The organism is Alphaproteobacteria bacterium (assembly GCA_017308135.1).
GTDB lineage: Bacteria > Pseudomonadota > Alphaproteobacteria > CACIAM-22H2 > CACIAM-22H2 > Tagaea.
The window spans coordinates 1-56519 of sequence record JAFKFM010000006.1; the positions used below are offsets into that span (position 1 = coordinate 1).

General features: G+C 66.4%; 50 protein-coding genes and 1 tRNA gene (1 of these 51 running past the window's edge). 24 read left to right on the forward strand and 27 right to left on the reverse strand.

All coding sequences use genetic code 11. The features are described from left to right. The first annotated feature begins 314 nt into the window (after window positions 1-314). Window positions 315-1172 (forward strand): EamA family transporter, encoded by an 858-nt coding sequence (locus J0H39_00245; protein MBN9495154.1) that lies wholly within the window; start codon window positions 315-317, stop codon window positions 1170-1172. Here J0H39_00245 and J0H39_00250 read toward each other — a convergent pair. Next, complete coding sequence (locus J0H39_00250; GenBank protein ID MBN9495155.1) at window positions 1159-1683, reverse strand: NUDIX hydrolase; 525 nt, start codon at window positions 1681-1683, stop codon at window positions 1159-1161. The genes J0H39_00245 and J0H39_00250 overlap by 14 nt on opposite strands. A gap of 35 nt (window positions 1684-1718) precedes the next feature. Then, window positions 1719-1961, reverse strand: coding sequence for a hypothetical protein (locus tag J0H39_00255; protein MBN9495156.1), 243 nt, complete (start codon window positions 1959-1961; stop codon window positions 1719-1721). Between the two features lie 265 nt (window positions 1962-2226). Between J0H39_00255 and J0H39_00260 the strand changes: the two genes are divergently transcribed. Beyond that, window positions 2227-3444, forward strand: a complete 1218-nt coding sequence (locus J0H39_00260) for a DUF2336 domain-containing protein (protein MBN9495157.1) — start codon at window positions 2227-2229, stop codon at window positions 3442-3444. Between the two features lie 93 nt (window positions 3445-3537). Next, window positions 3538-5976: a HAMP domain-containing protein gene (locus tag J0H39_00265; protein MBN9495158.1), complete on the forward strand. Its 2439-nt coding sequence runs from the start codon at window positions 3538-3540 to the stop codon at window positions 5974-5976. 21 nt (window positions 5977-5997) lie between these two features. On the opposite strand, the gene J0H39_00270 is transcribed toward J0H39_00265, so the two are convergent. Together J0H39_00270 and J0H39_00275 are read right to left on the reverse strand one after the other, a co-directional pair. Beyond that, window positions 5998-6552 carry an ureidoglycolate lyase gene (locus J0H39_00270; GenBank protein MBN9495159.1) on the reverse strand — a complete coding sequence of 185 codons (555 nt, stop codon included), beginning with the start codon at window positions 6550-6552 and terminating at the stop codon, window positions 5998-6000. Between the two features lie 31 nt (window positions 6553-6583). Next, window positions 6584-7771 carry a phosphoglycerate kinase gene (locus J0H39_00275; GenBank protein ID MBN9495160.1) on the reverse strand — a complete coding sequence of 396 codons (1188 nt, stop codon included), beginning with the start codon at window positions 7769-7771 and terminating at the stop codon, window positions 6584-6586. A gap of 84 nt (window positions 7772-7855) precedes the next feature. Here J0H39_00275 and pyrF point away from each other — a divergent pair, with 84 nt between their 5' ends. The 6 genes from pyrF to J0H39_00305 are packed head-to-tail and all read left to right on the forward strand — an operon-like array spanning window position 7856 to window position 13449. After that, complete coding sequence (pyrF, locus tag J0H39_00280) at window positions 7856-8557, forward strand: orotidine-5'-phosphate decarboxylase (GenBank protein ID MBN9495161.1); 702 nt, start codon at window positions 7856-7858, stop codon at window positions 8555-8557. Then, window positions 8554-9198, forward strand: coding sequence for a phosphoribosylanthranilate isomerase (locus tag J0H39_00285; GenBank protein ID MBN9495162.1), 645 nt, complete (start codon window positions 8554-8556; stop codon window positions 9196-9198). Before pyrF ends, J0H39_00285 begins: the two co-directional genes overlap by 4 nt. A 40-nt stretch (window positions 9199-9238) precedes the next feature. After that, window positions 9239-10450, forward strand: a complete 1212-nt coding sequence (trpB, locus tag J0H39_00290; GenBank protein ID MBN9495163.1) for a tryptophan synthase subunit beta — start codon at window positions 9239-9241, stop codon at window positions 10448-10450. Beyond that, entirely contained in the window at window positions 10447-11262 is an 816-nt protein-coding gene (trpA, locus tag J0H39_00295; GenBank protein MBN9495164.1) for a tryptophan synthase subunit alpha, read from the forward strand. The genes trpB and trpA overlap by 4 nt, the downstream gene beginning before the upstream one ends. Further along, on the forward strand, window positions 11259-12167 hold the full coding sequence (locus J0H39_00300; protein ID MBN9495165.1) for an acetyl-CoA carboxylase carboxyltransferase subunit beta: 909 nt from the start codon (window positions 11259-11261) through the stop codon (window positions 12165-12167). The genes trpA and J0H39_00300 overlap by 4 nt, the downstream gene beginning before the upstream one ends. A 16-nt stretch (window positions 12168-12183) precedes the next feature. Next, entirely contained in the window at window positions 12184-13449 is a 1266-nt protein-coding gene (locus J0H39_00305; GenBank protein ID MBN9495166.1) for a bifunctional folylpolyglutamate synthase/dihydrofolate synthase, read from the forward strand. On the opposite strand, the gene J0H39_00310 is transcribed toward J0H39_00305, so the two are convergent. Then, window positions 13446-14075, reverse strand: coding sequence for a TetR/AcrR family transcriptional regulator (locus J0H39_00310; GenBank protein ID MBN9495167.1), 630 nt, complete (start codon window positions 14073-14075; stop codon window positions 13446-13448). The genes J0H39_00305 and J0H39_00310 overlap by 4 nt on opposite strands. A 149-nt stretch (window positions 14076-14224) precedes the next feature. On the opposite strand from J0H39_00310, the gene J0H39_00315 reads away from it, so the two are divergent. After that, window positions 14225-15559, forward strand: coding sequence for a tetratricopeptide repeat protein (locus J0H39_00315; protein MBN9495168.1), 1335 nt, complete (start codon window positions 14225-14227; stop codon window positions 15557-15559). Between the two features lie 66 nt (window positions 15560-15625). Here J0H39_00315 and trxA read toward each other — a convergent pair whose 3' ends face one another. The 6 genes from trxA to tsaE form a co-directional block, all read right to left on the reverse strand. After that, window positions 15626-15949: a thioredoxin TrxA gene (trxA, locus tag J0H39_00320; GenBank protein ID MBN9495169.1), complete on the reverse strand. Its 324-nt coding sequence runs from the start codon at window positions 15947-15949 to the stop codon at window positions 15626-15628. Window positions 15950-16063: 114 nt separating this feature from the next. Continuing rightward, window positions 16064-19429, reverse strand: a complete 3366-nt coding sequence (addA, locus tag J0H39_00325) for a double-strand break repair helicase AddA (protein ID MBN9495170.1) — start codon at window positions 19427-19429, stop codon at window positions 16064-16066. After that, complete coding sequence (gene addB, locus J0H39_00330) at window positions 19426-22326, reverse strand: double-strand break repair protein AddB (GenBank protein MBN9495171.1); 2901 nt, start codon at window positions 22324-22326, stop codon at window positions 19426-19428. Before addB ends, addA begins: the two co-directional genes overlap by 4 nt. A gap of 6 nt (window positions 22327-22332) precedes the next feature. Then, window positions 22333-23055, reverse strand: a complete 723-nt coding sequence (locus J0H39_00335) for a nucleotidyltransferase family protein (protein ID MBN9495172.1) — start codon at window positions 23053-23055, stop codon at window positions 22333-22335. Continuing rightward, window positions 23052-24068, reverse strand: a complete 1017-nt coding sequence (locus J0H39_00340) for a phosphotransferase (GenBank protein MBN9495173.1) — start codon at window positions 24066-24068, stop codon at window positions 23052-23054. The genes J0H39_00335 and J0H39_00340 overlap by 4 nt, the downstream gene beginning before the upstream one ends. Beyond that, window positions 24058-24537: a tRNA (adenosine(37)-N6)-threonylcarbamoyltransferase complex ATPase subunit type 1 TsaE gene (gene tsaE, locus J0H39_00345; GenBank protein ID MBN9495174.1), complete on the reverse strand. Its 480-nt coding sequence runs from the start codon at window positions 24535-24537 to the stop codon at window positions 24058-24060. Before tsaE ends, J0H39_00340 begins: the two co-directional genes overlap by 11 nt. Window positions 24538-24614: 77 nt before the next feature. Between tsaE and J0H39_00350 the strand changes: the two genes are divergently transcribed. Beyond that, window positions 24615-25628: an NAD(P)/FAD-dependent oxidoreductase gene (locus tag J0H39_00350; GenBank protein ID MBN9495175.1), complete on the forward strand. Its 1014-nt coding sequence runs from the start codon at window positions 24615-24617 to the stop codon at window positions 25626-25628. A gap of 9 nt (window positions 25629-25637) precedes the next feature. Here the strand turns inward: J0H39_00350 and J0H39_00355 are convergent, their stop codons facing one another. Together J0H39_00355 and J0H39_00360 are read right to left on the reverse strand one after the other, a co-directional pair. Further along, the gene (locus J0H39_00355; protein ID MBN9495176.1) at window positions 25638-27650 is read right to left on the reverse strand and encodes a PAS-domain containing protein; all 2013 of its coding nucleotides are present in this window, start codon (window positions 27648-27650) and stop codon (window positions 25638-25640) included. A gap of 97 nt (window positions 27651-27747) precedes the next feature. Next, window positions 27748-29145: an adenosylhomocysteinase gene (locus tag J0H39_00360; GenBank protein MBN9495177.1), complete on the reverse strand. Its 1398-nt coding sequence runs from the start codon at window positions 29143-29145 to the stop codon at window positions 27748-27750. 230 nt (window positions 29146-29375) lie between these two features. Here J0H39_00360 and J0H39_00365 point away from each other — a divergent pair, with 230 nt between their 5' ends. Genes J0H39_00365 through J0H39_00375 form a run of 3 tightly spaced genes read left to right on the forward strand, consistent with a single transcriptional unit; the run spans window position 29376 to window position 33857 of the window. Beyond that, on the forward strand, window positions 29376-29822 hold the full coding sequence (locus J0H39_00365; GenBank protein ID MBN9495178.1) for a response regulator: 447 nt from the start codon (window positions 29376-29378) through the stop codon (window positions 29820-29822). Between the two features lie 26 nt (window positions 29823-29848). Then, entirely contained in the window at window positions 29849-33424 is a 3576-nt protein-coding gene (locus tag J0H39_00370; protein MBN9495179.1) for a PAS-domain containing protein, read from the forward strand. Between the two features lie 19 nt (window positions 33425-33443). Beyond that, window positions 33444-33857, forward strand: coding sequence for a response regulator (locus J0H39_00375; GenBank protein ID MBN9495180.1), 414 nt, complete (start codon window positions 33444-33446; stop codon window positions 33855-33857). Here J0H39_00375 and ptsP read toward each other — a convergent pair. The 5 genes from ptsP to J0H39_00400 form a co-directional block, all read right to left on the reverse strand. Then, on the reverse strand, window positions 33854-35602 hold the full coding sequence (gene ptsP / locus J0H39_00380; GenBank protein ID MBN9495181.1) for a phosphoenolpyruvate--protein phosphotransferase: 1749 nt from the start codon (window positions 35600-35602) through the stop codon (window positions 33854-33856). The genes J0H39_00375 and ptsP overlap by 4 nt on opposite strands. A gap of 61 nt (window positions 35603-35663) precedes the next feature. Further along, window positions 35664-35957 carry an HPr family phosphocarrier protein gene (locus J0H39_00385; protein ID MBN9495182.1) on the reverse strand — a complete coding sequence of 98 codons (294 nt, stop codon included), beginning with the start codon at window positions 35955-35957 and terminating at the stop codon, window positions 35664-35666. After that, window positions 35954-36382, reverse strand: coding sequence for a PTS sugar transporter subunit IIA (locus J0H39_00390; GenBank protein MBN9495183.1), 429 nt, complete (start codon window positions 36380-36382; stop codon window positions 35954-35956). Before J0H39_00390 ends, J0H39_00385 begins: the two co-directional genes overlap by 4 nt. A gap of 29 nt (window positions 36383-36411) precedes the next feature. After that, window positions 36412-37326: an RNase adapter RapZ gene (gene rapZ / locus J0H39_00395; GenBank protein ID MBN9495184.1), complete on the reverse strand. Its 915-nt coding sequence runs from the start codon at window positions 37324-37326 to the stop codon at window positions 36412-36414. Between the two features lie 11 nt (window positions 37327-37337). Further along, entirely contained in the window at window positions 37338-37787 is a 450-nt protein-coding gene (locus J0H39_00400) for an HPr kinase/phosphatase C-terminal domain-containing protein (protein MBN9495185.1), read from the reverse strand. 365 nt (window positions 37788-38152) lie between these two features. Here J0H39_00400 and J0H39_00405 point away from each other — a divergent pair, with 365 nt between their 5' ends. Beyond that, entirely contained in the window at window positions 38153-40078 is a 1926-nt protein-coding gene (locus J0H39_00405) for a HAMP domain-containing protein (protein ID MBN9495186.1), read from the forward strand. Here the strand turns inward: J0H39_00405 and J0H39_00410 are convergent. Together J0H39_00410 and J0H39_00415 are read right to left on the reverse strand one after the other, a co-directional pair. Beyond that, window positions 40075-41736 (reverse strand): stimulus-sensing domain-containing protein, encoded by a 1662-nt coding sequence (locus J0H39_00410; GenBank protein MBN9495187.1) that lies wholly within the window; start codon window positions 41734-41736, stop codon window positions 40075-40077. The genes J0H39_00405 and J0H39_00410 overlap by 4 nt on opposite strands. A gap of 23 nt (window positions 41737-41759) precedes the next feature. Further along, window positions 41760-42485, reverse strand: a complete 726-nt coding sequence (locus J0H39_00415; GenBank protein ID MBN9495188.1) for a response regulator transcription factor — start codon at window positions 42483-42485, stop codon at window positions 41760-41762. A 170-nt stretch (window positions 42486-42655) separates the two neighbouring features. Between J0H39_00415 and J0H39_00420 the strand changes: the two genes are divergently transcribed. Next, window positions 42656-43399: a DUF2470 domain-containing protein gene (locus J0H39_00420; protein MBN9495189.1), complete on the forward strand. Its 744-nt coding sequence runs from the start codon at window positions 42656-42658 to the stop codon at window positions 43397-43399. Here the strand turns inward: J0H39_00420 and J0H39_00425 are convergent. Both J0H39_00425 and J0H39_00430 read right to left on the reverse strand, forming a co-directional pair. Next, window positions 43371-44159, reverse strand: coding sequence for a TIM barrel protein (locus J0H39_00425; GenBank protein ID MBN9495190.1), 789 nt, complete (start codon window positions 44157-44159; stop codon window positions 43371-43373). The two genes, J0H39_00420 and J0H39_00425, sit on opposite strands and share 29 nt — an antisense overlap. Window positions 44160-44263: 104 nt before the next feature. After that, window positions 44264-44575 (reverse strand): ribbon-helix-helix domain-containing protein, encoded by a 312-nt coding sequence (locus tag J0H39_00430; GenBank protein MBN9495191.1) that lies wholly within the window; start codon window positions 44573-44575, stop codon window positions 44264-44266. A 309-nt stretch (window positions 44576-44884) separates the two neighbouring features. On the opposite strand from J0H39_00430, the gene J0H39_00435 reads away from it, so the two are divergent. Further along, window positions 44885-45631, forward strand: coding sequence for a sulfite exporter TauE/SafE family protein (locus J0H39_00435; protein ID MBN9495192.1), 747 nt, complete (start codon window positions 44885-44887; stop codon window positions 45629-45631). A gap of 2 nt (window positions 45632-45633) precedes the next feature. On the opposite strand, the gene soxZ is transcribed toward J0H39_00435, so the two are convergent. Both soxZ and soxY read right to left on the reverse strand, forming a co-directional pair. Next, entirely contained in the window at window positions 45634-45945 is a 312-nt protein-coding gene (soxZ, locus tag J0H39_00440; GenBank protein ID MBN9495193.1) for a thiosulfate oxidation carrier complex protein SoxZ, read from the reverse strand. Between the two features lie 16 nt (window positions 45946-45961). Further along, window positions 45962-46432 carry a thiosulfate oxidation carrier protein SoxY gene (gene soxY / locus J0H39_00445; GenBank protein MBN9495194.1) on the reverse strand — a complete coding sequence of 157 codons (471 nt, stop codon included), beginning with the start codon at window positions 46430-46432 and terminating at the stop codon, window positions 45962-45964. Window positions 46433-46645: 213 nt separating this feature from the next. On the opposite strand from soxY, the gene megL reads away from it, so the two are divergent. Then, a complete protein-coding gene (gene megL / locus J0H39_00450; GenBank protein MBN9495195.1) occupies window positions 46646-47845 on the forward strand; it encodes a methionine gamma-lyase in 1200 nt (399 codons plus the stop codon). Here the strand turns inward: megL and J0H39_00455 are convergent. After that, window positions 47842-49068: an MFS transporter gene (locus J0H39_00455; GenBank protein MBN9495196.1), complete on the reverse strand. Its 1227-nt coding sequence runs from the start codon at window positions 49066-49068 to the stop codon at window positions 47842-47844. The genes megL and J0H39_00455 overlap by 4 nt on opposite strands. Window positions 49069-49132: 64 nt before the next feature. Between J0H39_00455 and J0H39_00460 the strand changes: the two genes are divergently transcribed. Continuing rightward, window positions 49133-50086: an AraC family transcriptional regulator gene (locus J0H39_00460; GenBank protein ID MBN9495197.1), complete on the forward strand. Its 954-nt coding sequence runs from the start codon at window positions 49133-49135 to the stop codon at window positions 50084-50086. 9 nt (window positions 50087-50095) lie between these two features. Here the strand turns inward: J0H39_00460 and J0H39_00465 are convergent, their stop codons facing one another. Together J0H39_00465 and J0H39_00470 are read right to left on the reverse strand one after the other, a co-directional pair. Continuing rightward, window positions 50096-51040, reverse strand: coding sequence for a DMT family transporter (locus tag J0H39_00465; protein MBN9495198.1), 945 nt, complete (start codon window positions 51038-51040; stop codon window positions 50096-50098). Window positions 51041-51163: 123 nt separating this feature from the next. Further along, window positions 51164-51249, reverse strand: a tRNA-Leu gene (locus J0H39_00470). Between the two features lie 106 nt (window positions 51250-51355). Between J0H39_00470 and J0H39_00475 the strand changes: the two genes are divergently transcribed. The 5 genes from J0H39_00475 to J0H39_00495 form a co-directional block, all read left to right on the forward strand. Next, the gene (locus J0H39_00475) at window positions 51356-52072 is read left to right on the forward strand and encodes an NTP transferase domain-containing protein (protein MBN9495199.1); all 717 of its coding nucleotides are present in this window, start codon (window positions 51356-51358) and stop codon (window positions 52070-52072) included. Continuing rightward, on the forward strand, window positions 52069-52668 hold the full coding sequence (locus J0H39_00480) for an NUDIX hydrolase (protein ID MBN9495200.1): 600 nt from the start codon (window positions 52069-52071) through the stop codon (window positions 52666-52668). The genes J0H39_00475 and J0H39_00480 overlap by 4 nt, the downstream gene beginning before the upstream one ends. Continuing rightward, window positions 52665-54218, forward strand: a complete 1554-nt coding sequence (locus J0H39_00485) for a 2,3-bisphosphoglycerate-independent phosphoglycerate mutase (GenBank protein MBN9495201.1) — start codon at window positions 52665-52667, stop codon at window positions 54216-54218. Before J0H39_00480 ends, J0H39_00485 begins: the two co-directional genes overlap by 4 nt. Continuing rightward, window positions 54215-55387 (forward strand): peptidoglycan DD-metalloendopeptidase family protein, encoded by a 1173-nt coding sequence (locus J0H39_00490; protein ID MBN9495202.1) that lies wholly within the window; start codon window positions 54215-54217, stop codon window positions 55385-55387. Before J0H39_00485 ends, J0H39_00490 begins: the two co-directional genes overlap by 4 nt. A 74-nt stretch (window positions 55388-55461) precedes the next feature. Then, on the forward strand, window positions 55462-56519 hold the 5' portion of the coding sequence (locus J0H39_00495) for a S41 family peptidase (protein MBN9495203.1). Its footprint extends 262 nt past the window's final position; only the first 1058 of its 1320 coding nucleotides appear in the window; the start codon lies at window positions 55462-55464; its stop codon lies off the right edge, out of view.

Consider the following 56519-nt stretch of genomic DNA (forward strand, 5'->3'; position numbering starts at 1 on the left):
CGGACCGACACCATCGGAAACAAGGAGTCAATCATGGCTGCGAAGAAAAAGGCGAAGAAGAAAGCCGCGAAGAAGAAGAAGTAAGCGGCTTCGCTCGGTGCATTTGGGGGCGTGAGGGTCTTTACTCTCGCGCCCCCATCCACTTCGAGGCCCCGCGAATACGAAGTGCGATGTTTTGAAGCCCGGAAATTCCGGGCTTTTTGTTTTTTAAGCGCCGTCGATCCGCGCAGATCGGGAATGCCGACGGCGCGTCGCGATTTTCCGCACGTTACGATTTGATGACGCTAATCTCCCGCGCGGGGGAGAAACATAAGTTGGACAAACTCGATCCGACCGTCGCGGGCTTGGTACTGCTCGCGGCGTTGATGCACGCAAGCTGGAACGCGGTGGTGAAATCCGACCCCGACCGGCTCGCTTCGTTCGGCTTGGTCATGCTCGCGGGCTGTGTGGCCAGCCTGTTCATCGTGCCCTTCGTCGGCGCGCCCGCCCCCGAAAGCTGGGGCTTCCTGATCGGGTCGGTGCTGATCCACTGCGCCTATTACTATTTCCTGCTGAAGGCCTATGCGGTCGGCGATCTGAGCCATGTCTACCCGATCGCGCGCGGACTGGGACCCACACTGGTCGCCGTCTTCTCCGGCGTGTTGATCGGCGAATATCTCTCATGGCGCGAAACCGCGGGCGTGGTGCTCGTGTCGCTCGGTGTCGCGGGTCTCGCATTGGCGCGGGGTCTGCCCAGCGCCGACGACCGCCGCGCGACGGCACTCGCCGTGCTCACCGGCTGCACCATCGCGGGCTACACGGTGGTCGACGCGATGGGCGCACGCGCCTCGGGCAATGCGATCGGCTACATCGCCTGGCTCAATATTCTGGAAGGCCCGTGGGTCTTCATCGTCGCGTGCCTGAAGCGCCGCGCGGCGATCATTCCCTATATCCGGCAATATTGGTGGCGCGGGACCGCCGGCGGCACGGTCGCGGCGATCGGCTATGGCATCGCGATCTGGGCGAGCAGCGTGTCGCCGGTCGCGCATATCTCGGCGTTGCGCGAAACATCGGTGCTGTTCGCGTCGCTGATGGGCATGTATCTGCTGCGCGAATCCTTCGGCGCCCGGCGCGTCGCCGCCGCTTTGGTGATGGTCTGCGGCCTGCTTTTAATGAATTTCAAAATCGTTTGAGATTCGGCACGATTGCGGCCTGATCCTTCGTCCGGCGCCAATCGTCGAGCGCCAAACGCACGGTCGGGAACGCGATCTCGTCCCACGGGATCTCGTCCCAGGCGCACAGCATGGTTTCCAGGCTTTCCGCGCCGGCGGCGAATTCGCCGTCGATCAGCGTGGCGCGATAGATCATCTGCACTTGGCCGATACGCGGCACCGAATAGACGCCGATCAGCGCGCCGATCTCGATCTTCGCGCACGCTTCCTCGAAGGCTTCGCGCGCCGCCCCTTCTTCGGGCGTCTCGCCCAGTTCCATATAGCCGGCGGGAATCGTCCAGCGCCCGTAAGCGGGTTCGATCGCGCGTTTGCACATCAAGATACGATCGCCCCACAGCACCACCGCGCCGACGACGATCTTGGGGTTGTCGTATTGGATGAAGCCGCAATCCCCGCAGATCAAACGTTCGCGCGTATCGCCATCGGGAATGGCGCGGATCGACGGGCCGGATTGTTTGGGCGGGGAATTCATTTCATCGCCAGCTTGGTGCAGGCGATGCGGCGCCGTCAAATAACGAGATTCACCAGCGAGCCGCGCGGCAGATTGCGCGTGGGCCGCGCCTCTTCGGCAAAATTCGTGTCGGCCGCCGCTTGGGCTTCGGGCGAACGCGACGTACCGGAGAATTCGGGCGCAACGCTCGCGCCTTCGCCCGCACCGATGCGCGACGAACCGCGCGGCGGCGGGGGCCGGAAGCCTTCCGGCCGCGCAAGGCCGCCGGTAACGGACGCGGTACTGGCTTGAATCTGCATAGCGCCGGTTTATACAAAATTTTACTTAATTCTTGATTAACGCCCGAATCGGCGTCAATTTAGGCAGTGACTAGCAAATCGGGTGAGTTACCCCCAGACCGCGCCCGAAAAATTCCGGATCGGTTTGCGAAACGCAAAGAACGAGGAGTTATCGCCACACCTGCATTCCCAAATGCTTGGTGTCGTTTACATGAGACTGGATTCGGCGAATCCGAAGATTTATCTTTCTTATCGTCGCCGTTTTGAAAGGGTTCGAACCCGCTCCATGTCGGGATTCGGTCAAGAGCAACTACACGGCCTGCTGCTTCTGGCACAGGACAAACGCCCGGAGAGCCGGGCGGCTTTGGCCGCGCGCATGGGCGACATCATTCTCGGCACCGATCTGGGCGATATGTCCGCGCGCGAGCGCGAACTGGCCGAGGAAATCCTTCAGCGCCTGCTGCACGATCTGGAAATGCCGATCCGCCGCGCGCTGGCGGAGCGTCTGGCGACCGAAGACGTGGCGCCGCGCAAGCTGATCGTGCAGCTCGCCAACGACCGGATCGAGGTCGCTTGGCCGGTGCTGCTGAAATCCGAAATTCTCGACGACGACGAATTGCTCAACGTCGTGCGCACCCGCACGATGCAGCATCGTTTGGCGATCGCGCGCCGCGCGCGGCTGTCGGTCATCCTGTCCGACGCGCTGGTGCGTCCGGGCGAGGCCGACGTGACGCGCGCCGTTCTCGAAAACTCGGGCGCGTCGATCGGCTTCGACACGTTCGAAACGCTCGTCGAGACCTCGGTTTCCGACGCCGATCTGCAGGAACTCATTCTGCGCCGCGAGGATCTCGATCCGCGCTTGGCGTCGCGGATGTACACTTGGGTATCGGAAGCCTTGCGCCGCTACATCGTCGAGAATTTCGACGTGGAGCCCACGCTGCTCGACCGCGCCATCGAACAAGCGCTCGCCGAAGTGATGGCCGATCACAAGCGCACGGTGGCGCTGAACGGCACGCTGCAACGCATCCGCTTCGCCCTCGATCGCGGCGAACTCGACGATCTGGCTGCGCTGCTGCCGCTGGTGCGCGCGGGCGAACGCTCGCTGTTCGAAAGCCTGTTCGCCAAATATGTCGGCGTGTCGATGGCGCTGGGCCGGCGCATCCTTTACGAGCAAGGCGGGCGCCCCTTCGCGCTGGCCTGCAAGGGCACGCAGGTCGACAAGGATGTGTTCACCGAGTTGCTGATGGGCCTGCGCCAGAGTGCCGCCCCCGAAGGTACGGCGCTCGACACGGCCGAATTGTTCGACGCGCTGGGGTATTGGGACGCGCTCGACACGCGCGCAGCCGAAGACCGCGTCGATGCCTGGCGCCGGGGCGAATTCGCGGCCCAATTGGTGCCCGAGCCGCCGCCGCGCCGCCCGGCCGACGAAACGCGCCAAGACGCGCCGACGCGCAATATGTACGGATCGAGCTTCCGCCGCCGGCCGCTGAAGCGTTTCCACTAAAAATCGTATCGTACACGGCGGGGACGAATTTAACGTTCTCCTAAGCTGACGCGCGCCTAATCGCACCCTGATTTCTGATGTCCGGGAGTGGCCATGTTCGCCAAGCTGCAAGGAATTCGCGTCAAGCTCGTCGCGCTGCTGTTGATGTTCGGTCTGCTGCCGCTGATCGCAGTCGGCGGCTATCTCGCCCTCCAGAAGGCGGAGATCGAGGACCAGGCGCTGGATCGCCTGGACGACGCCTCGACCACGATCATGGACCGGGTCGACCGCAACCTGTTCGAACGCTACGGCGACGTGCAGGCCTTTCTGATCAACAAGGTCGTTTCCGAACGCGAGCATTGGGCCCATCCGTCGGCGGACAATCCGCTGCTCGGCGCGATGGACGGCTATATGCGGACCTACGGCCTTTACAAGCTGATGCTGCTGGTCGATCCGTCGGGCAAACCGCTCGCGGTCAACCGCGTCGACGGTTTGGGCAAGCCGATCGATACGGCGTTCGTCTATTCGCAGAATTTCGCCGGGGCGGGCTGGCTGAAGCGCGCCTTGGCCGAAGACTATCTCACCGGCACGAACGATCTGACCGGCACCGTCGTCGAGCCGCCCGCCGCCGACGCGACCGTCGCCAAAGCCTATGGCGAAGACGGTTGGTCGATCGTGTTCGCCGCCCCGCTGAAGGACGCCGGCGGCAAAATCGTCGCGGTCTGGGCGAATTTCGCCGATTTCGGCTTGGTCGAGCAGATCGCCACCGCCGCGCAGAAGCAGCTGGCCGATAACGGCCTGCCGGGCACGTCGATCACCCTGGTCGATGCCAACGGCGTCGTGCTTGTCGATTACGACCCAGCGCGCCGCGGCAAGGATTATCGCCGCGATCCCGCGATCATCGGCAAAACCAATCTCGCGACCATGGGTCACGCGGCGGTCAAGGCCGCGCTGACGACCAAGGATCACGGCATGTTTAGCGGCCCCGATCCGCGCACGCGTTTGCCGATGGGCATGGGCTATTCCTACAGCACGGGCGCCTACGACTATCCGGGGCTGGGCTGGGCGACGGTCGTGCAAACGCCGCCCGAGGAAATTTTCGCGGCAGTCTTCACGGTCGAGCGCGCGATCACCATCGTGTTCGTCGCGGGCCTGGTGTTGATGCTGATCGCCGGCCTCGTGATCGGCACGATCGCCGTGCGCCCGTTGAACGCGTTGACCGAGGCGATGAACCGCCTCGCCGGCGGTGATCTGTCGACGCGCGTTCCCGGCGTGGACCGCAAGGACGAGTTGGGCGGCATGGCCGCGGCGATGCAGGTCTTCAAGGACAACGCGATCGAAACCGAACGCCTGAAGGGCGAACAGCAGCGCCTGCAGGAACAGGCGGAGATCGAGAAGAAGCAAGCCTTGCTCGGCATGGCCGAAACGGTCGAACGCGAGACCGGCAAAGCGGTCGACGCGATCGCCGCGACGACGACGCAGGTCGACGGTACGGCGCAGAACATGGCGAAGCTCGCCGACGACGTGTCGCGCGACTCGCAAAGCGTGGCCGCCGCGTCGGAAGAAGCTTTGGTCAACGTGCAGACCGTGTCGTCGGCGGCCGAGGAGCTTGCGGCGTCGATCCGCGAAATCTCCGGCCAGGTGGCGCGCGCTTCCAACGTCACGCGCAGCGCCGTCGACGCGGGCGAAAGGGCCCAAACGACGATCCGCTCGCTGTCCGACGCGGTCGTGAAAATCTCCGAGGTCACCAAGCTGATCGGCGAAATCGCGAGCCAGACCAATCTGCTCGCCCTCAACGCCACGATCGAAGCCGCGCGCGCGGGCGATGCGGGCAAAGGCTTCGCGGTCGTCGCGTCGGAGGTCAAAAACCTCGCCAACCAGACCGGCCGCTCGACCGAGGATATCGACCGGCAGGTGACCGAGATCCAAACCGCGACCGAGGCCGCCGTGCGCGCCGTGGGCGAGATCGGCGATCGGATCCGCGAGGTCGACGAGGTCGCCAGCGCCATCGCCGCGGCGATGGAGGAACAAGGTTCCGCGACGCAGGAGATCGCGCGCAACGTCGCCCAGACGGCCGAAGCCTCGCGCGAGGTCTCGTCGAAAATCCAAAGCGTGAGCCAAGGTGCGGACAATGTCGGCACGCGCGCGGGCGAAGTGCGCCAAGCGATCACCACCGTGTCGCGCAACGTCGAGGAACTTCGCGGCATCTTGGTGCGCGTGGTGCGCACCTCCACGCGCGACGCCAATCGCCGCGCCTGGCCGCGCTACGCGCTGAAGCTGGCCGTCGAAATGACCGATGTCGCGGGCAAGCGCGTCGATGCGGCGCTGATCGATATCTCCGAGGGCGGGGCCAATCTCAAATCCGATGCGGCGATGCGCAGCGGCGATCGCGGGTCCTTGCGCGTGGACGGGTTCGGCCAGCGTTTGACTTACGACGTGAAGGCGGTCGAGAACGGCCGCATCCATATCGAGTTCGATTTCGCGGCCGCCGACCCCGCCGCGTTCAAAGCGTGGCTCGCCCCGCGCGTCGCGGGCATGACTCCGGAAAAATGAGAAATCGAGGTGACGGGTGCGCTAAACGCCCGTCACCTCGAACTCCACGCCGGCGGTTTCTTTGAGATCGACCAGTTCGGTCCGCTTCGGCTTGGTGCCGTCGGCCTTTTCGCGGATCAGCTCGCTCTGAACGGTTTTACCGTTCAAGAACAGCACATCGACATGCGGCGGCGCGACCGGATAACGGTCGAGCGTGTGCCACACGCCCTCCTTCATCAATAGGCCCTTGGTCCCATCCATCAGGAACGCGCGCAGGCTTTCGGGCTTGGGCGCCATGTCCGGCCCGTCCGCCGGCGTGGGCGGAGCCACGACCATCACCAAGGGCGTGCCGTTGACCGGCATGAAGCCTTGCGTCACGCCGTAATGCCGCTCCAGCACCGAGAAGCGCATCGGCTGGTGGTAGAAGCGCGAATAGGAAAGCTGCGCGCCCCCTTCCGCGTCGAAAGGCAGCAGCCACGCATCCGACACGCCGCCCTGGAAATCCGATTTGCGCGACGTATCGCCGATGACGATGCCGAACGGCGCGAAACTTTCCGGCGTGAACTTCTCGACTTTGATTTGGCGTAAGGCGGTCATGAGCGCTCCCTTGGGAGGAGCGCCCGCCGGGTCACGCCAGCGCGGCGACGCCGGGCAGCTCCTTGCCTTCCAGCCATTCAAGAAACGCGCCGCCTGCCGACGACACGTAGCCGAACTTGTCCTCCACGCCCGCATGGATCAAGGCCGCGACCGTGTCGCCGCCGCCGGCGACCGACAGCAGCTTGCCCGCCTGGCTGCGCGCGGCCACACCTTTGGCGAGTTCGACCGTGCCCTTGTCGAAAGGCGGGAATTCGAACGCGCCGACCGGGCCGTTCCACACCAGTGTCTTGGCGTGGTCGAAAATCTTCAGCGTCTCGGCGACCGACAGCGGGCCGATATCCAGGATCATCTGATCGGCCGGAATGCGGCCGATCGGCACGATTTGCGCGCTGGCGCCGTCGGTCAACGCGCCCGCGACCACCGCATCGACCGGCAGCACGATCTGTTTTCCGGCCGTTTCCGCGTCCGCCATGATGCGTCGCGCGGTTTCGGCCAAGTCGCGTTCGCAAAGCGAGCGACCGACATCGACACCCTTGGCGAACAGGAACGTGTTCGCCATGCCGCCGCCGATCGCGAGGATATCGACGCGGTTCAGCAAATTGCCGATGAGTTCGAGCTTGGTCGAAACCTTCGATCCGCCGACGACCGCCGCCAGCGGACGTTGTGGGCTTTCGAGTGCCTTGCCCAGCGCGTCGAGCTCGGCCTGCATCAAACGCCCGGCATAAGCGGGCAGCAGATGCGCAATACCCTCGGTCGAGGCGTGCGCGCGATGGGCGCAGGAAAACGCGTCGTTGACGTAGATGTCGCCCAACGCGGCCAGCGCCTTCGCGAAAGCGGGATCGTTTTTTTCTTCGGCCGCGTGGAAGCGCAGATTTTCGAGCAGGGCGATACCGCCCGGCTTCAACCCCGCGATCGTCTTGGCCGCCGCGTCGCCGACGCAATCCTCGCCGAACGCGACGCGCGCACCGCACGCCTTCGACAGATCGCCGAGCAGCGGGGCCAGCGACTGACTCGCGTCGCGCCCCTTCGGGCGGCCGAAATGCGACAGCACCACGACCTTGGCGCCCTTTTTGGCGAGTTCGACGGCCGTGGGCGCGAATCGGTCGATGCGCGTCGCATCGGACACTTTTCCGTCCTTCATCGGCACGTTCAAATCGGCGCGCACGAGCACGGTTTTGCCGGAAACATCGAGTTGATCGAGGGTCTTGTAACGGGGCATGGGAAATCCGACCGGGCTGGCTTGACCGAGGGTGCGAAACGCGCGAAACGGTCCCTGATATCGCCCAGAAGGAGGTCCATTGCAATGATCCCGCCCCGGATTTTCGTCGCTATCGACCGCTCCCGCAAAGAAGACGCCGCGGCCGAAATTATCGGCCTCGGCACCGAAGGTTTCGCCGTCAAACTCGGGCTTGAATTCTTCGTCGCCCAAGGCCCGCAAGGCGTCGTCGACGTCGCGGGCGGGCGCCCGCTCTTCCTCGATCTGAAGCTCCACGACATTCCCAACACGGTTGCTGGCGGCGTGCGCTCGGCCAGCCGCTGCAAACCGCATTTCCTAACCATCCATGCGTCGGGTGGGGCGGCGATGATGCGCGCCGCCGCATCGGCCGCGAAGGAAGCGGGCGAGGCGCGCCCGAATCTCCTCGGCATCACCGTGCTCACCAGCCTCGACGAAAGCGACCTCGCCGCAATCGGCCAGCGCGGGCCGATGAGCGATCAGGCCGAACGTCTGGCCGTGCTCGCGCGCGAATCGGGTCTCGACGGCGTGGTCTGCTCGCCGCACGAGATCGCGCGCCTGCGTAAAGCCTGCGGCCCCGATTTCAAACTGGTCGTGCCCGGCATCCGTCCCGAATGGGCCGAGGCGGGCGATCAGAAGCGCATCATGACCCCGGCCGAGGCCGTGTCGCTGGGCGCCGATCACCTGGTCATCGGCCGCCCGATCACCCAGGCCAAAACGCCCAAGGACGCGCTCGCGCGCATTCTGGCGGAGATCGGCAAAGCGGCGTGACCGCCGCGATCAAAATCTGCGGGGTGACGACGCCGGAAGCGATTTCGGCGGTGGCGGAGATTCGTGCCGAATACGCCGGCTTCGTGTTTTTCCAACGCTCGCCGCGCTATCGGCCCCTCGCCCGCGCCGTCGAACTCGCTTCCGCTTTGCCGTCGTCGACCCGGCGCGTGGCGTTGCTGGTCGATGCCGACGATGCGGCGATCGGCGAAATCGTCTCGGCGCTGAAGCCGGGCCTGTTGCAGCTTCACGGCGCCGAGACGCCCGACCGCGCCCGCGATATCGCGGCCAAATTCGCGACGCCGGTGATGAAGGTGATCGGCGTCGCGTCGAAGGACGATATCGCCCGCGCCGCCGCTTATCGGGGCGTCGCCGAACGCATCATGTTCGATGCCAAGCCCCCCAAGCGCGACGGCGCCCTGCCCGGCGGCAACGCCGTGTCCTTCGACTGGACGATCCTGGCGGGGGCCGAGATCGGCCTGCCCTGGATGCTGGCCGGCGGTTTGACGCCGGGCAACGTCGCCGACGCGATCCGGATTTCGGGCGCGAAAACGGTCGATGTCTCGTCGGGCGTGGAAAGCGCCCCGGGCGCTAAATCGCCGGAATTGATCCGCGATTTCGCCGCTGCGGTGCGAAAAGCCTGATCTTGGCCCGGCCCGCCCCTCGGGCTATAACCCTCGCCCCATGACCGCTCTCAATTCCTATCGCGCTGGCCCCGACGAACGCGGCCATTTCGGCATTTTCGGCGGACGCTACGTCGCCGAAACCCTGATGCCCCTGATCCTGGAGGTCGAGCGCGCCTATACGGCCGCGAAAGCCGACCCCAGCTTCCAGAAGGAGCTCGACTACTATCTCGAACATTACGTGGGCCGTCCGTCGCCGCTGTGGCTTGCCCAGCGCCTGACCGACGAGCTGGGCGGCGCCAAGATCTATCTGAAGCGCGACGAGCTGAACCACACCGGTTCGCACAAGATCAACAACACGATGGGCCAAATCCTGCTGGCCCGCCGCATGGGCAAGAAGCGCATCATCGCGGAAACCGGTGCCGGCCAGCACGGTGTCGCGACCGCCACCGTCTGCGCGTTGTTCGGCATGCCTTGCGTCGTTTACATGGGTGCGACCGACATCGAACGCCAGGCGCCCAACGTGTTCCGCATGAAAATGCTGGGGGCCGAAGTGCGCCCGGTCACGTCGGGGACCGGCACGCTGAAAGACGCGATGAACGACGCGCTGCGCGACTGGGTCGCCAACGTGACGGACACCTACTACATCATCGGCACGGTCGCGGGTCCGCACCCGTATCCCGCCATGGTGCGCGATTTCCAATCGGTCATCGGCGTGGAAGCGCGCGCGCAAATCCTGAAGGCCGAAGGCCGCCTGCCCGACAAGCTGGTCGCGTGCATCGGCGGCGGATCGAACGCGATGGGCCTGTTCCATCCGTTCCTCGACGATCGCGACGTGGCGATGGATGCGGTGGAAGCCGCGGGCCTGGGCCTGAATACCGGCAAGCACGCGGCGTCGCTGCAAGGCGGCAAGCCCGGCGTGCTGCACGGCAACCGCACCTTCCTGCTGATGGACGACGACGGCCAGATCGCCGAAGCGCATTCGATCTCGGCCGGTCTCGACTATCCCGGCATCGGTCCGGAACATTCCTGGCTGCACGACATCAAGCGCGTGAACTATGTTGCCGCGACCGACGACGAAGCGGTCGAGGCGTTCAAGCTGCTGTCGCGCACCGAAGGCATTCTGCCCGCGTTGGAGCCGGCGCATGCCTTGGCCCATGTCGCGCGCATCGCGCCGAAAATGGCCAAGGACAAGATCATCGTCATGAATCTCTGCGGGCGCGGCGACAAGGATATCTTCGCGCTGGCCGAACGACTGGGCGTGAAGCTATGAGCCGTCTTGCCGGAACTTTCGCGCGTCTCAAGCAGGAAAAGCGCGCGGGTCTCGTCACCTATGTGATGGCGAGCGACCCCGACGCGGCGACCGCGCAAAAAATCGTCGATGGCCTGCCGGACGCGGGCGCCGACGTCATCGAACTGGGCCTGCCGTTCTCCGATCCCATGGCCGACGGCCCGGCGATCCAGGCGGCGGCGCTGCGGGCCCTCGCCAATGGCGGCTCGACCAAGGCGACGTTCGAATTGCTGCGGAATTTCCGCAAGAAGAACACGGCCACGCCGGTCGTGCTGATGGGCTACTACAACCCGATCTATATCTACGGCGCCGAGCGCTTCTGCAAAGACGCCGCCGCCGCTGGTGCGGATGGTTTGATCGTCGTCGATCTGCCGCCCGAGGAGGACGAGGAATTGCGCCCGCACGCGAAGGCGGCGGGGCTCGATCTCGTGCGCCTCGCCACGCCGACGACCGACGATAAGCGTTTGCCGACCGTGCTCGAGGGCGCGTCGGGTTTCCTCTATTACGTCGCCGTGCTGGGCGTGACGGGGACCAAATCCGCCGCCGCGACCGACGTGCAAGCGGCCGTCGCGCGCATCAAGCGCCACACCCAGCTTCCCGTCGCCGTCGGCTTCGGCATCAAGACGCCCGAAGGGGCCGCCGCCATCGCTAAGCATGCCGATGCGGCCGTGGTCGGGTCGGCGTTGGTGCAGATCGTCGCCGACACCAAGACCGATCCGGTCACACCGATGCATAAGCTGGTGCGCGAACTCGCCGCCGCCGTGCGCGGCGCCAAGCAAGGAGCGGCCGCATGAGCTGGCTGACCAATTTCGTCCGCCCGAAGATCCGGGCGCTGGTCCGCAAGACCGAGGTGCCCGACAATCTGTGGGACACCTGCCCGTCCTGCGGCAAGATGATCTTCCACCGCGATCTGGAAGCAAACCAGCGCGTGTGCACGCATTGCGGGCACCATATGCGCTTGCCCGCCAAGCGCCGCCTGGAAACGCTGTTCGACGACGGCGCCTATGCGCGCATCGAACTGCCCAAGACGATCCAGGACCCGCTGAAATTCCGCGATCAAAAGAAATACGCCGATCGCCTGAAGGCGGCGCGCGACAAGACCGGCGAGCAGGACGCGATTCTGGTGGCGCATGGCCGCTTGGGCGGCGTGCAGACCGTGATCGCGGTGTTCGATTTCGAGTTCCAAGGCGGTTCGATGGGCGTTGCCGTCGGCGAAGCCTTGATCGCCGCCGCGCGGCTTGCGGTCCTTCAACAAGCGCCGCTGATCGTCATTCCCGCCTCGGGCGGGGCGCGCATGCAGGAAGGGATTTTGTCCCTGATGCAGCTGCCGCGCACTGTGATCGCGGCGGAGGAAGTCAAAGAAGCGGGCCTGCCCTATATCGTGCTGCTGACCGACCCGACCACGGGCGGCGTGTCGGCGAGCTTCGCGATGCTGGGCGATATCGCGATCTCCGAACCGGGTGCGACCATCGGCTTTGCCGGGGCGCGCGTCATCGAGGAAACGATCCGCGAGAAATTGCCCGCCGGCTTCCAGAAAGCGGAATACCTGCTCGACCACGGCATGGTCGACATGGTCGTGCATCGTCACGAGCTTCGCGCCACGCTCGCCCGCATGCTGAAGCTGCTGACCGAGCCGAGCACGGGCGCCAAAGTGGTGAAGATGCCGCAGCCGCAGCTCGACATTCCCAAGGCGCGCTGAGCACCCGCGAAACAAGATGGCCGTGGACCCCATTCTGGAGCGTCTGACGACGCTTCACCCCAAGGTCATCGACATGTCGCTGGATCGTCTGGTCCGGCTGCTCGCCGATCTGGGGAACCCGCATCTTTCGCTGCCGCGCGTGACGCATATCGCGGGCACGAACGGCAAGGGCTCCACCCTCGCCTATATCCGCGCAATGTGCGAAGCGGCGGGCGAGCGTGTGCATGTCTACACCTCGCCGCATCTGGTGCGCTTCAACGAGCGCATCCGCTTGGCCGGCAAGCTGATCGACGACGCGATGCTCGAGGCGACACTCGCCGAGATCGAGCGCATCAACGCCGGGCGCCCGATCACGTTTTTCGAGATCACGACGGCGGCCGCGTTCGTGGCTTTCGCGCGCGTTCCCGCCGATCGCGTGCTGCTCGAAACCGGCATGGGCGGCCGGCTGGACGCCACCAACGTCGTGCCCAAGCCCGATCTGGTCGCCCTCGCGCCGATCTCGCTCGATCACACCCAGTATCTGGGCGACACGTTGGCGCTGATCGCGGGCGAGAAAGCCGGGATCGTCAAGCGCGGCGTGCCGGTCTGCGTGGGCGTACAGCCCGCCGAAGCCAGCGCCGTGTTCGATGCGCGCGCGGCCGAAATGGCGGCACCCTTGTTCCGCCACGGCCGCGAATGGAATTTCGCGCTGCTCGACGAAGGCGGTTTCCAATATCGCGGGCTCAAAACCCGCCGCTTGCCGCGCCCTTCGCTGCCCGGCCCCCATCAATACGCGAACGCCGCCCTCGCCGTTGCGTGCGCCGAGAAGCTCGGCCTGCCCGATTCGGCGATCGAAGCGGGTATCACCTCGGCGCAATGGCCCGCGCGTTTGCAGCGCCTGACGCGCGGCCCCCTGGTCGAGAAGCTGCCGCCGCGTGTGGCGCTCTATCTCGATGGCGGCCATAACGAAGGGGCGGGCGAAGCGCTCGCCAAATGGGCGCAAGGCCGGCAGATCGATCTCGTCTTCGGCATGCTCTCGACCAAGCAGCCGATCGACTTCCTGCGCCACGTCGCACCCTATGTGCGCCGTTTGCGCGCGATCGCGATCCCCGACGAGAAACTGTCGCTGCCCGCCAGCGATATCGCGGCGGCGGCGCGCCAAGCCGGCATCGCCGACGTGGCCGAAGCCGTGTCGGCCGACGCCGCGATCGCCGATCTGGCGCCCGCGACGGCCCCCGAATCGCCCGTGCTGATTTGCGGCTCGCTTTATCTGTGCGGGCGCATCCTGGCCGATAACGGCTAAACCGCCGGATCGAACAGCAGCCGCACGTAATTGCGGAAATGCAGCACTTGCGCGGGCAGGATCTTCGGATCCTTCAAGGATTTGCCGAGTGTGATCCCGCCGTCGATCAACGCGGCGGCCATGTCGGCGAGCGCCGCGCGATCGATCGGCACGCGCGGCGGATATTTGGCCGCGATCGCGTCGAAGCGTTCGGCGAAGCGCGCGCGCCAGCGCAGGAAGGATTGACGCGACAAAGCGCGCACATCCGCGTCGAACAACTGTTCCTGATAGACGAACGACGCGGCTAGACAGCCCGGATGCGCTTCGGGCAGATCGGCCAGCATTTCGGCGAACAGCTTCAATCCGATCAGGAAGGATTGCAGCGGATCCTCCGACAATTCGTCGCCACGCGCGAACAGGCCGTCGAGAATGATCCTGTCGTTCGCCACGTAGCGCTCGATCAGCGCCTTGGCGAGCGCGTTCTTGTCGCGGAAATGATGGAAGAACCCGCTTTTGGAAATACCGGCGCCGGCGATCAGTTCCTCGATCGAGGTCGCGCCGAATCCCTTCTCGAGCGTCGCCGCTTCGGCGAGTTCGAGAATCCGTTCGCGTGCGCCGCCGCGCTTTGGCGTGGCCGTTTCCTGCATGGGCGTAGCTGTACCGTAAGTACGGTTGCCGCGCCATGCCGGGGCGAAGCACCCGGAACCGCCCGCCGCCCGACCGCACCATAGGTGGGCTGGCGGCATGGCCGTGTCGCGCCTTAGAAGCGCGTCCCCGATCCGAATGGGAGACGCACATGACGCAAGATTTGCTGGGAAATCCCCTGTCCTACGCCGATAAGGCCGCCGTCGCCGCCTGCGACGCGGCCGCCGAAAAGCTGCTGGCCTATCGCGCCGACCCACTGGCCGATATCGACGCGGTGATCGCGGCGCATCCGCGCTTCGCCATGGCCAAGCTGTTCCGCGCCGGGCTGATCGCGACGGCGGGCGATACGGCGTTGGACGCGATGTTCAAGGCAGCGTTCGACGACGCGGCGGCACTCGCACCCGAGATGAACGACCGCGAACGCGCGCATCTCGCCGCACTGGACGCGTGGCGCGAAGGCCGCTTCGCGGCCGCCGCCGATCGCTGGGGCCGCATCCTGTTCGATCACCCGCGCGACACGACGGCGCTGCAAATGGCCCATCTGGCGGATTTCTATGTCGGCCAGGCGGCGATGCTGCGCGACCGACCGAGCTGGGCGTTGCGCGCCTTCGACGGCGCGGCGCCGCGCCGCAATTTCGTGCTGGGCATGCGCGCCTTCGGCCTGGAGGAGAACGGGCAATACGATGCCGCGCGCGCGATGGGCGAAGCGGCCGTCGCCGCCGCGCCGCAAGATGCCTGGGCGGTCCACGCGGTGGCGCATGTCCACGAGATGCGCGGCGACACGGCGGCGGGAATCGCCTGGCTCGAAACCACGCAAAGCGGCTGGGCGCCCGAAAATCTGTTCGCCTTCCATAATTGGTGGCATCTCGCCTTGCTGCATCTCGATCGCGGCGAAACCGGCGCGGCGCTGGCGCTGTACGACACGCGCGTGCGTCCGGCGGATAGCGACGCGGCGCTCGAAATGGTCGACGGATCGGCGCTGTTGTGGCGCATCTGGACGCGCGGCGGCGACGTCGGCGAACGCTGGTCGAAGCTCGCGACCCTGTGGGAAAGCCGGATCGGCCATGGCGGTTACGCGTTCAACGACGTCCACGCGACGATGGCGTTCGTCGGCGCGGGCCGTTTCGATCTGGCGCGAACGCAGATCGAAACTTTGCGCAAAGCGGCCGGCGGTGCGGGCGACAACGCGGCGATGGCAGCGCAGGTCGGCTTGCCGGTCGCGCAAGCGCTGCTCGCCTTCGGCCAAGGCGAATGGCGAAGCTGCGCCGATCTGCTGACCGCCGTGCGACCGCACGCGATCCGCTTCGGCGGCAGCAATGCCCAACGCGACGTCCTCGCCTGGACGGCGGCGGAGGCGGCTTTGCGCGCGGGCGACTCCGCGATGGCGCAAGCACTGATCGCCGAGCGCCTGGCGGCGAAGCCGGACAGCCGGATCAATCTCGACTGGTCGCGCCGCTTGGGCGCGAAAGCCGCGCGCGCGGCCTGAAGAAGCGAAAACCCCGATGCGGTATCCCGCATCGGGGTTTCGGATGCGCCGCGAAGGGGCGGACGGTCAGATGACCGACTGCACCCAGCTGTAAAGGCCGCTTTTCGGCATCGAGCCGATCTTCGTCGCCTTCACTTCGCCGTTCTGGAACAGCATCAGCGTCGGAATGCCGCGCACGCCGTACTTGGACGGCGTCTGCGGATTCTCGTCGATATTGATCTTCGCGATCGTCAGCTTGCCCGCCATATCCTTGGCGAGATCGTCGAGGGCGGGCGCGATCTGCTTGCAGGGGCCGCACCACTCGGCCCAGAAATCGACCAGCACCGGGCCCGGGGCCTGGAGCACGTCGGTCGGGAAGCTCGTGTCGGTGACTTTGGTCGTGGTGGACATTGAATACGCCTCGGGTTCAAAGGGCTCGTTGCAAAAGTAGGTAGCCGGGGCCCAAGGGTCAAGGTCCGCCGCAACGATTGCCGGATAGTGGCTTTGGTGAGCGATTTCCGCCGCTTAGGGTGCTTGCGCGTCGAGAAGTTCGGCCGGAATCTCCTGCACGCGCGGCGCGTAAGTCCAGACGAGGCCGGCGCGAATCGGACGGCCCGGATAGAGCGGCGCCAACGCCGCGCGATACGCCGCGAGCTGCGCCACGTATTCCACCGGCACGTCTTCGATGCGTTCGGGCGGCGGGCGATTGGTCTTGTAGTCGAGCACGAAAATCGCGTCGTCGCGCACGACCAAGCGATCGATACGGCCCGACAAAGCGCGGCCGCCCACACGCGCGACGATCGGCGCTTCGGCCAATCCTTCGCCCGACAGCGCTTGCGCGAAATCCGGCAGATCGAACAGCGCCAACGTCTCGCGCGCGATCTCGTCCTGCTGGGCTTCATCCAGCGAATGACCGGGCCGCGCGAGGAAACGCCGCGCCGCCGCGTCGCGTTGATCAGGCGGCAGATCGGGCAAGGTTTGCAGCAAGCGATGGATCAGCGCACCGCGCTTGATCGCATCGGCCCGGGCACCCGCAAGCGGCGAGGCGGCGGCGGGCATCTGCCCTTCGCGCGAGGGCACCAGCGGCTTGGGCGGGACGGGCTCTTCGGGCGCATCGCCGCGCCGCAGCCAAGCCGGTGCATCGCCGGCGGCACGCGCTTCGGCCATCGCGTCGGCCTTCTGCGTTTCGAGCGTCGCGGGTTTTTCGTAGGACACGATCGCCGTATTGCCGTCGATGCCGGTACCATGCGTCACGCCGGGCCGCGTTTCGATCGCGGCTTTCAGCGCTTCGTACCAGGATTCCTTCGCCGGTTCCTTGTCGCACCAGCCGCAAACGATCAGCCGATCGCGCGCGCGCGTCGCGGCGACGTAAAGCAGGCGCTTGTATTCGGCGATCTCGCGCGTGCGCGCGGCGTTCTTCGCCGCGTCGACCATCGCGCTGCCGTCGGAACCCGACGGCCACCACAGCGGAAACGCGGGCGCATCCGCACTCCACATCGGCGGGCGGCTGGCATTGTTCGGCAATTGGCACGTATCGGGCAGGAACACGACCGGCGCTTCCAAGCCCTTGGCGCCATGCACGGTCATCACGCGCACTTGGCCATGCGCGCGCTCCATGTCGCGTTTGATATCCGTGCCGCCCGCTTCGAACCACGCGAGGAAGCCTTGCAGCGAGGGCGGATGGGCGCGTTCGAAATCGAGACAGGCGGCCAGGAATTCGTCGAGCGGATCGGCCGCGTCCGGCCCCAAGCGGCCGAGCATTTGCGCCTTGCCGCCGCCCGCCCCCAGCACGCTCGCGAAGAATTCGAACGGAGCCGCGAAATCGGCCTGGGCGCGCAGCTTCGACAGGGTTTGCGCGGCATGGCCCCATTTCGGATTCTCGCCCGCACGTTCGCGCAAGATCGTCCACAGCTTCGCGCGCCGCCCCCGGCACAACGCGAATAGATCGTCGTCGTCGAGGCCGAACAGCGGCGATTTCAAGATCTCGGCGAGCGAAAGCTCGTCCTGCGGCAGCAAACAGAAGCGCGCGAGCGACAGCAGATCCATCACCGCGATCTGCGCGCCGAGCACCAGGCGATCGGCGCCCGCGACGGGCACGCCCTCACGCTTCAGCGCTGTCACCATCGCTTCGAAAAAGCGATTGCGCCTTCGCACCAAGATCAGAATATCGCCCGCGTCGATATTCCGGCCCAAAGCGGGCAACGGCTCCCGGCCGATCCAGCTTTTGATCGTGCGTGCGATCGACAGCGCAAGCCGCGCCGACGGATGCGCCGCCGATTCGTAATCGACCGGCAAATCCCAGGGCTTGCCGTCGGGGACATCGGCTTTGACGAAAGGCGCCCACAGATCGACGCGCCCGCCCGCCGTCGCGCGGCGCGCGATATGGCGGATCGGGGCGGTCGACACACCCGCGCGGGCCGCATCGCTATCGAAGGCCGCATCGACGACATCGAGCACGGCGGGGGCGGAGCGGAACGACAGCGGCAGGGCGATCTCGCGCCATGCCGTGCCCGCGCGCGACGCGAAATCCTCGCGCGACGCCGCGAAAGCCGCGAGATCGGCACCCTGGAAGCTGAAAATCGATTGCTTCTCGTCGCCGACGACGAACACGGTGCGCCGCCGCTCGACCGCCCCCTCGCCCGCGAAATATTCGCCGGTCAGCGCGCGCACGACGCGCCATTGTTCGGGTGCGGTGTCCTGCGCCTCATCGACCAGCACATGCTCGATGCCGCCATCGAGCTTGTAGAGGACCCAGGGCGCGCCGTCTTCCAGCAGCGCCACGGTCTTGCCGATCAGATCGTCGTAATCGAGCAAGGCGCGCGCGGTTTTGCGCGCTTCGTAGGCTTGGAACGACGCCGCCCCCAAGCGCAGCAAGGACGACGAGCGGCGCAGCGTCTCGATCTCGATCAGCGTGCGATGCAACGCCTCGGCGCGAGCCTGCTCGGCCACGAGGGCGGCCAGCACCTCGGGCGCGTTCTCGGCGACTTTCTTGGTGGCCAGGCGCTTACGCGGCTCGCGGTCGCCGGTGAGGAATACATCGATCCACGGCTCGATATCGCGGCGCGGCCCCGCCAGGAACGCGCCGATCTCGGCGGCGGAATCCTTGTCGGTTTTGCCGCCGAACCGGTCGAGCGCCGACGCAGCGCTCTTCATCGCCGCTTCGTCGAGCCGGGCGAGGAATTCGGCGATGGCAGAGACGCGATCGGCCTTCGGATCGAGCCCCGCATCCCCATAGCGCCGCGCGATCTCCGCTTCGACGCCGATCCCGACCAGATCGCGCAACTTGGCGCGCGACAACAGCAGAAAATCCAGCGCGTCGGTGACGCTCTGCTCGTTCGCCGCCCCCGCGACGATGGTGAGAGCGTCGCGCAACACCGGATCGTCGCTGGTGGTGAGCGCGTCGCGCGCGTCGGACAGCAATTCGGCGGCGGCCGTATCGTCGGCGATTTCGAAATGCGGCGGCACGCCCGCTTCCAGCGGAAAGCGCTTCAACAGCGATTCGCAAAAGGCGTGGATCGTCTGGATGCGCAAACCGCCGGGCGCTTCCAGCACGCTGGCGAACAGCACGCGCGCCATGCGCATTTCGCGATCGTCCGGCGCGCGGCCCAAACGATCGACCAGTGCCTTGCGCAATTCCGCATCGTCGCAAATCGCCCAGTCGGCGAGCAGCTTCGACAGGCGTTCGCGCATTTCCGCCGCCGCCGCCTTGGTGAAGGTCAGGCACAAAATCGCGGCGGGGCGCACGCCGCGCAGCAGCAGATTGACGATGCGCGCGGTCAGAACATGGGTTTTGCCCGCGCCCGCATTCGCCGACACCCAGACGCTGAAATCGGGATTGGCCGCGACGCGTTGCGCGGCAAGGCCCTGTTCGATCGGATCGGGGGCGCTCATTCGTCGCCCCCTTCGATCGCCCATTCGGCGACACGCGCGAGATGATCGTAATCGCCGGCGAATTTCACGTATTGCACGCGCGGGCGCGAGCGATAGGCGGCATCGGGATCGCGATAGGCTTTGATCAGCGCCGCCAAATTGGCGCGCGTTTCGGCCAGGAACGTGGGCATGTCGGCGATGGCTTTGGCGGGCGCGCGGGTCTGGAAACCGCGATCCTTCGCCGAGCCGCCAAGCCCGATATAGGTGAGTTCCGCGACCGGCGCTTTGGCCACACCTTCGAATCCGCCCGCCTCGGCGATCAAGGCTTCGAGCGGCAATTGCGGCGACAACCCGGTCGCGACTTGCGGGCCCGTCGGCATCGTGCCGGTCTTGTAGTCGAGCACGACCAGCGTGCCGTCGGCTTTACGATCGATCCGGTCGGCCGTCGCCGACAGCGCGAAACCGTCGATATCGAGTGTGCCTTTGGTTTCGACGGCAGCGACGCGCAGGCCCATGGCGCGGCGCGCGGCATCTTCGGCGACGAACATCTCCGCCATCAGCACGAAGCGCGGCCACCAGAAGGCGCGTACCGACGGCGGCGGGTTGATTTTGTCGAACGCGTCGCGGCCGAACGCGATCAATTGCGCCAACGCATCCGGCGGCAATTCGCCGGGATAGGTCTTGGCGAAGCGTTCCAGCGCATCGTGATAGAGATTGCCGCGCTGGCGCGCATCGGCATCGGCGTCGATCTCGTCGAGCGCGTAGAGGCCCAGGATCTTCGACGCATAGATCGCATAGGGATCGCGGATCAGCGTTTCGATTCGCGTGACCGACAATCCCTTGGGCCGGGCGGCGACCGGCGGCTTGGGGGCCGGCGGGCGGATGGGGGCGACGACGCGGCCATGTCCGTCGAGTGTGGCGGCCCAGGCGGCTTGATCGGGATCGAGCGCCGAAGCCCAGCGCGGATCCTTGCCCAGCAATGCGTCGAGCCGGACGAGCCAGCGCGACGCGATGGCGGGGCCCGATTCGGTTTTGCGCGCGCGCGACAACACGACCGACGCGCCGGAGAAAGCTTGCGCGAAATCATGCGCCGCCAAGCCGATCTGACGTTCGAGCGGCGGCAAACCCACCTTGGCGCGCATCGGGCGCGACAGCCACGGGTCTTCGCGCGTTTCGCCGGGCCAAGTCGTTTCGTTCAAGCCGCCGAGCACGACCAGATCGGCCGAAACAAGACGCGCTTCGATCGTGCCGCGAATGCTGATTCGCGGATGCCCGCCATAAGGCGGGCGCCAACTGGCGGTCGCGAGCAATTCGTCGAGCAGATCGGCGAAGCCCATGCGCTTCACGTCGCCGAAATTCGGCGCGGCATCGATCAGGCGCGCCGCGAAGCTCGCCAGCGCGTTGCCCGCCTGCCCGTCCCATAATTTCGTGCGGCCGGTTTCGTCGCGCGCGAGATCCTCGGCGGCGCGAAGATGCGCCGCCAGCAGATCGCGCAAATTTTCGGGCGCCGTTGCCAGCGGCGCCAAGGCGGCGTCGAGTGCATCGATCAACGGCAACGCGTCGTCGGGGGCGGCTTTGCGCAAGCCAGCGATGCCGGGTGCCGGCCGGGGGCCGCGCAAGCCCAAGCGATCCAAGCGCCGCGTTTGGGTGAGATGCGTGGTGCGGTCGCGGCCCAGCGACGCCAGCGGATGTTTGAGCAGCGCGAGCAGATCGACCGGGGCAAGATCGTCCGCCGCCGCGCGCGCGAGCAGGCGCAGCAGCACGGCGGCGGGGGCGAGATCGAGCCGCCGCCCGGCGGAATCGTCGGCCTCGATTCCCCAGCGGCGCAATTTGGCCGACACGCGACGCGCGAGATTGCGGTCGGCAGTGACGAGGGTCGCCGTGCGGCCCGGCGTTTCCAGGGCGCCGCGCAACAGCACGGCGATGGCGCCCGCTTCGGAATCCGGATCGGCGGATTCGAGCCGCATCAAACCGGCGAAGGCCGCATCGCCTTGCCGGGGCGCGGTGCGCCAGGCTTGGGTGGTCGCGGCAGGCCGCAAGGCTTCGGCGGCCAGTGACGCGCGCGGTCCCGGCGCCGTGCCGTCCCAAACGGTCACGGCGTCGCGCGCGACTTCCATCCGGCGCAGCAAATGATGCAGGCCGTATTGCGGATGCGACGGTTCCTGCCCGATCGCTTCCCATGTCGCGGCATCCGAGTCGCGATCGAGGCCGGGCAGCACGACTTCGCCTTGCGGCAGGCCGGCGATCACCTTCAACAGATGCGCGGTCGCGGGCACCGAGCCGGTCGAGCCCGCCGCCCAGATCGGGCCTTGCGGCGGATGCGCTTTCCAGCGCTGGGCGAGCGCACGGATCAGTTGCACGCGCCGCGCCTGCGGGTCCATCTGGCCGCGCGCTTCCAGAATAATCGGCCAATGCTCGCGAATGATCGCGAGGAATTCGAGCGTCTGGCCCCAATGGCGCGCGTAATCGTCGGGCACCAGCCCGTCGAAATTCGCCCACGGCACTTCTTCGATCTGCAGCGAGTCGAGAAGTTCGGCGAGAGCGCGCGCCAAACGCAACGCGGCGGCGGGCGAAGGTGCGGCCTGCCCGCCTTGCTTGGCGACCAACTTCGCCAACAGCAACTCGCGCGCGACGCCGTCGATCGCGGGCGGGAGCTCGGCGTCGAGCTCGGCGCCCTCGCCCGTCAAAATCAGCTCGTCCTCGTCCACGTCGCCGATCGCGGCGATGCGCGGTAGCAGCAACGGCTTGCCGCCCGCTTCGGCCAAGAACGCCTCGCCCAAAGCGCGCACCGCGCGCCGATTGGGCAGCAACACCGTGGCGCGCGACAAGGTTTCCGGCGCGGTGCCGAGCTTGGCGAGAATGCCCTTGGCGAAGGCCGCGAGGAAATTCACGCCAGCCGGGATCGTGCTGACGCGCATGTCGGACTAGACCTTCTTCGCCGACCAGCCGAGTTCGCGCTCGGTCGCGGTCACGCTGTCGGGCGTGCCGACATGGAACCACAAACCGTCATGCACGACCGACCAGAGGCGGCCTTTGGCTTCCGCCGCGTCGTAGACCTTGTTGAGCGAGAAGGCGCCGGGGGCGAAACCCGCCAATGCGCGCGGATGCAGGATCTGCACGCCCGCGTAAACGAAGGGCGCGATCTCCGGATCGCGGCGGCGGCGCGCCTTGCCGTTGGGATCGACGAAATAATCGCCGCGCCCCTCGTAGCCGCGCGCCGTGGCGGCGGAGGTCATCAACAGCAGCACATCCATGGCGCCGTCGTCCCACGCATCGGCGAGACGCTTCAGCGCCGGGCGCGGCCCGTCGAACCACAGCACATCGGCATTGGCGCAGAAGAACGCGCCCGGCCCGAGCACGGGCAGCGCGTTCAACACGCCGCCGCCGGTTTCCAATAGATCGGGCTCATGCACCGTGACGATCGCCACATCCTTGCGCGATTTCACATGCGCTTCGAGCGTGGCGCGATGATGGTGGAGATTGGCGACGACGCGGTGCACGCCCGCCTCCGCCATGCGGTCGATCACGCGGTCGATCAACGCGCGCCCGGCGACCGGCACCATGGGTTTGGGCAGGGTGTCGGTCAGCGGGCGCATACGCTTGCCCAAACCCGCCGCCAGAACCATGCCGGTGTCGAAGGCGCTCATGCCGCGATCTCCGCTTTCGGACGCGCGCGCCATTCGGCGGGCACATGCGCGTCGAACCACGCGCGCACCGGCGCCAAGGCCGGATGCGCCAGATCGGCGTTCAATTGCCGCCAGACGCGGTCGATATGTTTCAGATATTGCGGCTTGCCGTCGCGCCGGAACAGCCGCACGAAAATCCCGGCGATCTTGGCGCTGCGCTGGGCCGACAAGATCGCCAACGCCGCTTCGAATGCACCGCGATCGATTTGCGGCCGCGCCGATAGATAAGCGTCGATCGACGCGCGCACCACCGCGGGCGACACGTCGCGCCGCGCATCGCCGATCAAACTAGCCAGGTCGTAGGCGGCGGGGCCGATCAACGCGTCCTGGAAATCCAGCAAGCCGCAGCCGCGAATGCCGGGCCGGTCGAGACTGATGAGATTGTCGACGTGATAATCGCGCAAGACCAGCGTTGTGCCACCCGCGCGGGCGAACGGATAGACCGCGTGCCACGCGGCGAGATAGGCGGCGCGCACATCCGCATCGGTCGGTTTGCCCGCCCATTCGGGCAGGAACCAATCGGTCAGCAACAACGCCTCGCGATCGAGTGTGGCGTCGTCATAGGCCGGGCAATCGACATGGGTTTGCGCCGGATGCGCGTGCAACGCGAGCAGCGCATCGACCGCGCGCGCGTAAAGATCGGCTTCCGAGGCGCCCGCCTTCAGCGCGCGCGTGAAGGTGTCGTCGCCCAGATCCTCCAGCAGCAGGAACCCGGCATGCGGCTCGGCCGCATCGATGCGCGGCGCCGACAAGCCCAGGCGATAAAGATGCGTCGCGACCGTCACGAAGGGGCGCACGTCTTCCTGCGGCGGCGGCGCATCCATCAGCACGGCTTGGCGATCGCCGTCGCGCAGGCGGAAATACTTGCGGAAACTCGCGTCGTCGGCGAGCAGCGTCGGCTGGATGCCCGCCCACCCATGCGCGTCCAAGAAGGCGCGCGCGGCCTTGCGCGGAACGGGCGTTTCAGCCGCCATGCGCCAGCTCCGGCCGTCCGGCCCAATTGGCACCACCCGAGACGATCGCGTGGCGCGAATTTTCGTCCGCGCCTTGCGACAGCGCGACCGTCAAGCGATCCGCCGGCAAATAGGGCCCGAGGCGCTGCGGCCATTCGATCAACGCGATGGCGCCTTCGCGCGCCGCTTCCCAGCCGAGTTCCCAGATCTCATCCGGGTCCGCGAGACGATACAGATCGAAATGCCAAATCGGCCCGCCGGGCAGGTCGTAGGTCTGCACCAACGTGAAAGTCGGGCTCGGCACTTCGACCTCGGCGCCCGCGCGGGCATGGATGAAGCCCCGCGCGAATTCGGTCTTTCCCATGCCCAAATCGCCTTCCAGGGCGATCGCGTCGCGCGGACGCGCCGCTTTCGCGAGCAACGCGCCCAATTTCCGGGTCGCGGCGGCGTCCGGAAGGTCCAATTCGCGAATCGGCGTGGGGGCCAGCATGAGCAATCTTCTACCCGGAAATCCTATGTCCGAAAATCCGTTGAAAAGCGCGCCCGGCTTGGCCATCAATGGCGGCCATGTCCCAGATCCACACCACCGATGTCGCCATTATCGGCGCCGGCCCCGTCGGCCTGTTCGCCATTTTCGAATGCGGCATGCTGAAGCTGAAGACCCACGTCATCGACGCGCTGGACTTCGCCGGCGGCCAATGCGCCGCGCTCTACCCGGAAAAGCCGATTTACGACATTCCGGGCTACCCCAAGATCGAGGCGGCCGAACTGATCGCCCGATTGCAGGAGCAAGCAGCACCCTTTTCGCCGACCTATCACCTTGGCCAGCGCGTGGAAAAGCTGACCCGCGAGGGCGATGCGTGGCGCCTGGAAACTTCGACCGGCACGGTGATCGTCGCCAAGGCGGTGCTGATCGCGGCGGGCGTGGGCGCGTTCGGCCCCAACAAACCGCCGATGCCGCGTATCGACGAGTTCGAAAACAAAGGCGTGCATTACCTGGTGAACAGCCGCGAGGCGTTCCGGGGCAAGCGAGTCGCCATCGCGGGCGGCGGCGATTCGGCCCTCGACTGGACGCTGAGCTTGGCCGATGTCGCGGCACGCGTGATGGTTGTGCATCGCCGCGACAAGTTCCGCGCCGCGCCCGACTCGGTCGCCAAGGTCAAGGCGCTGGCCGATGCGGGCAAAATCGACATGGTCGTGCCCTATCAGCTCGATTCGCTGGAAGGCGAGCCGGGGGCCCTCGAGGCCGTCATCCTCAAGGATCTCGACGGCAAGGCCCGCCGCCTGGAAGCGGACGCGCTGCTCGCCTTTTTCGGCCTGTCGATGAATCTGGGGCCGATCGCCGAATGGGGCCTCGATATCGAAAAGGCCCATATCAAGGTCGAACAGCGCACGGCGGCGACGTCGGCACCCGGCATTTTCGCCATCGGCGATATCGCGCATTACCCCGGCAAGCTGAAGCTGATCCTGTCGGGCTTCGCGGAAGCCGCGGCGGCGGCGCATGCGGCGCGCGCGATCTGCCATCCCGGCGAGACCTATCACTTCGAATATTCGACGACGTCGGGTGTGCCGGGCGCGTAAGCGCGCCGATCAATTCTTCCAAATCGGCACGCGGGCCATGACGGTCGTGCCGTCGCCGGGCATCGAGGCGAGATGCACCGTGCCACCGTGCAATTCGACGATGCGCTTCACCAGCGACAGACCCAGCCCCGCCCCCATGCGCCGCGCATCGGGGGCGGTGCCGCGCTCGAATTCCTTGAACACGCGCGACTGATCTTCGGGCGCGATGCCCATGCCGGTATCGGCGACGGCCAGCGCCACATATTGCCCCGCCCCTTCGGCCGAGAGCGTGATCTTGCCGCCCGCCGGCGTGAACTTGATCGCGTTGGACACGAGGTTGCACAACGCCTGTTTCAAGCGGCGCGGATCGGCGCGCAGATCGGGCAAAGCGCGCGGGATCCGCACGTCCAGCGACAGATCGCGCTCGCGCGCCAGATCGGCCATGATCTGCGCCGTTTCCTCCATCAGGCCGAGCACAGGCACGGGCGCCAAATCCAGTGTCATGCGGCCCGCGTCGATCGAGGCGAGATCGAGAATGTCGTTGATGATCGCGAGCAGGCGTTGCGAGGCCGACAGAATATCGTCGCAATACTCGACCTGGCGTTCGTTGAGCGTGCCGAAATACTGCTTCGACAGCATTTCCGCGAAGCCGATGATGGTATTGAGCGGCGTGCGCAGCTCGTAGGACACGGTCGAGATGAATTCGGATTTGAGCCGGTCGGCGGCTTCCAGCGCCTCGGCGCGTTCGCGCAAGGCGCGCTCGACGCGGATCGTGTCGGTGACGTCGAGATAGGAAAGCTGCGTGGCGCCGTCGGGCAACGGCACCAGCGCGTAATCGAGAATGCGCCCGTCGGCGCGTTCCAGCCTTGCGCGCACCGGTTCGCGCGCGCCGATATCGTCGGCAAGGCGCGATTTCGTCTCCTCCCAATCCTCGTCGGCCGGGTAGAAGGGCCGCATCAGATCGATTACTTCGCCGATATGCGGCTCGGCGATCAACGCGGCTTCGGGCATATCCCAAATGCGCGCAAAGGCCGGGTTGTGCAGCTTCATCTTGCCGTCCGACCCGAACACCGCGACCCCTTCCTGAAGGTTGTCGAGCGTGGCGCGCTGCACGGCGATGAGGGTGTTGTAGGAGCGTTCGAGCGTGAGCCGGTCGGTCACGTCTTCGAACGCGAACAGCAAGCCGCCGAGCGGATGCGCCAGGCAGCGCTCGCGCAGCGTCGTGCCGTCGGGCAGATACATCAATTCGTCGATCGGCTCGAAGATCGAATCGAACAGCGCCACGCGCTGGCGCTTGAACATGCGGAAATCGGCGAATTCCGGCAGGCGGCGGCGCTCGCGCAAACTTTCCAGCACTTCGCCGTATTCGGGCTCGGTCGCCAGCCAATCCTCGTCGACGCGCCAAAGCCGCGCATAGGCCGAGTTCGCGTATTTGAGCCGCTTGTCCGCGCCGAAAATCGCGATCGCGACCGGCATGGTTTCCAAGACCGTGCCTTGCGCGCCGATATGGCGGGCAAGCTCGATCCCGCCTTCCTCGCGCTCAGTCTGGTCGACCGCCATGCCGATCGTGCCGCCATCGGGCAAGGGCGCCTCGACGAAATCATAAAGCCGGCGCGCGCCCGCGACGATCAAATGGCCCGAATCGCTTTGCGACGTGCGCGCGGCCAGCGCCAAGCGCGCGAGGGCCGACAGCTTGCGCGCGATCGCGTCGCCGCCCAGCTTGGCGATGCCGTCGATGAAATCGTTGCGCTCCGCCCCGCCCGCATCGGCATAGGCGATGTTGCACCACACGACGCGCTGTTCGGGATCGCGCCGCCACATGGGGACGGGCAACGCGTCGAGCGCGGATTCGAGGCGGCGCAGCGCGTCTTCCGCCGCTTCGCGTTCGACGCGCTGGAGATTGGCGCGCACCGAAATCTCGCGCTTTTCGCTTTCGGCCTGGGCCGCGCGCGCCTCGGCGGCCGCGGCACGGCCGCGTTCGCGCCACGCCCAATAAAGGGCGGCGGCCAGTGCCAACGCCAAGGCGGCAAGGGCGAACTCCATGGGCCGGGAGTGTAGGGAGGCCCCCCGCGTCGCGCCAAACGAAAACGGCCGGCGGGTCGCCCCGCCGGCCGTTCGGTCTTACGCCGAAGCGGAAGACTTAGTAGCGGTAGTGGTCGGCCTTGAACGGACCCTGCTGGGTCACGTTGATGTACTTGGCCTGGGCCGGGGTAAGCTTCGAGAGCTTCACGCCGATCTTTTCCAAGTGCAGGGCCGCGACCTTTTCGTCGAGGGTCTTGGGCAGCGTGTAGACCTTGTTCTTGTAGATACCGGCGTCGCGCTTGGTCCACAGCTCGATCTGGGCGAGCGTCTGGTTCGAGAACGACGACGACATCACGAAGCTGGGATGGCCCGTGGCGCAGCCCAGGTTCACGAGGCGGCCTTCGGCGAGCAGCAGGATGCGCTTGCCCGACGACAGCTCGATCTCGTCGACCTGCGGCTTGATGTTGTTCCACTTGAAATTCCGCAGACCCGCGACCTGGATCTCGCTGTCGAAGTGGCCGATGTTGCACACGATCGCGCGATCCTTCATCGCGCGCATGTGGTCCACCGTGATGACGTCGATATTGCCCGTCGCCGTCACGAAGATGTCGCCGCGCGGGGCGGCGTCTTCCATCGTCACGACCTCGTAGCCTTCCATCGCCGCCTGCAACGCGCAGATCGGATCGATTTCGGTGACGAGCACGCGGGCACCCGACTGGCGCAGCGACGCGGCCGAGCCCTTGCCCACGTCGCCGAAGCCGGCGACGACGGCGACCTTGCCCGACATCATCACGTCGGTCGCGCGGCGGATCGCATCGACCAGCGATTCACGGCAGCCATACAGGTTGTCGAACTTCGACTTGGTGACCGAGTCGTTGACGTTGATGGCCGGGAACAGCAGCGAGCCGTCCTTTTCCATCTGATAGAGGCGATGCACGCCGGTCGTCGTTTCCTCGGTCACGCCGCGCACCGAGGCGCCGACCTTCGAATACCAGCCCGGCTGTTCCTTCACGCGCTTCTTGATCGCGGCGTAGAGGACTTCCTCTTCCTCGTTCGTCGGGTTGGAGACGACCTTGAGGTCCTTCTCCGCCTTGATGCCGAGATGGATCAGCAGCGTGGCGTCGCTGCCGTCGTCCAGGATCATGTTCGGCACGCCGCCATCGGCCCACTCGAAGATCTTGTGGGTGTAATCCCAATATTCGACCAGCGTTTCGCCCTTGATGGCGAAAACCGGCGTGCCGGCGACGGCGATCGCCGCCGCGGCGTGATCCTGGGTCGAGAAGATGTTGCACGAGGCCCAGCGCACGTCGGCACCCAGCGCCTTCAGCGTTTCGATCAGCACGCCGGTCTGAATCGTCATGTGCAGCGAGCCGGCGATGCGGGCACCCTTCAAGGGCTGCGCCTTGCCGTATTCGGCGCGGATGGCCATCAGGCCCGGCATTTCGGATTCCGCAATCGACAGTTCCTTGCGGCCCCATTCGGCGAGCGAGATGTCCTTGACGATATAATCGGCCATGTGCGGCGTTTCTCCGGTGAAAAGGCGGGATCGAGCGCGTTCAACGCGCGGACCCGGCGGGGAATTCCAAGGCGAGGCTTATAACCGCCGCCCCCGCCCCCCTCAATACGAAAAGGGCGCTGCGCCAAGCCCTTAAAACAACGAAACAATTCCGGCTATGGCGGAGCCGGGTGCCGTGCGCTTATGCTGCGGCGTCAAGTCCCCGCCATATCCCGATTCCCGCGCCCCACATGACCGGTCCGCCGATGAGCCAGAAGCCGCCTTACCGCGTCGAATTCGCCGCCTATCCGATCCTGGTCGTCGAGGACGATCCGGTCATGCGCCGCAACCTGATCCAGATGCTGCGCAATATCGGCTTCTACCAGATCCACGAGGCCGCCGACGGCGAGGCCGGGATTACGGCGCTAAAATCCATGGCGCATTGCGACGTGGTGCTGTCGGACATTTCGATGGCGCCGGTCGGCGGGCTAAAATTCCTGGAGCGCGTGCGCACCGAATTGCAGCCGCCCGCGCGCGACGTGCCGGTCGTGTTCGTCACCGGCCATGGCGACGTCGAGACCGTCGGTAAAGCCAAGCAGCTGCGCCCGGCCGGTTACGTGCTGAAGCCGGTCGCGGCCGAGAAGCTTTCGGCGCGGCTGGCGCAGATCTTGAACCTGAACGAAACGGCATCCGGATAAAAGCCGCGGGGGGAACGATCGGGCGCATGAACGACGGCCAGGAGGGATATTTCACGCTGCGCGGCGCGCCTGCGCGCAGCAAATCCGACGAGGAGCGCGACCGCGACCGCGCGGCCGAGCAGATCCCGGCGGAAAAGATGGTGCGCCTGTCGGTGCGCGACGCGCCCGTGCTGGCGGGCGGTGCGGGCGGCGGGCGGTTGTCCATCCTGGCGATGACGCTGCTGGGCTTCGGCGCGCTGGTCGGCGTACTGATCGCGTCGATCGTCACGGGCATCGTCCAGACGCGCGAGATCGGCGCGGAATTCGCGCGCCTGCGCACGTTGAAGGAAGTCGCCGATACGGCGAACACGATCGACCGATCGCTGGGCCAGCTTCGCTTGTCGGTGCGCGAATTTCTGAGTTCGGGCGACCCCAGCCATGCCGCGATCGCGCGCGTCAAACTCGCCGACATGGCCGAGCTGGTCGCCGACGCCAAACGCGGCGAACGGGCGGGCGAGCGCGCCGCGGTGCTGGAAGCCACGCGCGAGGGCCTCGCGCGATTCGGCAACGTGTTCGAGCAGGCGGCCGGGCTGCAAGCCGACCGAAACATCGCCTATGAACGTTTGGCGCTGATCGCCGAACAGGCGGAATTGAACTTACGCGACATCGCGGCGACGCGGTCGGCCCAGCGCGATGCGGCCGGGGCGGCGCGCGCCAACGGGTTGCGCGACGCGCTGATCGAAACGCGCACCCTCTCCCTCGCCTATCAGGCCGAACGCGGGCGCGCCGATCTTTCCGCGCGGCTCGACGTGGCGCTGGCGGCATTGGAATGGGGCCGCAACGCGGTCGATGCCGATCTCGCGTCGGAAATCGCCGAGGTCGCGCGCGGAGCCCGCGCCGTGCGCCTCGCGGCCGAAAGCGCCGAAGGACTCGTCGCACGCGGCATCGACGCGGAAGGCCGCGAGATCGAGCAATTGACGGAGCGCTTGCGCGCCCTTGCCGCCAACGCCGAAGCCGGTCTCGTCACGCTGGTCGAACGGCGCGTGACCGATATGGGCGGGCAAGGCTTGGCGCTGATCGTCATCGGCGCGGTGCTGGGCCTGTTGTCGGCGCTGGCGGTGGCGCGGCTGACCACCGGCCCGGTGCGCGACATCGCGCGGGCACTGGAGGACGTGTCGGCGGGGCGCATCGACACGGCCATCCCCTATCTCGATTTCGGCAACGAGATCGGCCGCATGGCGCGCGCGACGGAAGTGTTCCGCCAAGCCATGTCGGAAATCCAGCGCGCGGAAACGGTGTTGCGCGCCAGCCTCGACAACATGGATCAAGGCTTGGCGCTGCTCGACGCGAATTACGAATTGCAGATCGCCAATTCGCGCTTCGCCCAGATGCTGGGCTTGCCCGCCGCCGCCGCCCGGCGCGGCACGCCGATCGAAGACATCATCCGCGCCTATTTCGAAGCGCATATCGCCGATCCGGGACGGCGCGCGGCGGCGATCGCCGAGCGCATCGCCATCGCGCGCAACGGCCAAGCGCAAGCGTTCGAGCTGGCCGGGGCCGGCGGCAGCGCGCTGGAAGTGCGCGTGCGCCCGATCCCGGAAGGCGGCGTGGTTTATACCTTTACGGACGTGACGCGCACGCGCGAAAGCGAGCGCGCGGCCAAGCAGGCGCGCGACTTCCTGGAATCGGTCATCGACGCGATGCCGGCCAATGTGAACGTCAAAGGCCGCGATCTGCGCTACACGATGTTCAACCGCTATCAGGCAGAAGTCTTCGGCTTCGACCGGCGCACCGCGATCGGCAAGCGCCTCGCCGATCTCGTACCGCTCACGCCCAGCGCCACGCAGGTCGTGCGCAACGAGGATCTCGACGTCGAGATTCTGGACGGGCGGCGCGGCACGATCGTCTACGATTTCGAAAACATCGACGCCGACGGCCGCCATCGCGCGTGGCTGACGACCAAAACCGCCGTGCGCGACGATGCGGGCGAGATCACCGGCGTGTTGACCGTGTCGATCGATATCGGCGAGCGGCGCAAGCTGGAACAAGCGTTGCGCGACGCCGCGCAAGCGGCGGAAGAAGCCGCGCGCGCGAAGTCGGAGTTCCTTGCGGTGATGAGCCACGAGATCCGCACGCCGCTCAACGGCGTGATCGGCACGCTGGAATTGCTGCGCCGCCAGCCTTTGACCGCCGATCAGGCCGAGCTTGCGGGTATCGCCCACGAAGCGGCACAGAGTCTGATCCAGATCATCGGCGACATTCTCGATTTCTCGAAAATCGAAGCGGGCAAGCTGGAACTCGAATCCGTGCCGATCGCCCCGCGCCGCGTGATCGAAACCGTGGTCAACGCGCTGGAACCCGCCGCCTCGGCCAAGGGCCTGCGCTTGGCGAGCCGCGTCGACGAAGGCTTGCCCGAGGCCGTGTTCGGCGACGCGCTGCGCTTGCGCCAAGTGCTGTTCAACCTGATCGGCAACGCGGTCAAGTTCACCGAGGCGGGCGAGATCGACGTCGCGGTCACGCATGCGCCCGTTCCCGGAACCTGGCGTTTCGAGATCCGCGACACGGGCATCGGCATGACGGCGGAACAGCAAGCGCGGCTATTCTCCGCCTTCCATCAGGCCGACACTTCGACCACGCGCAAATATGGCGGTACGGGGTTAGGTCTGTCGATCTGCCGCGGCATCGTCGAGATGATGGGCAGCCGGATCGAGATCGATAGCCGGCCGGGCGAAGGCTCGACCTTCCGCTTCGACGTGAAGCTCGATGAGTGCGATCCGGCCTTGGTCGTGCAAAGCGACATCGAAGTCGGACGCCATCGCCTGCTGTCGCCGGGCACCCGCGAAACGGCTTTGCGCCGCGGCCATCTGGTGCTGGTGGCGGAGGATAATCCGACCAACCAGCGCGTGGTGCGCAAGCAGCTCGAACAGCTCGGCTGTGCGGCCGATATCGCGGTCAACGGGCTGGAAGCGCTGGAGATGGCCAAGACCGGCCGCTACGCGCTGGTGCTGATGGACCATCACATGCCCGAGATGGACGGGCTGGACGCCACGCGTGCGATCCGCGCGATCGAGACTTCGACCGGCGCCAAGCGCACGCCGATCGTGGCGCTGACCGCCAACGCGTTGCGCGGCGAGGCCGAGCGCAGCTTCGAAGCCGGCATGGACGATTTCTGCGCCAAGCCCCTCACTCTCGCTCAGCTCGCGCGCGTGCTGCGCCGCTGGCTGCCCGATCGCGATTCGGCGGAAGCGGAAATGGCGGCGATGGTCGACAGCGTGCTGCCGCCGGCCGACGATCATACGGTGCTCGATCTCGCCCATCTTGTCGCCACACTGGGCGCCATCGACGACGGCTTGCGCGAGGATTTGCAGCTGTTCATCGAAACGACCGAGGATTACGTGCGCCGCATCGTCGTCGCCGTCGAAGCGCGCGACGCGCGCACGGCGCGCGAAACCGCGCATTCGGCCAAGGGTGCGGCGCGCACGGCCGGGGCGCGCGAACTCGCCGCGTTGATGCAGGCGATCGAGGATTCGGTCAAACAGGACGATTTCGTCACCGCGGCGTCGCTCGCCGGCGCGCTGCGCTCCACGCTCGACCGCGTCGCGCGCGCGGTCGCCGCCCTATAAGAAAACGGGAATATCCGCCATGTACAGACCCGAGTTTTCCGCCTTCGCCGTGCTGGTCGTCGAGGACGACGCCTTCGTACGCCGGTCGATCGTGCGCATGTTGCGCGCGATGGGCTTCGTCGAGGTGAAGGAGGCCGCCGACGGCGAAGCGGCGCTGCAGACGCTGAAGGCGATGCCCCAATGCGGCGTGGTGTTGTGCGATATCGGCATGAAGCCGGTCGGCGGCCTGCAGTTCCTCGAACGGCTGCGCAAGGAATTCATTCCGCCGCTGTCGGACACGCCGGTCATCTTCATCACCGGATCGGCCGACAGCGAAACCGTCAAACGCGCGATGACGATGAAGGCGGCGGGCTATGTGCTCAAGCCCGTCGTGCCGGACAAGCTGTCGGGGCGCATCGCGACGACGCTGAAGCTGCCGGGCGCTTCGGCCTAATCCGTTCCGAAGGAATCGTTGAAACCATCGACCAGCGCGGCGATGCGCGCGGCGTCGGATTCGTCCATCACCGCGCGGGCGCGTTGCGTGGCGGCGGAAAGGTCGAGAGCGCGCACGCGGCTTTTGACGCGCGCGATTTTGGTGGGCGACATCGACAACTCGCGGATACCGAGCCCCGCGAGTAACGCGGTGTAGCGCGGATCGCCCGCGATCTCGCCGCAGATCGACACCGGAATGCGGTTGCGCAACGCCGCTTCCGCCGTGAACTGGATCAAGCGCAGCACCGCGGGATGCAGCGGGTTGTAGAGATGCGCCACCTGCTCGTCGCCGCGATCGATGGCGAGCGTGTACATCGTCAAATCGTTGGTGCCGAGCGCGAAGAAATCGCACACCCGCGCCAAGGCGTCGGCCGTCAGCGCCGCCCCCGGCACTTCGATCATCGCGCCCAAGGGCGGCAACGGATCGGGGATCGCGACACCCTTTCGTACCAATCGCCGCGCGGCCTTGGCGAGCGCTTCGCGCACCGCGACCATTTCGTCGGGCGTGGAGATCATCGGCACGAGAATGCGCAACGGCCCGACCATCGCGGCGCGCAAAATCGCGGCGAGTTGCGTGTCGAGCAATTCGGGCCGCTTCAGCCCCAAGCGGATCGCGCGCAGGCCCAAAGCCGGGTTCGGGCCGGGCGAGAGGTCGCCCAGCGCCGAGGCGAGTTTTTCGCCGCCGACATCGAGCGTGCGTACGGTCACGAGCTTGCCGTTCATGCCGCGCAGGATTTGGGCGAGCTGTTCGAATTGCTCGTCCTCGCCCGGCACGTCGTCGCGGTTCATGAACAGGAATTCGCTGCGCAGCAAACCCACGCCCGCCGCCCCCGAGGCGACGGCGAGATCGACCTCGCGCGGCAGTTCGAGATTGGCGAGCAACGTGAACGGCACCGAATCCTTGGTGATCGCGGGCAGTTTCGCGGTGCGCGCCAAGCGCCGCTCGGCCTTTTCGAATTCCTGGCGCTTCTTTTCGTACTTGGCGAGTGTGGCCGGCGTGGGGCGCACGATCACGCGCCCGGCCTCGCCATCCAGAATGACGGCGTCGCCCGGCTTCACCGCGCCGACGAGTTCGGGCACGCCCAAAACGGCGGGCAAGCCCAAGGCGCGCGCCATGATCGCCGTATGGCCTTCGCGCCCGCCGATCATCGTGGCGAAGCCGCCGATCGTTTCGGGATCCATCACCGCCGTATCGGCGGGGGTGATTTCCTCGGCCACCACGATCGCGCCATTGGGAACGTTCTTGAATGCGCCCCACGGCGTTTGGGTAAGGTTGCGCAACAGGCGCCCGGCGACTTCGCGCACTTCCTGCACGCGCTGGGCGAGATAGGAATCGTCCATTGCCTCGAACGCTTCGGCGATCGCGTCGGCTTCGGCGCGCACGGCACTTTCGGACATCAGCAGATTTTCGGCGATGCGCTTTTCCACGCCGCGCACGAGGCGCGATTGGGACAGCATTTGCGCATGCGCGTCGAGCAAATGGCCAAGCTCTTCGGCCGCTTCGGGGGGCAAGGCGGCCGTCTTGCGCTTGAGCTTAGCGAGCTGCTTGAGACTGACGTCCACGCCCGCGCGAAAGCGCTTCAGCTCGCCTTCGACCTGGTCGGGTGCGACGCCGCATTCGGCGATCGCGAACGCCTCCACGCCGTGGACGTAAGCGGGACCGATCGCGATGCCGGGCGAGACGCCAAGCCCCTCGAACACGGCCATCCCTTCGCCGCGGGTCTTGCGCGGCTTGGATCCACGCGACGCCGGGCGAGCGGGGGGCATATCAATCCTCGTCGAATTTGGCGGCGATCAACGCGGCGATCGCTTCGACCGCTTTGGGCGCGTCCGATCCCGTGGCGCTGACCTTCACGGTACAGCCTTTGCCCGCCGAAAGCATCATCAGGCCCATGATCGACAGACCCGAGACGGTGTTGGCGCCCTTGGTGACCTGGATATCGGATTCGAACTCGCCGGCGAGCTTCACGAACTTCGCCGCGGCGCGGGCGTGAAGCCCGCGCATATTGCCGATCAGGCAATCGCGTGAAACGGTGGCGCGCGAAACGGCCGGATCGCTCATCGCGCCCCGCCGGCGGCGGCTTTGACCTCGCCCGCCAGCAGCTGCGAAGCGACGTTGATGTATTTGCGGCCCGCTTCGCGCGCGCACTGCACGGCGGCGGCGAGCGGCTCGGTATTGCGCACGGAGGCGAGCTTGATGAGCATCGGCAGGTTCATGCCGGCGATCACTTCGACGCGCGCGCGATCCATGATCGAAATGGCGAGGTTCGACGGCGTGCCGCCGAACATGTCGGTGAGGACCACCACGCCCGCCCCGGTGTCGCATTTGGCGACCGCGTCGAGGATCTCGGCGCGGCGCTGCTCCATGTCGTCTTCGGGGCCGATACAAACGGCGAGGACGTTCTTTTGCGGGCCGACGACATGCTCGAGGGCGGAGATGAATTCCGCCGCGAGGCGACCATGGGTGACGAGAACGAGACCGATCATTCTGGAAAGCGTCCTTGCGCTGTCTTCACTCAACCCGCCCCGCGATCGAGATCGCGGTGAAGCAGGGTCACCCGCCGGCCGCCTTGCGCGAGGCGCGCGGCGAGACGTTCGGCCACGAAGACCGAACGATGCCGGCCGCCCGTGCAACCCACGGCGACGGTGAGATAGGATTTGCCCTCCGCCTCGAAGCGCGGCAGCAGGGCGAGGATCATGTCCGAGAGTCCGTCGAAAAACGCGGGGAAGCCCGGGTCGCGCTCGACGAATTGCGCGACCGCCGCATCCTTGCCCGACAAGGGCTTCAGATCCGGCCGGTAATGGGGGTTCGACAGGAAGCGCACGTCGAAGACGAGGTCGGCTTCGCGCGGCAAACCGTTGCGATAGGCGAAGCTGACGACCGACAGCGCCAAACCTTGCGGCGCGTCGAGCGCGAAACCGTCCTGCACGAGATGTTTGAGCTGGTGGGCCGATAGCGCCGTCGTGTCGATCACCTTATCCGCGCGCGCGCGCAAGGGTTCGAGCAGGCGGCGTTCGGCCTTGATGCCGTCGGCCAGCGGCCGGTCGGCGGCGAGCGGATGGCGACGGCGCGTTTCGGTGAAACGGCGCGCCAGCGTCTCGTCCTCGCAATCGAGATAGAGCAAACGCGCGGCGAGGCTTTTTTCCGCGACCAAGCGATCGACGGCCGCGACGAAGGCGGGCACGTCGAAATCGCGGGTGCGCGCATCCACGCCGATCGCCAGCGGCCGCGCCTTGGGATCGCTCGCGTCGGGCAGCACCAGATTGGCGAGCAGCGTCAGCGGCAGATTATCGACCGCCTCGTAGCCCTGATCCTCCAGCGCGCGCAAAGCGGTGGAGCGCCCCGCTCCCGATAACCCCGTCACCAGCACCACGCGGCGCTGCGCCGGGGCACGGTCGGTGTCGTTGGAGGCGGAAAGGGCGACGGCCATGGGATGGATGCTCAGACGGCGAACAACGTGCCGGCGGCGGCTTGCTTCGCCGCGACCGCGACCTTGGCGGCAGCCGAAATCTCAAACGGGTCGAGGGCGAGCAGCGGCACGGCCACGCCCAGATAGTCGCGCGTGCGGGCGGAAGGCAGGCGTTCGACCTTGTCGCGCCCGACCAGATCGATCGCGAGGCCGATTTTGGCCGATGCTTCGGTTTCGACGCGCACGATACCCACACCCCGTACTTCCAAAAGCCCCTGGATCGACCGGGGGCATCGCGCCACCAGATCGCCGTCCTCGCGCGTCAGATCGACGCGGTCATCCGCTATCAAACGCGCTTCTGTTTGGATCATCCTTAAAGCCAGGTCGGATTTCCCGCTGCCCGATGCACCGCACAATAAAACGCCGATCCCGGCGACTTGGACACAGCTCGCGTGCAGTTGAAGGGTCGAGGCCGTTGGCACCGCAAAAAGGGTGGAGGCTTTGTAGGGGCTTGTCAATCCGACTCGGTGCTTATGCACAGCAAATGGGCATGTCCGAACGATGGGCAAAATCGGACTGAAAAGAACTGAAATATCATTTATTACAATATATTAAGCATCCGAAATCGGAGCTTAGCTTCGATCCGCGTTAACCATGGTTAATCAGAAACTCGATTGCTGACCCGGGTAGAGGACGGATTCGTCCCGCCGGTCGCGCGCGCCCACGCCGCTATCCGGTCCGGGCACATTGTCGCCGTTCAGTTTTGTTTAATCCCTCCGCCACGATATTGCGGCCAAATCGAGCCGTCTTGGCGACCGCGACGGCGAGAAAATCTTTAGGAGTGGGAATGCGCGCACGCGCGACCTTCGGCATCGGCTTTCGCATTGCGGCGAGCTACGCGCTGATCTTGTGCGTGCTCGCGATCGCGGGCTGGGTCGGATATGTCGGGCTTTACGACGCGCGCGGCTTGTTCGGCCAGGTCGACGCCGCCAACCGCAGCGTCATCCGCACCGCCCAATTGAACGCCGATTTCCAGGAACTGCGCCGCCTGGTTCAGTCCCACGCCGCGCGCGGCGGCACCAGCCTGCGCGAGCGCATCATCGAACGCGCGACGATGCTGAGCGTCGATCTGGAAAAGCTGGAAGCGAACGAAACCACCCAAGGCGCCAAGGCGGCGCTCGCGCGATTGCTGCCCGAATTCGCGCGCTACCGCGAAGCCGCGCATAAGCTCGTCGAATTGCGCCACGACTACGAAGTCGCCGTGAACGGCCGGCTGGAGCCGACGGCGCTGACCGCGCGCCAGACCCTGACCGCCGCGTTCGAGGCGGCCGTCACGGCCGGCGCGCCGGTACTGGTGCGCGAATTGGGCCGCGCGCAAGACAATCTGGGCATCGCCCGGGTGCGCATCGCGCGCTTTCTGGCCGATCCCACGCAAGCCTATATGCTGCACGCGATCGAGGCGCTCGAAGCGTTGAACGAGAATTTCGCCCGCGCGCAGGAACTCGCCGACGACGACGCCGCCGCCGAAGCGCTCGCGACGGCGCATATTCCGATCGCGCCTTTGCCGCGCCTGCTGATCGAGGCGGGCGACGTGGCGCTGCGCATCGAAGCGCTGCTGCGCGTGGGCGAACAGGATCTGGCCGATACGATCGGTCAGAATCTGGATCAGCTTTTCCTGAACGAAGTCGACGCGTCGCAAGCCACCAGCGACGCGGCCGGCGCCACCGTCACCGGCACGGCGACGACGATCGCCCTTATCTCGTTCGCGGCCTTGCTGGCGGGGTTGCTGGTGGCCTTCCTGGTCGCGCGCAACATCACGCGCCCCTTGGCCGAGATGACGACGGCGATGCGCCGCTTGGCCGGCGACGAAATCGACGTGACGATTCCGGCCCGGCATCGGCGCGACGAAATCGGGCAGATGGCGCAAGCGGTCGAAGTGTTCCGCGACAACGCGTATCGCGTGCGCAAGATGGCGGCCGAACGCGATGCGCTGGAAACGCAAGCCGCGGAGGACCGGCGCGCGGCGATGGCGCAATTGCGCGACGCGTTGAACCGCGCGGAAAGCGCCGACCGCGCCAAGGGCGCCTTCCTAGGCCGCATGAGCCACGAATTGCGCACGCCGCTCAACGCCATCATCGGCTTCGCCGAGCTGATGACCCACAAAGTGATGGGACCGATCCCCGATATCTATGCGAGCTACGCGCGCGACATTATCGACAGCGGACGGCATTTGCTGGCGCTGGTCGAACGCGTGCTGGAGGTTTCGCGCCTGGGCGGTGCGGCGCGCGCCCTCGAAGCGACATCGGTCGATCTCGATCTTCTGCGGCGCGACGCCGTGCGCCTGGCCGCCAAGGATATCGCCAAGGCCGAAGCGACGGTCGAGATGACCGGCGCATCGATCCCCGCGATCGGCGATCCGGTCGCGATCCGGCAAATTCTGGTCAATCTGGTCGCCAACGCCGCACGCCACGGCAAGCACGGCGGCCTGATCACGATCGATTTGAGCGGGGGCCAAAACGGCCAAGCCCAGATCGCCGTGCTCAACGACGGCAAGCCGGTCGACGAGGCGATTCTGCGCGCCATCGGCACGCCGTTTATCGGCGGCGGTAGATCGGAAATCGCGGGCGGCGGGGCCGGTCTCGGCCTGGCGATCTCGGTCGAGCTTGCGCGCCTGATGGGCGGCACGCTGACGCTTTCGAACACGCCCACGGGCGTGTGCGCGGAACTGGCCCTGCCCCTCTCGCAGGAACGGCCTTTGCCCGCCGTCGCTTAGGCGACCGGCAATCTGATCGTGAAGCGTGCACCCTGCTTGTCGAGGCGGTTCGACGCCGCGATCGTGCCGCCATGCGCTTCGACGATCTGGCGCGAAATCGACAGGCCGAGCCCCGAATGGGTGCCGAATTTCTCGTTCGCCGGACGCTCCGAATAGAAGCGATCGAAGATCGCTTCCAGCTTGTCCTCGGGAATGCCGGGGCCTTCGTCGTCGATGCGCACGACGATCCAGGCGCGATCGCGCGATACGCTCACGCGGATATCGGCCCCCGGCGGCGAGAAGGATTGCGCGTTGCCGATGACGTTGCGGAAAACCTGCGTCAAACGATCGGCCACGCCCGACACGAACAACCCGCCGCCCGCCGGCCCTTCGTAGACGGGCTTGGCCTGGCCTTCCTTGGCGACGGCGGCGAGCGCGTCGCACAGACCTTCGAGCAACGCGGCGACATCGAGCGTTTCGGCGTCGGCGCGCGACAATTCCGCGTCGAGGCGCGACGCGCCCGAAATATCGGTGATCAGGCGATCGAGGCGCTGCACGTCGTCGAGCACGATCGCCATCAGCTTTTCGCGCACCGCCGGATCGGGCACGCGCGCCGCCGTTTCGACGGCCGATTTGAGCGAGGTCAGCGGGTTCTTGAGCTCGTGCGCCACGTCGGCCGCGAAACGGTCGATCGAATCGAGACGGCGCGCGAGCGCTTCGGTCATCGCGCGCAGGCTGGCCGACAAATCGCCGATCTCGTCGCCGCGTTTGGAAAGATCGGGAATGGCGGTGGCGAGCGCCAGCCCCGCCCCCAGCGTGCCGCCGATCCCCTGGCCGCCGATCGATGTGCGCCCGCCCAAGCGCACGCGTTCGGCCGCGCGCGCGAGGCGGCGGATCGGGCGCGCGATCGTGCCCGCGAGATAAAGCGAGATCAGCACCGTGATCGCCAGCACGCCGGCGGTCAGGTGCAGAATGTCGCGGCGCACGGCGCGCAGACTGTTCTCGACGTTGAGCCCGTCGCTGGTGAGCTGCAAGGCACCCAGCACCTGGCGGAAGCGCTGCACGGGCACGGCGACCGAAATCGACAAATGCCCGCCGCCGTCGCGCCGTATGGCGGAGCCCGTCTCACCGCCCAGCGCCGCCACGGCTTCCTCGTAATCGCGCGCACTGGTCTGGGCGCGCTCGCGATACAGCGGCAGGTCCAGCTCCGCCGGGCCGATGCCGCCGGTCAATAGATCGATCGCGGCGTCGAGCGCGAGCTGAAGAACGTTGGGCGGCGTGCCGGGCGGCAGCAGAATGTCGATATCGACCGAGAACGAGCCCGAGCCGAGCGAGCGCGTATCGGCCAGCAACGTGCCGTCGTAATCGTAAAGCCGCGCGCGCAGGCGGGCGGGTTCCACCAGACGGCGCAGCACCTGGCGCGACGCGTCGGGCGCCAAGCGATCGTCGGCTTCCTCGTCGTCCGATTCCGCGATCGACACCGCCGCTTCGCCCAACGCCGCCGCGATGATCCGGCCTTGCGTGGTCAGCGATTCCATTTCCGCCGCGATCAGGCCGCGGCGGAAATCGTCGAGATAAAGCACGCTCGCCGCCAGCAGCAGCAGCGGGACCATGTTCAGAAAAAGGATCCGCCGCGTCAGCGGCGAGAAGCGCCGGCGCGGCCCGGGACGAGCGGCCATGTCGACGCGATACTAGCGGGGGTTTACTTCTCTTTGTAGCGATAGCCGAGACCGTACAGCGTCTCGATCTGCGAGAATTCCGGATCGACCGATTTGAACTTCTTGCGCAGGCGCTTCACATGGCTGTCGATCGTGCGATCGTCCACGTAGATCGACTCGCCATAGGCGAGATCCATCAACTGGTCGCGGCTTTTGACCATGCCGGGGCGCTGGGCCAGCGCCTTCAGCAGCATGAATTCCGTCACGGTCAGCGTGACCGGCGTGCCCTTCCATTCGCAGGCATGGCGCTCGACGTCGAGCGTCAGGTCGCCGCGCAGCATCGGCGGTTCGGCCGCCGCACCCGAGGCGGGGCCGGTCACGCCCTGGATCAGATCGCGCCGGCGCAGCAGCGCGCGGATGCGTTCGACAAGCAGACGTTGCGAGAACGGCTTGGTGATGTAGTCGTCGGCCCCCATGCGCAGACCCATCACCTGATCGACCTCGTCGTCCTTCGACGTCAGGAAGATGACGGGCATCGCGGATTTCTCGCGGATGCGCTCGAGCAGCGTCATCCCGTCCATGCGCGGCATCTTGATGTCCAGCACGGCGAGATCGGCGGGATCGGCCCCCAGCGATTTCAGCGCTTCGACGCCGTCGGAGAAGGCGCGGACTTTGAAGCCCTCGGCCTCCAACAGCACCGTGACGGAGGTCAGGATGTTGCGGTCGTCGTCGACCAGAACGATGGTGCGTTGGCCCGTGGCGGCGTTCATCGGCAATTCGGTCGGGAGGTTGGCGGTTTCGAAGATCGAGAGGGACATGTTTTCGGGCCTTCCGCTGCCAATGGTCAAGCTCGATGGGACGTTGCGCCGCGAACATGGCGGAAAATTGACTTCCGCTTGCTCTTTTCCGGGCGCGTAAGACGCGGCAAAATCACCGGCAAATGACCGAAAACACGCCCCAAACGACCGAAGATTTCCTTGCTGCGGCGCGACATCTGGTCCGCAGCCGCGATAAAGCGGTCCTCGCCACGCTCGCCCGGCCCGACACCGCCGAAGCGGGTGCCCCCTATGCGAGCTTGGTGCAGATCGCGTTCGATCACGACGGCGCCCCGCTGCTGCTGATTTCGGGCCTCGCCGACCACACCAAAAACCTGCTGAAAGACGGGCGCGTGTCGCTGCTGTTCGACGGCACGCAAGGCCGCGCGGAACCGTTGACCGGCCCGCGTGTCAGCCTGATGGGTGTCGCCGCGCCGACGACCGAGGAACGCCATTCGCGCCGTTACCTCGCGCGGTTTCCGGCGGCGGAAATGTACGCAAGCTTCAAGGATTTTTCGTTTTGGCGCGTGGCGCCGGGCCGCGCGCATCAAGTCGCGGGCTTCGGCAAAATCCAATGGTTCGCGGATTTCGCGATCGAGGCGTCACAAGCGCTGATCGACGCGGAGCCCGACATCGTCGCGCATATGAACGCGGATCACGCCGACGCCGTGCAGCTTTACGCCACACTCGCGGGCGAAAGCGGCGATGGCTGGGTGATGACCGGAATCGATCCGGAAGGGGCGGATATCCGCCGTCCCGAAACCGGCACCGCCGCGCGAGTCAAGTTCGACAAGCGCGTGACCGACGCCGAAACGGCACGCGTCGAACTCGTGCGCTTGGTCAAGCGCGCGCGGTCAGATACGGCTTGATCCAGCCGAGCCCTTCGCGCGTGGCCGTGCGCGGCTTGTATTCGCAGCCGATCCAGCCCGCATAGCCGCTGCGGTCGATCAGATCGAACAGGAACGGATACGCGATCTCGCCCGTATCGGGCTCGTTGCGCCCCGGCACGCCGGCGATCTGGATATGGACGATATTGGCCTTGCCTGCTTCGAAGCGGCGCGCGAGCCCGCCTTCGACCATCTGGCAGTGGTAGAAATCCATCTGCACGCCGAGATTGGCGGCACCCACTTCCGCGACGATCGCGTGCGCCTGATCCTGGCGATTCAAGAAATAGCCCGGCATGTCGATCGGGTTGATCGGCTCGATCGCCAAGCGCAAACCCGCCGCCGCCGCTTGCTTGGCCGCGAGTTTGAGATTGGCGACATAGGTCGCGTGGCAGCGTTGGATATCGACACCCGCCGGCGCATAGCCCGACATGATATGGACGAGCGGCGATTTCAACGCTTGCGCGTATTCGAAGGCGACGGGCAGCGTCGCGGCGAATTCGGCCTCGCGCCCCGGCAACGCGGCCAAGCCGCGCTCGCCGCCATCCCAATCGCCCGCCGGGCCATTGACCAGCGCCACATGCAGCTTCGCCGCTTGGACGGCGGCCGCGAGTTTCGCCGCCGGTTGCACGTAAGGGCGCAGAAGTTCGATGCCCGCGAAGCCGTCTTGCGCAGCGGCGGCGATGCGATCGATCAGTGGAAGATCGGTGTAGAGCCAGTCGAGATTGGCGGAGAAACGCGGCATGGCGATGCGGCCTTCAAAAATCGACGCCGCACGCCGCGTTCATCGCGGCGGGAAAAGCGCCCGGGATCCTTCGATCCCGGGCAGCTTAGCAGGGATTCGCCGGACTATTCAGCCGCGGCGAGCAACGCCAGCGCGGTACCGCGACGGCCCCGGCCGCGCACCGCGCGACCGACGAAATATTCGAGCAAGGCGACGCGCAGGGCCGACGACCGCGCGCGCGGACGATCGAACACGCCGCGCACTTGCGCCCATTCGGCGGGCGATTGGCCTTCGAGCTTGGCCGCGTCCTGCAACGCGCGCCAGAAAGAGGGTTCGAGACGCACGGAAGTACGGCGATCGGAATCGACGCGGAAGGTGCGCGGACGATTGGCGGTGATCGGCGGTTGTCGGCGCTTAGTGGAACGCGAAACGGGCATGATGTCTCCGTCGCTATGGGAAGGGTCGGACGATGGCGGAGCGGACGCTCCGCGAAGCGTCATACAGTTGTGGCGCTCATGAAGACATTAGCGCCCGGCTCGCGGACGATTCCGTCCCGGCGGTAACCCGCTTCCGTCCGCGCCTTCGTATGTATGTACGGCGAATCATACCTTTCATCGCCGCGCGCGAACCGGGCGCTTGACGCGCGCGGCACGCGAATGCGAGGAAAACCCGCCGCAAACGGCCTCTTCGCGCCGGCGGCACCCGAATTGTCCCGAGACAACTTCTCGAATTCACAGGCGTCCCCTTTGCCCGAACTCGACCTCGTATTCCTTGCCGCGGCGGCGGCGGCGTTGCTCGCGGGCGGACTCGTCAAGGGGATCATCGGAATCGGTACGCCGTTAGTGGTGATCCCGGTGCTGACGATCTTCGTCGATGTGAAGCTCGCGGTGCAGCTGATGGCGCTGCCGCTGTTCCTGTCGAACGTGTTCCAGGGTTTTCGCGGGCGCGACACATTGGCCGTGATCGGTCGTTTGACGCCCACGACCATCGGCTTGGCGGGCGGCATCGTCATCGGCGTGATGCTGGCCGGCAAACTGCCCGACGCGGTGCTGCTGGTCGTGGCGGGTGCGGCCGTGTGCGCCGGCGCCGCCGCCACCGCCCTGGCGCCCGGTTTCAAAATTCCCGCGTCGCTGGAAAAGATCGCCGGCTTCGCGGCCGGCGCGCTGGGCGGCGTGCTCGGCGGCTTGACCACATTGTTCGGGCCCGCCGTCGCGCTTTATCTGACCGGCTTGCGCCTATCGCCGGGCGATTTCGTCAAGGCGGTGTCGATTCTCTACACCGTCGGGTCGGGCAGCTTGTTCGTCGCGGTGCTGGGCGTGCAAAGCCCGGCGGGCGACACGCTGCTGCTGTCGCTCGCCGCGTGCCTGCCGCTGCTGATCGGTATGGTCGCAGGTGCGCGCATACGCGGGATGCTGCCGCAAGCGGCGTTGCGCATGTTCGTGCTCGCCGTCATTTTCGTCGGCGGCGCCAATATGATCCTGCGCGGATTTTAGCGCTAAGCGATCGCCGCGGTATCGCTGCGCGATTCGCCGCGATTATCGGTCCATTTCACGTCGATCTTGTCGCCGGCGGCCCCGCCCCGAAAGCGGAACTGCAAATAGGGATTCTTGGAAATCGCCGGGCCCCATTGGGCGCTCATCACCGTATTGCCGTTATGCGTGACGGCGACTTCGCGAATGAACCAGGCGGGCACCATCTTGCCGTCGTCGCCCGGACGCTGGCCGGTTTCCATTTCGTGCGTCATCAGCACGCGCACATCGACGATACCGTCGCGGATCGTGGCGCGGATACGGGTGGGGCTGGTCATTGGCGTCTCCCTCCGCTCACGAACTGACGGCGCAGCCGCCGAGCGTCACGCTGACGAGCCGCGTTGCCGTCAGCACCTTGCCGTCGGCGACGACGAAGGCGACGACGTTCGACGATTCCTGCAAGCGCACGCGCGTGGCGATTTCCGGCAGCATGCCCGCCCCGATATCGAACACCGCCGACAGCGTGTTGGGATTGCGCTCGACCATCAGGCCGATCTTCGTGGTGTTCGGCGCGCGGCTAAGGATCTGCACCGGCACGACCGCGCCGTTCTCCGCCACGTCGGACATCACGAGCTGCACCAGATCCGACGCCGCCGGCTGGGCCAAGCCCAAGGCGCGCAAGGATTCGGCCACGCCTTTGGCTTCGAATGCCGTCTGGTTCCACGCGGCGAAGGCGTCGCGCGGCAGAAAGCCCGCCGCGATCAGCGCCGCCACCGCGCCGCCGGTTTTCAGCGCCCGCCGGCGCGTGAGTGCAAAACCGCTCATCTCGAAATCCGCTCCTGATCGCATCCGCCGGAAATGGGTTCGGGGGGTGGCCGATGCAAGCCCACGATCATAACCGCCCGCGCCCCTTCGCCGAAACAATCGAATTTGAACCCGACGTGAGAAATTTGGACGGCCGAAAAGCTTGCGCGAAGCCGCCCTTTCCTCGAATTTCGATGGGAAATCAAAACCGGGATCGCCCGGCGGGAGAAATCGATGAAAAGCGGCCGCAACAAACGCGCGGGCCAAGCCACGCGCGCGATCCATCTGGGCTACGACCCCGCCACCGCGCAAGGCGCGCTGACCCCGCCGATCTATTTGACGTCGACCTACGCGTTCGAATCGGTCGAACAAGGGGCGGCGTTGTTCCGCGGCGAGCGCGAAGGTTACATCTACGGCCGCACCAAGAACCCGACGCAATCGCTGCTCGAACAGCGCATCGCCGATCTGGAGAACGCCGAGGCGGCTCTGGTCGTCGCCTCGGGCATGGCGGCGATCTCGGGCACGTTTTGGTCGCTGCTGAACCAAGGCGACGGGATCGTCGCGGACAAGGTCGTCTACGGCAACACTTACGCGCTGCTCGACAAGGGTGTGACGCGCTTCGGGATCGAGACGAAGTTCGTCGACTTCACGAATCTCGATGAAGTCGCCGCCGCGATCGGGCCGAAGACCAAGCTCGTCTATTTCGAAACGCCGGCCAATCCGAATTTGCGCATCGTCGACATCGCGGGCGTGGTGGCGCTGGCGCGCGCCAAGAACGTGCTGGTCGTCGTCGACAACACCTTCGCGACACCGATCCTGCAACGCCCGATCGATCTCGGCGCCGATCTGGTGATCCATTCGGCGACGAAGTTCCTGGGCGGGCATGGCGATCTGCTCGCGGGCGTGGTTGCAGGCAAGGCGGAGACGATCAAGACGATCCGCATGAACGGCTTGCGCTTCCTCACCGGTGCGACGATCTCGCCTTTCGCCGCATTCCTGATGCTGCGCGGGTTGAAGACGCTGGAGATCCGCGTCGAGCGCCATTCCAAATCCGCCGCGACGATCGCCGAACGCTTGGCCAAGCATCCGGCGATCGAGACGCTGCATTACCCCGGCCTTTCCGATCACCCGCGCGCCACGATCGTCAAACGCCAGATGTCGGCGGGCGGCGGCTTGATCGCGTTCGAGATCAAAGGCGGCATCAAGGCGGGTATCGCCGTGATGGACAAGCTCGACATCATCCGCCGCGCGGTCAGCTTGGGGGATGCGGAAACGCTGATCCAGCACCCCGCCAGCATGACGCATGCGGCCTATGAGCCCGAAGTGCGCGCCAAGCACGGCATTTCCGACGGGCTCATCCGCCTCTCCGTCGGGCTCGAGAACGTCGAAGATATCTGGGACGATCTCGAGCAGGCGTTGACGGCGGTCGTTTAAACGACCGCCGCCGCTTCCGCCGTCGCTTCGATGCGTTCGGGGCTGCGGCGCCCGGCGAGGATGACGCCGAGTGCGCCCAGCGACGTCGCGATCGTCATATAAGCGACGACGCCCGGCGTGCCGAAGCCATCGACCAGCAAACCGCCGAACACGGCCCCGCCGGTGATCGCGACTTGAAACGCCGCGACCAAGATGCCGCCGGCGGATTCCGCGAGGTCCGGCGGCGCCACGCGCACCATCCAGGTCTGGAAGCCGACCGGCAACGCGCCGAAGGCGAAGCCCCAAAGGCCCACCGCGACGCCCGCGACGATGCCCGATGTCCCGAACAGCAACAGCGTGCCGCCCATCGCCGCGACGATCGCCGCGCCGAACACGACGGCGGATTTGGCGCTGCGCGCGGTGATGGCGCCGCCGACGAGATTGCCGACGAACCCGCCCAGACCGAAGGCGAGCAGGACGAGCGAGATCGACTCGACCGACAGACGCGGCATGGTTTCGAGGAACGGCCGGATATAGGTGAAGCCGGCGAAATGGCCCGAGATGGTCACGACCACGCCGATCAGCACCAGCGCGATGGCGGGTTTGCGCGCGAGCACGATCAACGTGCCGAGATCGGGTGCGCCCCGCGCGGGCAAGCGCGGCAGCGACAAAAGCTGCACCGCCAGCGCCACGACGCCGACGAACGAGGCAAGCAGGAACACCGCGCGCCAGCCGATCAACGCGCCGAGATAGGCGCCGACCGGGGCGGCGCTGACCGTCGCCACCGACACGCCCATCAGCACCAGCGAGATCGCGCGCGGCAAGGACTCGGCCGGCACCAAGCGCATGGCGATGGCGGCCGCCATCGACCAGAAGCCGCCCAGCCCGATGCCGAGCAATACGCGCGCGATCAGCAGTGCCGGCAGGCTTTCGGCCGTCGCGGTCAGAATGCTGGAGACGATCAAGGACACGCTGAGCGTCCAGATCACGATGCGCCGGTCGATCCCGCGCGACACGATCGCGGTGATCAATGCCGCGATCCCCGCCGCGATGGCGGTGGCGCTGATCGCCTGCCCGGCCGCACCGACCGTCACGCCGATATCGGCGGCCATCGGCGTGAGCAAGCTTGCGGGCAGGAATTCGGCGGTGACGAAGCTGAACGAACCGAACGCGAGCGAGATGACGCCCGCCCAAAGCGGCTTTTGCGGCGTCTCGGCCGCGACTTCATGCGTGGAATGGGACATGGAAATTCCTTTCGTCCCCGGAGATGGGGTCGAAATCCGGCGTTTCCATGCTATATAACCCCCAATGCATGACAATTCGTCCAAAATCGTCGCGCCGACGACGGCCGATTATCTGAGCGAGATGCTGCGCGGCCTGCGCCTCGACGGCGTCGATTATTGCCGCTGCGAGATGACCGCCCCTTGGACGCTGAGCTACGAGGCGGAGGACGCGGCAAAATTCTATTTCGTCAGCGGGCCGCCGTGCTGGCTGCGCATGCCCGATGGCACGTGGCGGGCGCTCAAGAACGGCGACGCGGTGCTGCTGCCGCGCGGACGCGCGCATGTTCTGGCCAGCGCGCCGGGATCGAACGATGCGTCCACATCCGAATGCGCGGTCAAAAAGCTGTGCGGCGACATCGTCGACATTCACGGCGGCGGCGGCGGTGCCACGACGCGGCTGTTCAGCGGACGCATGGCGTTCAACGTCGATGCCGATCATCCGCTGCTGCGCTTGATGCCCGACACGATGCAGCTTTGCGATTTGTCGGGCAACGAGCCGGGCTTGCTGCCGCTGCTGGAAGCGATGGCGCGCGAAACGGCGCTCGATCGCGTGGGGGCGGGCGGCATCCTTGCGCGTCTTGCCGACGTCATCGCCGCGACGATCATCCGCGCCTGGGTCGAAAGCGGTTGCGGCGACACCAAAGGCTGGGTCGCCGCCGCGCGCAGCCCCCAGATCGGCCGCGTGCTCGCCGCGATCCACGCCGATCCGGCCAACGACTGGACGGTCGAATCGCTTGCCGCGTTGATCGGCCAATCGCGTTCGGGCTTTGCGGCGCGTTTCGCCGAGGTGGTGGGCGAAACGCCCATGCACTACGTCACGCAGATCCGCATGCACCAGGCGCGGCAATGGCTGTCGCGCGACAAGCTGCGCATCGGCGTGGTCGCGCAGCGTTTGGGCTACGATTCGGAAGCGTCGTTCAGCCGCGCCTTCAAACGCGTGACCGGGGCCGCCCCCAGCCATTTCCGCGCCGGCGCTTGATCGCGGGGCTTACGCCGGGCCTTCGGGGCGCGGGGTCGGCGGGATCTGCGATTGGCGCACCGAATTGCGGTGCAGCGTGTAGATCGCCGCGGCGACGATCAAGGCCGAGCCCGCGATCGTCGCCAGCGTGGGCGTCTCGCCGTAAAGCCAATAGCCGACCGCCGCCATCATCAGCAGCCGCAGATATTGCAGTGGTGCGATCGCCGACGCGTTGCCGGTGCGGAACGCCGTGGTGAACAGCAAGGTCGAGACGGCCTGCAGCACCGCCAATACGATTATGATCGCGAGCGTGGCCGGCGTCGGCGTCACCCACACCCACCACGCCATCGGCGTGAAGAAGGCGATCAGCACCAGGCTTTGGAAGAAGATCACCGTTTCGGCGGTGTCGAAGCGCGAACCGAAGCGCAGCGTGACGACCGAAACGGCACCCGCCGCCGAACCCGCCAGCGCCAGCAGCGCGTAGAATTCGATCGGACCGGAGAAAGGCTGAAGCATCACGCCCACGCCGAAGAACCCGACCGCCGTCGCCGTCCAGCGCCGCCAGCCGACTTTCTCGCCCAGAAAGATCGCGGCGAGGGCGGTGATGAACAGCACCTCCGACATTTGGATCGCGGTCACGTCGGCGAAAGGGATGTAGACGACGGCGGTGTTGCCGCACAGCATCGCGCAGACGGCGGCCCCGCCGCGCAGCAGATGCAAGCGCAAGCCTTGCGGATGCAGGATGGCGCTGCGATGGCGCCAGAACAGCGGCGACATGATCAGCACCGCCAAGGTCTGGCGCAGGAACAGGATCTCGACCACCGGCAGCGTTTGGGCCGCGTCGCGGATCAACACGCCGGTGACCACGAACATGCACATCGCCGCGAGCATCAACAGCGAAGCGGCGAAATCGGGCGGTAACGACCGAAAATCGCGCCGCAGGTTCTGAAGCCGCGCGATCGGCGAGGTGGACAAGCGAATTCCTCCCAAACGTCGGATGAATGGTTCGCCGATCCCCACCCCGACGGCAAGCGCGAAAAGCCGTGATCCGCTATGCGGCCGGCCGTCACACGCGTCGCGATGTCGATAAAGCCGAAATGGTGCCCCAGGCCGGACTTGAACCAGCACGCCCTTGCGGGCAACAGATTTTGAGTCTGCCGCGTCTACCGTTCCGCCACTGGGGCCAACCAAGTCGCCGGATAGAGCGCGCGGGATCATAGGGATAGCGGCGCCCACGTCAATATTTTTACGGGGCCTTGCGCCGATCTTCCGCGCGTCGTAGCCAGAGCCATGGGCCGTCGCCTTTCCGACATCGATATCGCCGTGCTTGCGGGCGGTTTGGGCACGCGCTTGGCCGGCGCCGTGCCGGGCCTGCCCAAAGTGCTGGCCCCGGTCGCCGGGCGGCCTTTCGTCGAACATCTGGTCGATTTTCTGGCCGCACAAGGCGCCAAACGAATCGTCTTCCTGCTCGGCCATCGCGCGGACATGGTCACGGCGCATCTGGATGCGCATCGCCGCGCCGGAATCGACTTCGATTGGTCGATCGAGCCCGAACCGCTGGGTACCGGCGGCGCGCTGGCTTTTGCCGCGTCCAAATTCCGCAGCGATCCCGTACTGATCGTCAATGGCGACACATTCGTCGATGCCGATCTGGGCGCTTTCTGCGCCGCTTATGCGAAGCCCGCGACGATGCTGGCGGTCGAGGTCGACGATGCCGGGCGCTACGGGCGGCTCGATATCGCGCATGGCAAGGTCATGCGCTTCGTCGAAAAGGACCCGTCCTTCAACGGCACGGCCGCGATCAATGCGGGCATCTATCTTCTGTCGCGCGAATTGATCGGCGGCATCGAAACCGGCCGTCCCGTTTCGCTCGAACGCGATGTGTTCGAACGCCTGGCGCCCGGCACGATCGCGGCCCCAATCGACCGACGCGCGCGCTTCGTCGATATCGGCACGCCGGAAAGCTGGCAAGGGGCCGCGTCGATCGTCATAGGACCGAAAACATGAGCGACAAGGAACCGCCGGTGCGCGTCGTGGCGCGCGAGACCGCCTTCGAGAACAAGGTCTGGCGCGTGCGCCGCGACCATATTCGCGACGATGCGGGCAACGAAGTGCGCGACTACGTCACACTCGCCCCCAAAGCGGCCCCCGACGCGTCGGAAGGCAAAGCGGCCCCCACGCAAGGTGTGGCCGTCGTCGCGCGCGTCAAGGACGGGCGCATCGCGTTGCTGCGCAATTGGCGCCATCCGATCGGCCGCTGGGGCTGGGAATTGCCCAAGGGCTTCGTCGATGCGGGCGAGGACGAGCCCAGCGCCGCACGGCGCGAACTCGCCGAAGAAACCGGCCTTGCCTCGGCGCTCTCGCTGGTTCCCTTGGGCCTCGTCGCGGCCGAACCGTCGAGCATCGCGGGCTTCGCCGCGTTGTTTCTGGCGCGCGATTGCGCGCCGACGGGCGCCACGCTCGATTCCGAACTCGGCATGGGCCGCGCGACGCTGCTCGACGACGACGAAATCCTCGCGTTGGAATCGGCGGGCGAGATCTTCGACGCGCTGACCCTGGTCGGGCTTGCGCGAGCGCGGAATCTGGCTAAGTTCCAGCCATGACTGGCACTTCCCGCCCCGTTGTCTTGTGCGTGTTGGACGGGTTCGGCCACCGCGTCGAACGCGCGAACAACGCGATCGCGCTGGCCCGCACGCCGAATTTCGACAAGTTGCGCGCCCTGCACGCCCCCGCCTTCCTGGAAGCGTCCGAACGCCATGTCGGCTTGCCCATCGGCCAGATGGGCAATTCGGAAGTCGGGCATATGAATCTGGGGGCGGGCCGCGTCGTGATGCAGGATCTCGTGCGCATCGATGCCGGGATCGAAGACGGTTCGTTCTTCAAACTTCCCGCGTTGACCGACGCCATCGCCAAGGCGAAGGCTGCGGGCGGTACGGCGCAAATCATGGGCCTGTTGTCGCCCGGCGGCGTGCATTCGCATCAAGATCATATCGTCGCGCTCGCGCGCGCGTTTTCGGACGCGGGCGTGGCCGTGCGCATCCACGCGTTTCTCGACGGGCGCGACACCGCCCCGCGCTCGGCGGAAGATTTTCTCGCCAAATTCGACGCGGATATTGCGGGCCTGAAAAACGCGAAGCTCGCCACGATCGCCGGACGCTACTATGCGATGGATCGCGACAAGCGCTGGGAACGCGTCGAGCTGGCCTACAACGCCATGGTCGACGCCAACGCGCCGAAATTCGCGACATGGCAAGAAGGTGTCGCCGCTTCCTACGCCGCCGATATCGCCGACGAATTCGTCAAGCCGTTCGCAATGCCCGGTTACGCGGGCATGAAGGACGGCGACGTCTTGGTGATGGCGAATTTCCGCGCCGATCGCGCGCGCCAAACGCTCGACGCGCTGCTCGATCCCGCTTTCGCGGGCTTCGCGCGGCCGCGCATCGTGAATTTCGCCGCCGCGATGGGCATGGCGGAATATTCGTCCGCCCTCGCCAAGCGCATGACCGCGATGTACGCGCCGCAATCGCTGGCCAACATGATGGGCGAGATCGTGTCGAAGGCCGGCCGCACGCAATTGCGCATCGCCGAGACCGAGAAATACGCGCATGTCACCTTCTTCTTCAACGGCGGCGAAGAGAAGGAATGGCCGGGCGAGAAACGCATCCTGGTGCCGTCGCCCAAGGTCGCGACCTACGATCTTCAGCCCGAGATGTCGGCCCCCGAGATGACCGACAAGCTTGTCGCGGCGATCCTGTCGGGCGAATTCGATTTCGTCGTCGTGAACTACGCCAATTGCGACATGGTCGGGCATACCGGCGACTTGAAGGCCGCGATCAAGGCGGTCGAAACGGTCGATGCTTGCGTGGGCCGCGTGGCCGAAGCGGTCGAAAAGATGCACGGCGCGTTGTTGATCACCGCCGATCACGGCAATTGCGAATGCATGCTCGATCCGGTCACCGGCCAGGCGCAAACCGCGCACACGCTGAACCCCGTGCCCGTCTACGTGCTCGACGCGCGTTTGCCGGGGCGCAACGCGCCCGTCGCGGTGCATGACGGCAAGCTCGCGGACGTCGCACCCACGCTGCTCGAATTGATGGGCTTGGCGGCACCGCCCGAGATGACCGGGCGATCGCTGATCGCGGTTCCGGCGTGAACAAGGCGGCCGCCCTCGCCTTTCTTTCGCTGCTGATCGCGGCTAACGCCGCCGCCCAAACCAACCCGTCGGAACGGCTGGTCGAGCTCGAGCGCCTGATGGAGCAAGAGCGCGGGCGCGAACGCGGCCTCGCGCGCGAAACGCAAGCGACCCTCGCCGCCATCGCCGATCTGCGTTTGAAAAGCGTGGATGCCGCCAACGCCGCGTCGGCCGCCGAAGACCAAGCCTTCGAGATCGAAACGCGCATCGCGGTACTCGACCAAGACGCCGCAGCGCGGCGCGCGGCGATCGACAAGCGCCGGTCGGAAATCGCGGCGACGGCGGGCGCCTTGCTGCAACTCGCCCGCCGCCCGCCCGAATCGCTGGCGCTGGAGCCGCATTCGCCGCTCGAATCCGCGCGCGCCGGCCTGCTCGCCGCCGCCACGATCCCGGAATTGGAGCGCCGCGCCACCGAACTGCGTCGGGAATTGACGGCGCTGGAAACCGCCCGTGTCGCGGCTTCCCGGGAACGCGAAAAATTATCGGCGGCGCTGGCCGCCCTGGCGGCCGAATCCGCCCGGCTCGACGCGGCGATCGAGGCGCGCAACAAGGCGCTCAGCCGCCTGACCGACGATTCCCGCGAATACGCCGCCAGGCTGGAGCGCATGGGCCGCGAAGCCCAGGATTTGCGCGATTTGGTGGCCCGTTTGGAAGATCGCCCGGTCGCCGCACCCGTCCGCGCCCCGGCCGCCCGCACGCTGGCGCCGTCGCGGGCCACCGGGGAATTGGCGGCTTTGGCCGGCTATCGCTGGCCGGTGCGCGGCGGGTTGATCGAAAGCTTCGGCGATACCCAAAGCGGGGGCCAAATCGCGCGGGGCCTGACCATCGAACCGCGCGAAACCGCCGCCGTGATCGCCCCGTTCGACGGAACCGTGGCCTTTGCCGGGCCGTTCCGGGGTTACGGGCTTATCTTGATCCTCGAACATAGCGGGGGATATCATTCGGTTCTGGCGCAGTTGGGCCGAATCGACGCCGTCGTGGGACAAGCCGTGACGGCGGGCGAACCGGTCGGGCGCGCGGGCGCGAGCGAGCAGGGAACGCCGGTGCTCTATCTGGAGCTTCGGCGCAACGGTCAGCCGGTCGATCCCACGCCCTTGCTGTTCGGCGCCGAAGCCGGTGCGCGTCGCTAACGCGGTTTGCTCGGCGAACGCATTTTGAGTGTCGACGGCCGGGCCATCGTGGTCCGGCGGAAAAGGAACCCCCGATGTTCGCCCGTCACTTCGCCGCCGCCAGCCTCGCCGCCACGCTTGCCTTCGTGTCGCCGGTTTCAGCGCAAGCTCCGCAAAGCGGCGGCGGCTCGGAAACCTTCCGCCTGCTTCAATTGTTCGGCGACGTGTTCGAGATCGTGCGCAGCGAGTATGTCGAGGAAGTGCAGGACCGCAAACTGGTCGAAGACGCGATCAACGGCATGCTGACCTCGCTCGACCCGCACTCGTCCTTCCTCAACGCGCGTTCGTTCCGCGACATGCAGGTGCAGACGCGCGGCGAGTTCGGCGGGCTTGGCATCGAAGTGACGATGGAGAACGGCCTGGTGAAGGTCGTGTCGCCCATCGACGACACGCCCGCTTTCCGCGCCGGATTGAAGCCCAACGACTTCATCGTCATGCTCGACGGCGAGCCGGTGATGGGCATGACGCTGCAGGACGCGGTCGAAAAGATGCGCGGGCCCGTCAACAGCCAGCTCAAGGTTTTGATCCGCCGCGGCGAGGCGCAGCCCTTCGAAGTGACGCTGACGCGCGCCGTGATCCGCATCCAATCGGTGCGCAGCCGTGTGGAAGGCGATATCGGCTATGTGCGCATCACCAGCTTCACCGAGCAGACGGACGTGGGCTTGCGCAACGCCATCCAGCGCATCCGCGAGCAGCTCGGCGACAAGATGAAGGGCCTCGTGCTCGACATGCGCAACAATCCGGGCGGCTTGCTCGACCAAGCGATCGCCGTCTCCGACGCGTTCCTGGAACGCGGCGAGATCGTCTCGACCCGCGGCCGCCGGTCGGAGGAAGCGCAACGCTACAACGCGCGCGCGGGCGATCTTCTGGGCGGCATGCCGATGGTCGTGCTGATCAATGGCGGCTCGGCGTCGGCGTCGGAAATCGTCGCGGGCGCGTTGCAGGACCATCGCCGCGCGATCCTGCTCGGCACCAAATCCTTCGGCAAAGGCTCGGTCCAGACGATCCGCCCCGTGGGCAACCAGGGTGCGATTCGCCTGACGACCGCGCGCTACTACACGCCGTCGGGCCGGTCGATCCAGGCGCAGGGCAT

What these genes read in the sequence shown, in the direction of transcription:
- J0H39_00460 (MBN9495197.1), top strand. Translation starts at nt 49,133, where the DNA reads ATGCATGACAATTCGTCCAAAATCGTCGCGCCGACGACGGCCGATTAT.
- J0H39_00275 (MBN9495160.1), bottom strand. Translation starts at nt 7,771, where the DNA reads ATGCCCCGTTACAAGACCCTCGATCAACTCGATGTTTCCGGCAAAACC.
- J0H39_00305 (MBN9495166.1), top strand. Translation starts at nt 12,184, where the DNA reads ATGGCCGTGGACCCCATTCTGGAGCGTCTGACGACGCTTCACCCCAAG.
- rapZ (MBN9495184.1), bottom strand. Translation starts at nt 37,326, where the DNA reads ATGGCCGTCGCCCTTTCCGCCTCCAACGACACCGACCGTGCCCCGGCG.
- addB (MBN9495171.1), bottom strand. Translation starts at nt 22,326, where the DNA reads ATGCGCGTCAGCACGATCCCGGCTGGCGTGAATTTCCTCGCGGCCTTC.
- ptsP (MBN9495181.1), bottom strand. Translation starts at nt 35,602, where the DNA reads ATGGCCGTGTTCGAGGGGCTTGGCGTCTCGCCCGGCATCGCGATCGGT.
- trpA (MBN9495164.1), top strand. Translation starts at nt 10,447, where the DNA reads ATGAGCCGTCTTGCCGGAACTTTCGCGCGTCTCAAGCAGGAAAAGCGC.
- J0H39_00360 (MBN9495177.1), bottom strand. Translation starts at nt 29,145, where the DNA reads ATGGCCGATTATATCGTCAAGGACATCTCGCTCGCCGAATGGGGCCGC.
- pyrF (MBN9495161.1), top strand. Translation starts at nt 7,856, where the DNA reads ATGATCCCGCCCCGGATTTTCGTCGCTATCGACCGCTCCCGCAAAGAA.
- J0H39_00355 (MBN9495176.1), bottom strand. Translation starts at nt 27,650, where the DNA reads ATGGAGTTCGCCCTTGCCGCCTTGGCGTTGGCACTGGCCGCCGCCCTT.
- J0H39_00390 (MBN9495183.1), bottom strand. Translation starts at nt 36,382, where the DNA reads ATGATCGGTCTCGTTCTCGTCACCCATGGTCGCCTCGCGGCGGAATTC.
- J0H39_00250 (MBN9495155.1), bottom strand. Translation starts at nt 1,683, where the DNA reads ATGAATTCCCCGCCCAAACAATCCGGCCCGTCGATCCGCGCCATTCCC.
- J0H39_00300 (MBN9495165.1), top strand. Translation starts at nt 11,259, where the DNA reads ATGAGCTGGCTGACCAATTTCGTCCGCCCGAAGATCCGGGCGCTGGTC.
- J0H39_00260 (MBN9495157.1), top strand. Translation starts at nt 2,227, where the DNA reads ATGTCGGGATTCGGTCAAGAGCAACTACACGGCCTGCTGCTTCTGGCA.
- tsaE (MBN9495174.1), bottom strand. Translation starts at nt 24,537, where the DNA reads ATGCTGGCCCCCACGCCGATTCGCGAATTGGACCTTCCGGACGCCGCC.
- soxY (MBN9495194.1), bottom strand. Translation starts at nt 46,432, where the DNA reads ATGAGCGGTTTTGCACTCACGCGCCGGCGGGCGCTGAAAACCGGCGGC.
- J0H39_00385 (MBN9495182.1), bottom strand. Translation starts at nt 35,957, where the DNA reads ATGAGCGATCCGGCCGTTTCGCGCGCCACCGTTTCACGCGATTGCCTG.
- J0H39_00335 (MBN9495172.1), bottom strand. Translation starts at nt 23,055, where the DNA reads ATGAGCGCCTTCGACACCGGCATGGTTCTGGCGGCGGGTTTGGGCAAG.
- J0H39_00255 (MBN9495156.1), bottom strand. Translation starts at nt 1,961, where the DNA reads ATGCAGATTCAAGCCAGTACCGCGTCCGTTACCGGCGGCCTTGCGCGG.
- J0H39_00425 (MBN9495190.1), bottom strand. Translation starts at nt 44,159, where the DNA reads ATGCCGCGTTTCTCCGCCAATCTCGACTGGCTCTACACCGATCTTCCA.
- J0H39_00405 (MBN9495186.1), top strand. Translation starts at nt 38,153, where the DNA reads ATGCGCGCACGCGCGACCTTCGGCATCGGCTTTCGCATTGCGGCGAGC.
- trpB (MBN9495163.1), top strand. Translation starts at nt 9,239, where the DNA reads ATGACCGCTCTCAATTCCTATCGCGCTGGCCCCGACGAACGCGGCCAT.
- J0H39_00375 (MBN9495180.1), top strand. Translation starts at nt 33,444, where the DNA reads ATGTACAGACCCGAGTTTTCCGCCTTCGCCGTGCTGGTCGTCGAGGAC.
- soxZ (MBN9495193.1), bottom strand. Translation starts at nt 45,945, where the DNA reads ATGACCAGCCCCACCCGTATCCGCGCCACGATCCGCGACGGTATCGTC.
- J0H39_00480 (MBN9495200.1), top strand. Translation starts at nt 52,069, where the DNA reads ATGAGCGACAAGGAACCGCCGGTGCGCGTCGTGGCGCGCGAGACCGCC.
- J0H39_00415 (MBN9495188.1), bottom strand. Translation starts at nt 42,485, where the DNA reads ATGAACGCCGCCACGGGCCAACGCACCATCGTTCTGGTCGACGACGAC.
- J0H39_00370 (MBN9495179.1), top strand. Translation starts at nt 29,849, where the DNA reads ATGAACGACGGCCAGGAGGGATATTTCACGCTGCGCGGCGCGCCTGCG.
- J0H39_00455 (MBN9495196.1), bottom strand. Translation starts at nt 49,068, where the DNA reads ATGTCCCATTCCACGCATGAAGTCGCGGCCGAGACGCCGCAAAAGCCG.
- J0H39_00485 (MBN9495201.1), top strand. Translation starts at nt 52,665, where the DNA reads ATGACTGGCACTTCCCGCCCCGTTGTCTTGTGCGTGTTGGACGGGTTC.
- addA (MBN9495170.1), bottom strand. Translation starts at nt 19,429, where the DNA reads ATGAGCGCCCCCGATCCGATCGAACAGGGCCTTGCCGCGCAACGCGTC.
- J0H39_00340 (MBN9495173.1), bottom strand. Translation starts at nt 24,068, where the DNA reads ATGGCGGCTGAAACGCCCGTTCCGCGCAAGGCCGCGCGCGCCTTCTTG.
- trxA (MBN9495169.1), bottom strand. Translation starts at nt 15,949, where the DNA reads ATGTCCACCACGACCAAAGTCACCGACACGAGCTTCCCGACCGACGTG.
- J0H39_00315 (MBN9495168.1), top strand. Translation starts at nt 14,225, where the DNA reads ATGACGCAAGATTTGCTGGGAAATCCCCTGTCCTACGCCGATAAGGCC.
- J0H39_00420 (MBN9495189.1), top strand. Translation starts at nt 42,656, where the DNA reads ATGACCGAAAACACGCCCCAAACGACCGAAGATTTCCTTGCTGCGGCG.
- J0H39_00410 (MBN9495187.1), bottom strand. Translation starts at nt 41,736, where the DNA reads ATGGCCGCTCGTCCCGGGCCGCGCCGGCGCTTCTCGCCGCTGACGCGG.
- J0H39_00310 (MBN9495167.1), bottom strand. Translation starts at nt 14,075, where the DNA reads ATGCAGGAAACGGCCACGCCAAAGCGCGGCGGCGCACGCGAACGGATT.
- J0H39_00430 (MBN9495191.1), bottom strand. Translation starts at nt 44,575, where the DNA reads ATGCCCGTTTCGCGTTCCACTAAGCGCCGACAACCGCCGATCACCGCC.
- J0H39_00265 (MBN9495158.1), top strand. Translation starts at nt 3,538, where the DNA reads ATGTTCGCCAAGCTGCAAGGAATTCGCGTCAAGCTCGTCGCGCTGCTG.
- J0H39_00475 (MBN9495199.1), top strand. Translation starts at nt 51,356, where the DNA reads ATGGGCCGTCGCCTTTCCGACATCGATATCGCCGTGCTTGCGGGCGGT.
- megL (MBN9495195.1), top strand. Translation starts at nt 46,646, where the DNA reads ATGAAAAGCGGCCGCAACAAACGCGCGGGCCAAGCCACGCGCGCGATC.
- J0H39_00365 (MBN9495178.1), top strand. Translation starts at nt 29,376, where the DNA reads ATGACCGGTCCGCCGATGAGCCAGAAGCCGCCTTACCGCGTCGAATTC.
- J0H39_00350 (MBN9495175.1), top strand. Translation starts at nt 24,615, where the DNA reads ATGTCCCAGATCCACACCACCGATGTCGCCATTATCGGCGCCGGCCCC.
- J0H39_00270 (MBN9495159.1), bottom strand. Translation starts at nt 6,552, where the DNA reads ATGACCGCCTTACGCCAAATCAAAGTCGAGAAGTTCACGCCGGAAAGT.